A 57671-nucleotide genomic window follows, 5' to 3' on the forward strand; every position below is an offset into this window, starting at 1 on the left:
CTCTAAGCCCGCCTCTTGACATCGAGACACATAGTCGGACCATGGCTCTTGAGGGAGCTGTTTTGGCAAAAATTGCTTGACGTTTTCCATGACCAGTTCCGCGCCCGACTCGGCTGCCATGGTGGCTCCAGCAGCTAAAAAGGCCTTGCTCCAGTCCAGATGGCCAGAGTTCACGGCTTGCAGGCTCAGCGTAGAGGCCAAAGAGAGCGCTCCGTGGAGCAATTTGTGCTCTAGAAAGTTGATTTCCTTGCTTTGATACTCCAGCCCGATTTGCCCGGCCAGGAATCCAGAAGCTTGTATCAGGCCTTGTCCCGCAAGGGCTTTTAGAGGATCGGCCTGATAGACGGCACAATTCAAAGCAGTGTTTTTAACGGCATGGATGGCTCGGTGGTCGGGCAAAACCTGACCCAAAGCCAGGCTCGCTCCAGAAACTGCAAAACTTTTACCTGCGTCTTTTAACATTTCTCGAAAGTGAATGTGTCTGTGATCAGCCAGGCACTCCAGGCCTGAGTTCTGGATGAAGGCATGACCAGAGGCCGCAATCACCGATCCCACTAAAGGAGGAGCCAGCACCGCAGACAGAGCCGTGATACCCACGCCAAGGACAGCCTTAAAGGCGGGCTTAAACTGAGTGCTTATATGTGTTGCCTCCTGGATACAGGGCTCTAAAACCTGAAGGACCTGGCAAAAGGACTCTCGTGGAGCAATTTCTAAAGCCGGAGGAGCCCCTTGAGCTGACATCTCCAACAGCGGCGTGTCTACTCTAAGCACTCCATGCACGTCGCAGTTTCGGTAGCTCAGCCCTTGCCCAGCAAGGCTTTGAGTCTTGACTCGAACAATATTCTTTTTCAGAACCTGAGTCTTGTGATAGCTGTCTTGCACTGGAGCGGCCAGCAATTGAAGCTTTTGTGCCGAAAAAAGGCTCACCCCGTCAATAAACTCAGTAGCCTGGAAGGCCCCTTGCACCATGCTCACCTTCAAGTCTCCACACAAGGACCCCGGCACCGGAGCCGAGCTCTGGCGAGTTTCTTGAAGATAAAGAGAGCTAGAGGACTCCAGAAAAGTATTAACGCCCGGGCGGTGCTGAAGAGCGCGAGCCGTGATGCTCCCCGAGCCCTCAATATGGCCGCAACGCTTATCGATGACCTATCCCCACAACCTCTTCGGGCAGCAATAACAGCTGACCCAGAACATATTCGGCGCACACCAATGTTTGCCTCCAACGCGGTATCATGCAATTAAGTTGTAGATTATCTTTATGCTCTAACAAACACTTTTTACGATCTTCAATGATCTCTTCTAGTAAACTTTGCACAATGTTTCGCCGTCCCAAAGGCAACACATCGACGACAAAAAGATCGGGAAATGTACCAGGATCGAGATAAAAAAACGTATCTAAAATCATGTCAATCATAAAATCTTTGGCAGCATAATTAAGTGCTCCAGAAGGAAGTAAATGTAATGATCTCATTAACCACGAAATATATGTAGCTCCCCATTTTTCGTAATTTGTTATAACGCCAACCATAGGTTGCGACCACATACCCTCCATATACCATTCATCGGGAAAATATTTCATAACTGATGGAATAAATGAAGGATCTTCCAAGTGTTCTAAAGTCATAAACAAGTAATAAAAACACCAGGAAGCACGTTCGTATTCAAAAAATTCTCCGACCTTTTCTAGATAATCAACTCCTCGTTCTCCTAAGTCCCACATGTTAAAATAATGATCTAGCGCCTTTAGCAGATCTTTTTTAACTGCAAATTTTGGTAAAAATTCCATCCAATGATCTCTTAAAACTACCCCCATAGCTTCATGATCATGCCCGTCATCATAATAAAAAATCTCATCCATTACATCCTGAAGACTTTCATAATTCGTTTTCAAAACCATGTCATAAATTTTCATACTTTACTCCTTATTTCGTTAAATTTTTCTGCAAATATTCCGAAAAATGCACCTTATTTAATCGAATCACCGGCGTTGTTTCCCAGTAGTTTTTAAGAATACAATGGTCTTATGATATTTGTAATATTTATGAATATTTTAACATTCCGAGCAAGGTGAATTCATTAAGAATTAAATTTCTAATTTTTAGTCTTTTTTTTATGGTATCTAGATATCTAGATTTTTTTGCCTAACTTTTTCTCCAAATATGCTTTTTAGCCGTAAAAAGTAATTCTCTATTAAACTTCGCTTATGATACCCGCTAGTTTTCTTCCATTTTTCTGTGCCGCCAGCATCATATTGATCCAAAACAGCCCGACCCCCCTTGGAGTTTTCACCATAAAAGCCTCATCCTCTTTTTCTTCAGACAATGTTGCATTTTTTGGCATAGAGATAAATGGCTTTATATTACAAAGATATAGCAAGTTAAATATGCTATTCCAAGTATCACCATCAGCATAAAACTCACTAAATATACCAAAATATGCCATTATTTTCTCTATTAAGCAACCAGTTACAGATCCATCATAGGTTAGATTATCCGTAATTTTTTGGAAAACTACTAGCCTAGAATCCAAATCTATACCAAAATATAGTTTTAACCATTTCTTTCGTTTAGTATTATCCTTTCCATCTTGATTTTCCCCATATTTTTCACTGTTCCATTGATATTTTCCACATATTTTTACCACTACTATCGAGTGCAATTGTTATAGGCCTGCCCTTTGATTTTAAGCTATGTATAGCCTTTTTTAGAGGTTCAATATCTAGCTTTTTAGACCTTTTGGAAATAGAACTATAATACAGGCACGTCTAAATCGATATCGCTAGCCTTAAACAAAGATTCTTGCAAAGCCCTCAAGTTGCCTGAGCCTTAGCGAATAAACTTCAGATATTATAAGCAGGAATTTACTCGCAGCGTCAGAATATTTTGGATTTTTTTCGCGTCCTACTCTCTTCAAAAAGCTAGCTACTTATCACGTTTTGAGTTAAAAATATTTGGATATTCCCACGATTTATTAACGATTGGTTATGTTTCTTCCAGTTTCTGATCTTCTTTTTACTTGCTTCCATTTAAATTCTCCTTTTTTATTGCATATATTATACATCCTTAATATAGTAATGTTTAAGACTTAATCAAGAAAAAAAATTCTTTATTTTACGAGAAGAAATTATTCTAGGAAACAACGCCTAATCCATACCTCTTTTACCCAAGCTTCAAATAATTTTGTATGACAAGAACCATCAAATACCATAGGTGCTAACATACACAGCTATAATAGTTACCGCTCTTTTTGGCAGCAAGCTTTTTCCCTTTTCTGCCCCATCCTGTATTCTGCACAAATGGTCATTTCAATACCATTTTCATCAATATATACAAGACTTTCTGACAGTTTCTTTATATCGCTTTCGTTTTTCTTGGCTTGCTTGCAAGTAGGTAAAGATTTTTTTATAGCTAAATCTTAGCTTCTTTCACCGCCGATACACAAAACACATACTAGCATTAAATAGTTTTACTATCTTCTGCTCATTTTTTATCTTCATTGATCTCAACATAACCCCTTAGCTTCTCTGGGTCTATTTTGTCCTTGCTGCCTAAGCGTGATTTAGCTCTAATGGCCCCTGCTTCTTGATACCTGATCCACCACTTATTTACGCTATTTTTACTAATTTTGAATATTTTGGGAGTCATGTTTTGATCGTTACCAAGCTTGATATATTCTATTACTTGTTCCCTTAAATACAATCTGTATTGTTTCTTTATCATTTTCTCTTAAAAATAGCATCTCTTTGTCCCGTTTTCAAGCTAAATCTATATTAGCCAATTTATGTAAAAATTTTTATAAAAATTGTCAAGTTTATTTTTCATAATTAAGTCTTTTTTCGTTCTTTTATGATATTGACATTTATTTTTTTTTTATTAAGATATGTTGTGTAGAAAAAAATATAATATTTTCCATATGCATATAAAAAAATTATTTTTTTTAGTATTTTTTGTACAGCAAGGATTTTCTGTGCATTTTTCTGAAGGAGACTCTGAAGTTCGTCAATTAAATAACACGCAACACGTCAGTTTAGAAGAAAATTGTCAAAAAATTAAGACAGTACTCTCCATTAAAGATAAAAAAAAGGTTCAAGATTTATTGAAACAGATTGACTGGTCAAAATTTTGGAAAAAATTTAATTCAAATCCCTCTCAAGAAATGATTGTTTATATAATTTCCGCAATTTTTGATAAAAATAATCATCAAGATTTGGCTGAATCAGCATTAAAAAAATTAATAGAGAATTTTTCTGATGATCATTTGATCTTGTATACAAAAGCATTTTTATCTAAAAAGAATCAAGAAGAATCGCTTAAAAATGTCAATAAGCGACATACTCGTAGGGCATTACCTGTAAATTCTTCGAATATTCTTTCGTCAGAACTTGCTCATAACGCATTTAACGCTTTAGATTTAAATAGATTTCATAACGCATTTAACGCTTTAGATTTAAATAGATTTAATCAATTAGGATCTAATTCCAGAAAAAAATTTTGGTTAACATCTAGTGTCCCGCCTTCAAGCTTGTTGTCTTGTATCTTATCTTCGGATAATGACCCTGAGCTCGCTAAAGAAGCTTTTGACGCTATAGTTTTAAAAAAATTAAACGGAGATAATTTTTTAAATCGTAGTAATTTTAATGTAATGGAAATTATTTTAGATCCAAAAAATGATCAAAATCTTTGTGAAAAAGCTTTAGATGCTCTTGAATTTAAAAAATTTAGCCATACTAAGTTTTTGCATACACTAATTCAAATTTTATCTAATCAAGATAATTTGAAATTTTCTGAAAAAGCTTTAAATATTTTGGATCTTAAAGAAAGGGGGAATCAGTTAAGCGACGTAGCTTTTTGTGAGATCTTAGATCCAATTTTATCTCCGCAAAATCAATTCTCTCTTACTAAAAAAGCTTTAGATGATTTAGAGTTTCAAAAAAGGGTAAGTGAGTTAAGCTATAAAAATTTTTGTCAGGTGATATATGACGTTTTATCTCCGACTAATAGTTATGAAATTTCCGAAAAAGCTTTAAATGATTTGAATCTTAAAGAACGCGCAAGCAAATTAAGCGATGAAAATTTTTGTGCGCTGATAAATCAAATTTTATTCCAGTTCAATAATCCTCAGCTTGCTGAAAGAGCTTTAAATGATTTGTGTCTTAAAGAACGCGCAAGCAAATTAAGCGATGAAAATTTTTTTAATCTTCAACATAAAGTTTCATTTTTGCAAGATGGATTTCGTAATTTTCAGCTTGCTGAAAAAGTATTAAATGATTTGGATTTTAAAAAACGCGAAAGTCAATTAAGCGATAAAAATTTTAATTAATTTGCTGAAAGAGCTTTAAATGATTTAAGTCTTAAAGAACGCACAGCTGAATTAGATATAGAGGTATTTTTTGACCTAATAAAGAGAGAAGTATTTTGACGTTTAGATAGTTTTATGTCAAAATACGACTATATTGTCGTATTAAGGTCATCAGCAATGCTTTGCAAGAAGTATAATTTCGAAAACTGCATAAGGAACAGTATATTACGCAAGGTTCAGTGCTATAAGTGAAAGAATGAGGTTGTAACTTTGTTGAAGGTGACAATAGGGAAAAAAAAGAAAAACGGCTGTCAAAAAAGCCTTATGCGTTATTTTATACTCTTTAGCTAAGGCATCTTTTAACATGATGGGTAAAATTTTTGAACATTCTTCTTCTATTATATACAGAGTGGGTGGTTGCAGAGATGAAAAAAATACAAGGATCTTCGGTTTCAGGTAACATTCAAACAGTGAAATTTGATGAAATGCGGAATTTTTTTCAAAAAAGTCAAAAACTCTGAATTATCAAAGCCGTTGATCGTAGCGCACGGAGAACTTTTGCCTGGGTTACAGGGAATCGTGGTGCTGCAACTTTTACACGACTTTACGAAAAAGTCAAACATCTCAAAGATTGCACATTTTATACTGATAATGGGGATGCTTTTTCTAAAGTCTCTACCAAAAAACCGCCATAGTATTGAAAAATCAGGCACTGTATGCATAGAACAAGATAATAGTAATACAAAGACATCACCTAGGACGCATGACTAGACGCACTAAAGTAATTTCTAAGAAGAATTTTATGGTATACGGATCAATCAAGCTTTGGTGTGCGCTTACGACACCAAAAATCTTTAATCACTATCAAAAAAACACTGCTATCTATTCTTCAGGTAAAAACTCTCAAAGAGAGTTGTATCTTCTAAAAACAATTGGGTTACTTGTAAAGCTCTTGAAGTTTTAGATTTGAAAAAGAGAATGAATGAAACGTTTCAAACAATAAAGACTGAAATACAAGAAATGCGCAAAAAAGTTCAAGTAAGAGGAATTTGGAAATGTTGCGGGGATGGTATACGTATAGATACTTTAAATTCTATAACTAAAATGCATGGTAAAACCTATGTGTTTAGTCCTGACCACATGTTGTTGGGACTAAACACTTATGTTATATAGCTTTTTGTAACAAAGCAAAAGTATTAACACTTTTTCATTAATCTCAAGCTTATTTATGTCCAGGACGTTGATAACGCCCTATCAATTGCTTTCCACAAAGGACGAGCTGTGCAGACAATTTCCTAAAATCTATGAGAAGTTAGACCCATTGAATATTTCTGAATTTTTCCTATCTTAGATGCTTGTGCGCTTACTTTAGACCGTTAATCTCATATGCTTTCATAAAATTATACTAAATAGTGTAGTCACGAGATAGGAAGTATGATATAAGTGATGCAGTTATTTCATGAATGCATAGGTATTATATGTCAAAAGCCCATCGTCACCACGATATTTCAGACCGCGTATGGAGTTGTGTTAGAGCCTCATTTACCAGGACGAGAAGGGGGTTGGGGCGGGAGAGCTCAAGATAATTGCCAATGTATTAATGCCATTTTTTGGATCTTAAGGACAGGAGCGCCATGGCCAGATTATGGAAGCTGGAGCAATACGCACCGTCGTTTTATCAGATGGAGAGACAAAGGTATCTGGGAGAAGTTGCTCGAAGAATGAGTTGATGTTCCGGATTATAAATGGCTAATGATTGATGCAAGTCACATCAAAGTGCATCTTCATACAGCTGGTGCGAAAGGTGGAAATCAAGAGATGAGCCGGCTCAAAAGGGGGCTTAATACAAAGGTACATCTGGCCGTGGATGCGCATGGTATGCCGAGTCAGAATCATTATTACAGACGGTACCACGGCTGATTGCACGCAAGCTTGGCAATTGATAAGCGGCATCGCAGCCGAGTATTTACTCGCAGACAAAGGCTATGATAAAGATTTATACAAGTTGCGGCATCTTGTTGAAAATGCATTTCTCCATCTCAAGCGCTGGCGCGGTACTGCAAGCCGTTATGCGAAAAATGTCAGATCATTCTTGGCAGCATTAAAAATTCGATGTATCGCTTTATGGGCTAATATCTCGTGACTACACTATCTAACGCATCAGGTCTATTTTTGTATCGTTTTAATATTTATTTGTCCCTTCTTTACTTGGTTCAAATTCGTTTGCATCAATTCGTGGTAAATAATTTACGAAAAAATTATGCTTAAAGTAAGTAGGATTATTTTTGATTAAATCTTTGAAACTATTAAAAATAAACCTTAATGCCATCTTTGATTCAGGATCTTTAAACGAATTTATCATAAACTCTAATTGATTTAGTGAATCAGAATTTTTAAAAAACTCATTAAAATGCGCAACAAACCTTGAATTCACTACAAAATCACCCTCTCCATCACCTTCATCATCATAATAAGGCGTTCCGTTTTGTAAAACATTTTTTTGAATTTCATTTATAAATTTTTGAACTTTATTAATTGTTTTAGTGAATTTCCAACCATTCATCCAAGCTGCATGTATCTCGCGAAGAAAAAAAACATTTTCCTTGCTAATTTTTGGTGCTTTATTTATTTCTTGAAACATTTCAAAAAGTATTTCATTTTTCTTGTCATCAAATTTATTCGATATTTCTTGAATTTTTGCTTTTTTATTTTTTATTATTTTAGAAAATTCTGCAATTCTTTTTTCAGACGCATTATTTTGCTCCATATCCAGTAAGTTTTTTGAAAGATTTTCTTGAGTATTGTTTAATCCGCTCAACGCGTCATGAATTTCTTTAAGATTTCTATAGACGTCAGGAAAATAGTTTCCAAGCTTTTGATAAAATAACGTTTCGCATTGTTCAAAATCAATATTTTCTGGAACTATGTGCTTTATTTCCATTTGTCTTTCCAAAGAAAAATGACTAAACCTAGATTTCGATGGAAAATCAAGTTTTTCAACTCTCTTCATAAGATTTTCTATCCTATCTATTTCCAAAATACTGTAAGCATCTTTACTTATTTTTTTTACTATGCTTGTTGACTGTTTTCTCTTTTCGCTGTCAGAGCTCTCACTATCTTTTTGTTTTCCAGCAAACAAATTTTCTGAACAAATAAATCCAACTATGAGAAATAAATAATACAAGTTATTTAACATGTTTTTTTAATTAAAAAATAATACTTTATTATAATATATATTTATAAAAATGTCAAGAAATATTAGAGCAAAGCCTGCGCATGAAAAAATTTTTGCAGTGATTTGATTAGGCGCTTGAATGCCGTTGAATTTTTACGCATCACGATGTTTTTAAAAACTCATCTAGAAAAATATGCATGTATTCTTTGTTTACTTCACCCATTATAAAGCTAAAATTATCTCCTTTAGTCGATACCGCGATGTAGACATAAAAAGAATTAATACATGTTTGAAACCTTTTTACCATCATTTGTTATATCAGATTATAACTAGAAAATGGTATAATATTACCATACTTTTTGTCTTATTGTGTTCATCATAAAATTTAGAAAATAAACATCTATGAGCTTTATATGGGTCTGTATATCTATCTCGAAAATCATCCTCAATAACGGTACCTACGTTAGCCCCCAGTAAATTACGCACATTTTCCTCTTTTATCCTTTCGGAAAGTCATTGCACAGATTTTTAACCTATATTAATTTCGGTTGGTAACGTGAATCAGGAAAAAGAGTTGATTTTACGAAAAGAACGCTATATTCTTATGAACATTAGTGATAGCGTACTGCTAGAATGTTCGAATCTAAAAAATCTCCTTTTGTTGTGGGATTATTTGTCTTGCTAGCCTTTGCTTTAAGTATGGGATCTCCTTTCGTAAAATTTTCTCAAATATGGGATCGTCCAGTGATCTCAGTGGGAAAAACAAAAATTTATGAACAAGAATTTAGAAAATTGTTTGCGCAGAAAATGCGTATGCTTTCTATATTAAAATCTTCAGGAGCACTTCCTTCTACTGTCCTTGGCCACGAAACTCAGTATATATTAGAAGATCTTCTAAAAGATATTGCGTTAAAAGAAGAGTTGCGTACGTTAGGATTTCAAGTCTCTGATCGTTATATTAAACAGCTTATTACAAAGTATCCAGAATTTCAGGATGGAAAAGGGAAGTTTTCAGAGCGAAAATTTAGAGAAACATTAAAAAGTTTATCTTTGGGATTAAAAGAATTTTTAGATTTGGAAAAAGATCGTATTTCAAAGCAAAGGCTACAGCAAACATTGATGCTTCAATTCCTTACTCCTTCAATTTTAGAGCATGGCATAGATAAAGCTGTAGGGCAAAGAAGAAAGATACGATGGAAAAAATATGATCCTTCTTCTATTCAAAACGTCACTCCTCCAACATTAGAAGAGTTAAAAACATTCTATCATAAGAAAGAAAAATTTAAGGCCCCTCTTTCTAAGCGAGTGACTGTATTAAAAGTTTCTTCTCTTAAAAAAAATGCTCGAGAGATGGTTCAGGTAGAAGAGGAACTTAGTGCAGGAAATAGTTTGGAAGAAATTGGAAAAAAATTAAATCTTTACTGCACAACGGTTTCTGTTCAGAGATTAAAAGATGTTGATAAAATTATATCTAATAACAGCCCTTTATCATTTAAAAAAATGACTTATGATAAGATAAATCTCTTGAATCCCAAAAGTGACCCCGAAATTGTTCAAAATGCGCAAGAAGCTTATGTAATTCAAGTTCAACGTATAGAACCGGAGCGGTTATTAAGTTTTGAAGAAGCTAAACCATTGTTAAGAGTAAGTTGGTTAAAAATGGCTAAAAGGAATTTAGCAAAAAAACAAGCTTTAAAAGACAAAAATAAAGAAAAAGTAAAAAAAATGCAACATGCGTACGTTACTTGGCTTGCTCCTAACAAGGATATTCCGGAAATTATTTGGAATACAGCTTTTAAGATTTCCCTGCATGAATTTCGCGTTATTGAAAAAAAAGACGGAATCTGGCTTTTATATTTAGAAGAAATTGAAGAGATGTATAAAACTCCAGAGCAATTAGAAGAAACACATCGTTTACTTAAAGAGGAATGGAAAATTAAAGCCTGGTACAGTTATACACAAGGTTTATTGAAACAGTATCAGATAGAAATAGACACGAATCGAATTGAAAATATTTTACAAAATCAGAAAGGAAGATAAATATGGAAGTCGTGTTAAAAGAAATTTTTGAACTTATGGAAAGCAAAAAAACAGAGAACATCGTTTCTATTGATGTTCTAGAGCGTTGCGCTTTTGCTGACTTTTTTGTTATAGGGCAATGCCGCACTTCTAGACATCTAATCACAGTATGTGATGCTCTCATGGGTTGGGCAAAGACGCGCGGACGTGAAATTCGTGTTCAGGGACGTAATGAGGAAACGACTTGGATTGTCTTGGATCTTAGTTCAGTTTTTGTACATTTATTTTTAGAAGATGCGCGTAAGGTGTTTAATCTTGAATCTTTGTGGAGCGATGCTTCTCCTAAACAATACGCACTGATTGCTCAACCAAAATTGAATAGTTTTTGTTCAAATGACCACTCAGATAGGGAAATCTGATGCACACATAATCTAAAATTTAATAATATTTATTATTTTATTTCGAAGTTTTTTGCGCTTCAGAGAATTTTTTTTATCTATGAACGTTATCCGTCGTTAATACAACAAACTGATTTTATTCAGTTTTTGTGTTCATTCTGAAAAAAAAATTAGTTTAAATTTTTACTATTAGACCGACTGCGCAAATATCAATTTAAGAAGAACTCATGTAAAACGTGTGAAGGTTAATCGCATAATTCAAATATATTTTACCGTCTTTTGAGATAGAAGATAAGGGGGCGTTTCACAGGTGTTAACGCTCCTTTTCATAAGTTTCGATAATAATGTAAAATAAAAAAATATCTTTATTTAAACACTTGAAAGGCGTTTTTCTACTTTTGGCAGTCATGGTGAATTTTCGAACGCATGCGTACCTTTATTTAAATTATGCCATAAAGCTTTATGGAATTGAAGTTTTTTTACCTTAATTAATACGGCTTTTATTACGATTGTATTAGGTTCATCTTATTGATTATATTTAAAATTAAAATATTTTTAAAATATTTTCTATATATTTTTTGTGAATAATAATTTTTTATTGACAAAATAAGCAAGGAACGTTTATTATGAGACATTAGATATTTAGTATATTTTTTTATGAAAATTAAAATTTTTTTATTATTTATGGCTCTAAATAAACAGGTTTTTTGTTCCTTTCCTGTACAAAATGTGATAAACGGAAATTGGAGTAATTTAGATCATATACATGATACGATTAAGAAATTGAAAGAAAACACGGATGATATCAATCCTGGTGATTTTCTTAAAGTTTTAGAGACAATGACGAGAAAAGCAAAGAACGTCAAAGAGGTGCAAAATTTCTTTAAAGAATGTTTTTTTAAAGATTTTGGACTTTTTAGAAAAATTTTTAAAACAGTTTTTACGATGGACTCTATCGACGAAACGCATAGAAAGATTTTTTTTGAGCTTGCTTTAGAGTGGGGAAATGAAATTGAAGATAGTTCTCATTTGACATGGGGTACGTTATTATTTGAAATATCTAATTTATCTATCAAAACTGATTCAAAAATTTCAAAAAAAATTAAAAATATTTTTTTGAGAATTAAGAAAATGAATGATCATCATTTTCTTCAAGTGATAAACGCGTTTTTTAGTTTTAAAGGAGAGTTAAATTTAGATCTTCTTGAAAAAATAAATTTCAAAAAAATTAATGATTTCGATGAAGAAAATTATAGCGCAATTATATGTATATTTTGCAGATCTAAACAAAAAATTCCTTTAGATTTTTTTAAAAAATTTAATTTTAAAAAAATTGATACTTTGGAGGATATTGCTTTTGTAGATTGTGTACAAGATATTGCGATGACGAGTCAAAAAATTTGTTTAAATTTTTTTGAAAATGTAGATGTTGCGAAAAGAATAAAGTCTATCAAAGAAGATCAGGAATACGTCAGAGCTGCGTGCGCACTCTGCAAGTCTCCTCATACATTTTCTTCGAGTTTTTTTGAATGCATTGATCTTGAAAGGATTAACGCATCACAAGATGACTATGATTTTGTTGATATTGTTTCTGCGCTTTTCAGCTCTAAGCAAAAGATTCCTTTAAAAATTTTTGAAAAAATATCTTTTATAAAAATTGGTGAAATAAAATTAGATTATAAATTTTTAGAGCTTTTATCTATATTTTGTCAATCTAAACATAAAATTTCTTTAGATTTTTTAAAAGATCCTGCTGTTATGAAAAGAATTAAAAAAATTAAACCAGAATATTGGTTTGTCGATGCTATAAATTATATTTTTAAATCTAAGTATAAAGTTCCTTCAGAATTTTTTGAAAACGCGGATGTTCTTGAAAGAATTTCTAAACTAGATTCGGATGATCATTTTCTTTCTATTTTGTCTAAAATTGATGGATCTAAGCCAAATATTTCTTCAAAATTTTTCGAAAATGATTTTATTATTCAAAGATTTCGAAAAATAAAAAGCAAAAAAGATTTTGTTTCTGCTTTACTTAAAATTAACAAAATCAAGCAAAAAATTTCTTTAAAGTTTTTTGAACAAGGTAGGATTGTAGAAAGAGTGAACGCAATGAAATGTTCTCGCAGCTTCATCTTAGCTTTGGCAGCTCTTTGCAAATCTCCGCACCAAATTCCTTTAAGACTTTTTGAAGATATCGATTTTAATAGAATAAATGAAGTTTTTGGTTATGATGTTGATTTTTATAAAATTATACGTGCTCTTTACAAATCTAGGCATCCAATTCCTTTGAAGATTTTTAAATGTATAGATTTTGAAAAAGTCAACTGTTTTTGTGATCGTTTTTTTTCAAATATTCTATGTGTGATTTGCGAATCTAAGCAAAAAATTCCTTTAAGTTTTTTTAAAAACATTTCTTTTAAAAGAATAAATTCTCTAGAAAATAATGATGATTTTGTAAGAGTGATCTCTGCATTTTGCAATTCTGAACATGAAATTCCTTTAAAAGTTTTTGAGTGCTTTTCTTACGAAATAATTCGTAAGTTAAAGAAATCTGACTTTATAAAAATTGCTTCTGTTTTTAAAAAATCTAAACAAAAGATTCCTTTAAAAATTTTAGAGTCTCTTGATACTGATTTAAAAAAAATAAACGAATAAGGAACGCAACTATTTGAAATTAAAAATTGTTTAGTCCTAACAACATATGGTTTGGATGATGATTAAAATTTGACTTTTTACGTTCAAATTCTAACATGATAATATCAAAATGGGGCTGATATTTCAATGATTTCAGCTTTCTTTGATGATTATAGTAAAGCACAAAGGCCATCATATAGAATTTCAGCTCATCGAGGTCTTTGTAAAAATAAGCCTTTGTTGTGTAGTGTTTGAGGATTCTGTTGATAACTTCGACCTGAGCGTTGGTCCAAGGATGCTTGAATTTAGTAAATCTGTGTTCAATCTTATGCTTCTTGCACATCACATCAAAGGGGTGCGTTTTGTTTTTTGTCCTCAGGTGTTGCGCAAGCGGTTTATAGGTAAATTGCGCCCCATTGTCTGTGAGAATTTTCGTTATTTTACAAAAACAATGGGCGATCATATTTTTCAAAAATGCACTTGACTCGTCAACCGACATCTTTGAATGGAGCTCGACATAAACGTACTTTGTGGCTCAATCAATGGCCTACAAAAAGGTCGCATTTCCCTTGATCTGTGCGAACTTCGATACTGTCAATATGAACAAATAAGGAGATATTCTTTAAATTTCTTTTTTTCAGGAGCCGACCCTTCTTTGGGTAAGACATTTAGACTATTTCTTTTGAGGCATCAATGCAGATTAGAGCCCATGAGATTGGGAATCTTCTCTTTCAAAGCACTATAAACATTATTAAGCAGAAAGCTTAGAAACGCGCCTGAATTTACACACAATCTTTTGCTTCTGTTGCAGATATAAATGCTTTGGCTGTGCAGGGCCAGAGCGTTTATCTTCAACACAACCGGCTTTCTTCCACTTCAAAACCGAAGGACCAGACGCTTTGCTATTTTTAGCGGTGCTCTGTACAGAGCTTTGTATTTCTTTTCGGACTCGAAGCGTCCTCTTGGCATTTTCATGCAATATACTTCCCATAAATTAGCCTCCTTTTAGTTCCTTATAAGGTTATACCATAAGAATGTGGAACTAAACACCGGTGCTATCGATTTATGATTAACATACTCAGCTATAGTATTTGTCCGCTAATAATAATTTACCGCTCTTTTTGGCAGAAAGCGAAAAAAGTTTTCTGCCCCATCCTTGTGTCTGCACAAATGATCATCTCAACATCGCTTTCATTATTTTTTTTTATAGCTAAAGTCTAGCTCCTTTAAGCGCTGATACACAAAAATATTAGCATTAAATCTTCTGCTCATTTTTTATCTTCATTGACCTCAACATAAACCCTTAACTTTTCTGGGTCTATTTTGCCCTTTCTGCCTAAGCGTGGTTTAGCTCTAATGGCCCCTACCTTCTTAACTCAGCTAACTTACGTTACTTCTTGGACATCGTGTCTTGATTGTTACTAATCTTAATATATTCTATTACTCGTTCCCTTAGATCTAAGCTGTATTACTTCTTTGTCATTTTCTCTTAAAAACAGCATCTCCTTGCTCCGTTTTCATGCTAAATTACTATACTAGAATTTTTTGTTAACAAAAGATTTTAAACGATACTCCAGACTCTGTTTTTCCAGAAGTGATAAAATCTCTACCATCGGAGGACCTTTCAATTTTCCCGTAATTATCCAACGCAAAGAACCACAAACTTCAAAATATTTTAAAGAAAATTTTTGAGAAAGAGATTTAGTCCAATCCTTCCAAAGTCCACTCCATGACATTTCTGTAGAACTCGTCTTGATTTTTATCAAACTAGCTTCCCATTGAAAATATACTGCATCAAGATATTCAGAATTTTTTAATAAATCTGAAAAAAAATTTTCTGTATTTTCTTGACACGTATACCATTCCGTGTCAAAAATTTGATCCCAAGCTTGAATATCAAAAAATGAATACACATTTTTCGCAATACACTCCCAATGCATTTTTTTTAAATTTTTACAAGGAAAATCTGACAAATAGTACTGAAGATCTTCCCAAGATATTTGAGAAAAGTACCGATTAGAAGCGCTCCAAATTGTTTCGAGATTCAACCGAATTTCTGCAGCTTTTGCATAAGTTTTCCAAGAAAAATCATATACTCTTTCCTTAAACGTTTTTATTAACTCAATATTTTCACAAGATAAATTAAGTAAAACCTGACAAATACTTTCTGGAAAAACCCCTTCAGAACGCCAATCTCTAACACTATTCCCTTTTGTCCGCTTTGAAAATTTTTCCCCGGTTTCTTGCTGCAAAAGAGGTAAGTGAGCAAAAACAGGACACGTTTTTTTTAAAGCTTCAAACATTTGACATTGAATAGCTGTATTAACATAGTGATCAATTCCTCGAATTACGTGCGTTATACTATGTTGTGGGTCTTGATCATCTAATACGCTTGTCAGCAAATAACTTAAACTTCCGTCTTCCCGTATAACAACTGGATCACTGACGTGATGCGTATCATAGTAACACTCACCTTGAAGTTGATCTTGCCAAAACGTTTTTTCTTTTTTTAAAGCAAAGCGCCAATGTTTTGTCCTCGTATAATCAATCAAACGAGTTTGCCTATCAAAAACCGGAGCTTGATGATTAAGTCGTAATTTTTCTCTTTGCGCTTCCAACTCTTCTGCAGTTTCACAACACGGATAAAGACGACCAATACGCTTCAATTCATCAATATACGGCGCGTAAAATTCACCTCGATCTGATTGAGCAAAACAAATATCCCAGTCTATTCCTAGCCATTTCAGATCTTTTTTCAAAGATTCCACGTAAAAATGATTACATCTCGCCTTATCGGTATCGTCAATACGTAAAATAAAAATGCCTTCATATTTTCTAGCAAACATCCAATTAAACAAAGCGATTCTAACGTTCCCCAAATGCAAAAAACCTGTTGGACTAGGAGCAAATCGAACTTTAGGATAAGAATTCAAAAATAAATTATCTAACATTAAACACCACATAATCATAAAGGAAAAAAAAGTTTAGTCAAGTACAAAAAACATTTTTAACTTTTGTACAATTTTCCTGACATTAGATTCGTATCAAATACGTACTTCACCTAAATTGTTTCACATACCACAATCGTTTTTCCAATTTAATGCGGCTTTAACAACAGATATACTAAGATTCGCGTGATGTTTTAAAGTATATTCATGAACTTTTTCCACAATTGTACGTATGCTCGAAAAAGAACGATCCATCCGCTTGACTAAAAAATCTAAAATTTGAGGGTACACAATAAATCCAACATCGTAAAACGCTTTCTTTAAAACTTTAAGCAATAACACATCGTCAGGTTCTTGAATCTGTATACACAAGAACGCAATAACACGAGAGCGCAAAGCAGGATAGGAACAATAAAGATGTAGTGGTAAAGCGCTTAACCACAAACAACTCGATCCTGATTCTCGGATTTCTTCTAAAAATCCCAAAATATCTTGTTCGTTAAAAGAACAAGAAGAAATATCCAAAACATACTTTCCTTTTGTATTCACAAAAGAAGCATGCGCACACGGCAACCAAACTGCGTTATGCTTTTTCGCCCACAACATTCCTAAATGCGTTTTTCCACTATCTTTTGGACCATAAATATTCACATGTTGACAAGGCCACTTTTCTTTTTGAATCCATTCAAAAGCATGAACATTACTTTGCCCCACACAAAAAGAATCGTTATCTAAAAGAGGATTCCAAAATAAAGGCAATACAGGGTGAGTATATATCATAGAAATCAACGTGAGACCGATGTAGAAAAAGTTTTTGGTAAAATTACAACATTCGTATTAACTTCTGTAAGCTCTAAAGCAATTTCTCTGTGATGTTCATCATAAATAATCCAACCAAAAAACTTAGGCTCCTCAACCTTATCTTCTTTAAAAATCAGCACAACTTTTCCACTCATCACATCATCTTTTTTCACTAAATAAATATATGTATAAACATCTTGATTTTTTTTCGCAGAAACCACACGCTCAATTCGAACGTATCTCGTATCTATACCCTGGGTATTTAATACAATCTGTAAAGGAGTTTCTGAAAAATCTACTGAGCTACTTTCTTCTAACTCCCCTTGAACATCAAACACATATTCCGTTAAATAGTTTCCATCGCAAAGAATTTCTTTACGCTGTCCCGAGCTATTTCTTTCATAAATAATACGAAGTTTTCCAGGTTTCTTCAGATACATTTTTCCTTTGATGCATCCGGCCCCACTCGTTTGAATAAAACTTGCCTCTACAGTATTAAATTTCTTTAAAGAATTATTATATTTTTCTAAAGCAAAAGATTCACACGTAACATCCCGAGAACACTGCTCTCCTTTTGCAGTATCAAAACAAAATAAAAACGTTACAAGAGCAATTTTTAAAGCCACATCTATCACACCACTACAAATCAAAAAACCCTCCTTTAATTATAAGCTTCGTATTTTATTTCAATTTTTTGCTTATCTTTCATTCAGTCACATAAAATATAGAATCACAAACGCAACGCATCTTCTAAGGTAATTTTAGAATTTGTTTGATCGTCACGATACTTCACTATCACTCCACATTGTAAGGCTAATTTCGTATCAAAAAAATTATTTTCAATATCCCTAGCCCCTGGTAAAACTACAGCATTTTCCGGAATATAACCGTGATAAACCTGATTTTTTACCGTATCATATATGGGAATAGTACGAGATAAACATAACCCTGCCCCCAAAACTGCGCGATTTTTTATATGAAATCCAGAAGTTATGACACATCCAGCCCCAATAAATACATAATCCTCAACAATTACAGGAACCGACTCTACAGGCTCTAATACTCCACCAATACTAACACCTGCAGAAAGATGAACGTTTTCACCAATCTGCGCACAAGATCCCACTAAAACATGGCTATCTACCATAGTCCCTCGTCCTATATATGCCCCAATATTGACATAAGAAGGAGGCATAATAACCACATCAGAAGAAACATACGCACCAGAACGAACAGCAGAGCCAAAAGGAACCACCCGAATTTTATCCTCAAGAGAGAACTTTCTTGGAAACAAAGCACTCCTATCAATATAGTACTCCTCTATGACATCGCTCTCCCCATATCGAAACACTGCTAAAATTTTCTCTTTAACTTCTACATTAACAATCCAATTTCCCTGTGATCCTGGAAAGGCCGCACGCAAAACACCTGACTGCAACTCTTCAAGAAAAGTTTTTACACAAAATTTAAGCATTTTTCCTCTTTAAACACATTAAAACGTATCTTAAAAAATTAATCTTTATGTTCTAATGCCCTATCTAAAGCAGAACTAAAAGTGCTCTCTTTATCCCCCATATATTCAGATAAAACACGAGAACGCTCCTCAATATCTAAAGCTCTAATAGACAAAAGCACCTCTTGAGTTTTAGGATTCACCTTAGTCACCTTTGCATCAACAACATCCCCCACTTTAAAAGAATAAGGATTCTTATGTTGCGTATCTTCAGCTAGCTCCGCGCGAGCAATAAACGAAAAAACACCATCACCAATATCAACTTCTATTCCAGAATCCGACACACGAACAACTCGAGACTTTATATTTTGTCCCTTTTCTATTGATTGTAAGCGCTCCATGCTTGCATCACTGGAAACCTGTTTAACACTCAAACCGATAAACTCTTCTTCGCAAGATATTTTTGTTACTTTCAACTGAATCTTTTGCCCCACCTGATATCTAGACAAAGCTTCACTCGAAGGCAACGTCCAAGAAAGTTCTGATTTATGCACAGCAAATTCAATACCATAAGGCAATGTAACCAAAAGTCCAAATTCCGTCACATCCTTAATTTCTGCTTCTACTTGACTTCCCACAGGATAATTTTTAGAAAAAACTTCAAATAAATTCTCTGTACACTGTTTGAGTCCCAAGGAAATTCTTCTTTTAGTCGCATCAATTTCTAGAATCATGACTTTGACTTCATCTTTTTGAGAAACAACATCAGAAGGAACAACATCTTTTTTATGCCAAGTCATTTCTCTAGCATGAATAAGCCCTTCAATCCCTTCACTAAGTTCTGCAAAAGCTCCATATTCTGTAATATTTGTAATGGTAGCACCAACAACACTTCCTACAGCATACATTTCATTAATTGTTTGCCAAGGATCTTTTTCAAGTTGACGCAACCCCAATGAAATTCTTTCATTTTCACGATTGAACCGAATAACCATAACTTTGATCGTCTGCCCTACACGCAACACATCTTCTACATTAACACGCTTATTGTACGAAAGATCAGAAACGTGCAACAATCCATCAATTCCACCTAAATCAATGAATGCACCATACGGAGCCAAATTTTTAACAACTCCCTCCACAATCATGCCCTGCTTTAATATTGACAAAAGACGAGCTTTATCCGAAGCACGCTCTCCTTCCAAAACAGCACGACGAGAAACGACAATATTACCCCGAGCCTCATCAATTTTTACAATAAGAAACATTTGATCTGTTCCGACGAGCTCTCCAGAGTCCCTAGAAGGTCTGATATCTACCTGACTTCCTGGAAGAAAAGCAACTGTTCCTCCCAAGTCAACACTCAAACCGCCTTTCACCATACCTAAAACTTTCCCAGAAATCGGCTTCTTATCTTCAAAGGCTTGAGCGAGCTTCATCCACGTCACTTCCTGAATAGCTTTCTGATGACTGAGAATCATTCCCCCATCTCTTCCTTCATAACGCTCTATGTAAACATCAACCTGCCCCCCTACTCTCAGGGACTCACGCTCAACGTCGCCAAATTCTTTTAATTGCACACGCCCTTCAGATTTAGATGAAACATTCACAATGATCGCATCATGATCGATTGAAACAATCCTGCCTTTTACAATTTTCCCCTCTAAACTTCTTTGATCTTTCAAAGTGTCTTCTAAGAGAGCTTTAAATGCATCCTCAAAATTTTTATCTTCTATTCTTTTTTCAATAATACTATCCGCTTCTTTATCTTTGTTGGGATTATTGTCTAAATCTTTTCCTAAAATACGGTTCATACGGTTCTCTAACTTATTTCCTCGGCACCATTACCGATTCTTCTATATAATATATCTTTTTTTCCTAATTGACAAGTTGCTTTAGTGAAGAAATTCTTCGATTGATACGGTGAAGTTTTAATGTGCGTCAAAATTATCTCCCCTCCTTTTAAGCAATTATTGCCGATATCATAAATCTCAAAAATGAGTTTACACAGGAAATCTGCAAAAAGAAAAATTGAAAAAAAAACACAAAAGAAAATTAGAAAACTAAATTTACGCAAGGGGAGCTATTTTTTTTATTTTCTTACCCTTCATCTCACCCCTTTTTATAGAGGCGTTTGAGCTTATATGAGACGTTACAAAGCTGGATACATTGTTATAACGGTTTGGAGGTCTCCTTTTTAAATTCTGACTTATTTTACTATACACAAAAATACAAAAATTATTTTTCGATATTGTTGAAATATTAAAATTATTAAAATTCTAAAAAATTTACTTCTTGTTCCGCTAACTGTTCTGCTCTTTCATGAGTCATCAACGCAGTAATGACTTCTTTCAAGCCCTCTCCCTCTAAAATTTCAGAAAGCTGGTGAAGTGTTAATTTTATGCGATGATCCGTAAGGCGACCTTGAGGAAAATTGTATGTGCGAATTCTTTCAGAGCGATCCCCTCTTCCTACTTGACTATGTCTAGACTGACTTCTTTTTTTTTCTTCCTCCTGTTTTTTTGCATCATACAATCGAGAACGTAAAACCTTTAACGCTTTTGCCTTATTTTTATGTTGAGATTTTTCGTCTTGTTGACTAACCACAATTCCACTAGGAAGATGCGTAATACGCACAGCACTATCTGTTGTGTTCACTGACTGTCCACCTGGACCACTAGAGCGAAAAACATCAATTCGAAGATCTTTTTCATCAATCACGATATCCAATTCTTCCACTTCCGGTAAAACCGCTACCGTTGCCGCAGAAGTATGTATACGTCCACTAGCTTCCGTTTTGGGAACTCTTTGCACTCTGTGAACTCCTGCTTCGAATTTAAGTTGTGCATAGACATCTTTTCCTTGAATCAATAATCCTGCATCTTTTACTCCGGAATGATCACTGTAATGCACATGTAATGGCTCCACATTCCACTTTTGTAATGCTCCGTACCGCATATACATACGCATTAAATCTGCCGCAAATAAAGCAGCCTCTTCCCCTCCTGTTCCAGCACGAATTTCTAAAATCGCGCCACGCGCATCGTCTTCATCTTTTGGCAGAAAAAAAACACGAATATCATAACTTAGTTCTTCCAATTTTTGACGTAATTTTTTTTTCTCTTCTTCTATCAAATTTTTGATATCATCATCTTCTTCTTGAATCTTCACTAAATCATCGTATTCCTTTTGTACGTTAAACCACTTCTGTACACACTCCACAAGAGGCGTCATATAAGCATAATCTTTGGCTAATTTCACCGAATCTTGCACAGAATGTTCTACTAACAATGCTCTTTCCAAACGCTCATAGCGTTCAAGAATAGCAGAAAGTGTTTGGTTTGAAATAGCACGCATCATTTAAAAGTAACCGTATTCTCGCCTTAAGATATCATAAAACAAAGATATATACCAGAGAGCATCCAACAACAAAATTATTATGCCATAAAAAATTATTTTATTTTTACTTAATTTTCATTTGTATTGCACTAAAATATACTTTATGTATTTTTAAAATAATGAAAAACAACTTGATTTCACACCAAACATTTAGAAAAAAAATAACGAATCAAATATTTTTTCAACACAATTGAAGTGAGCGTAATACAGCTTTTCAATAAGTTTATGCTCAAATTATGCCTTAGTCAATCAATACCATTTTTCCACTTAAGCATTAAAACTCATATTCCCTTGCCCTTCAGATAGCCTATTTCCTAAATTAAGTTTAGAAATTGTTCCCAATCTTCAAAACATTCTTTTACACCAACAGCTTTTAACTGTTCTGAACTACGTTGACAATCAGAAGAAAAACCTGTGTATCCAAATGTTGTAATTCCAGCACCAATGGAAGCTTTCGCTCCGGTGACACTATCTTCAACCGCAAGGCACTGCATAGGCAAAGTACGCAACTCATTCATAGCAAAAAAGTATACATCTGGTAAAGGCTTTGGAGTATTTCCTGATTCAAAAAACGATGTTCCAAAAAGTTTTGCAAGCTCTTCGCCTCGCTTGTTTTTAGCCCATCGCATTGCTGAAAATACTCGAAATAAAGCGCTGTTTGTCACCAAAGCTAGCTTATATCGCTGACGAGCAATTGTTAATGTTTCAATAACATTGTTCGCCATTTCAACACAATTTTTACGAAACACGTTAATAACCATGTGCTCTCTTTCATGATACAGATCTTCATACTTTACGTGAATTTTGAAATAGTCTGACAAATGTTCACAAAGAGATTTCTTGGTTTTTCCGTGAAACTTAGCATAAAAACACGATTCAGTTAAAGGATCCGTAATGTATTCTTTGTAAAGCGCATTAAAGCGCTCAATTAAAAGAGGAACTGTAAGACGCTCTGTAGCCATTAAAGAATTATCAAAATCTAATAAAATCCATCGTGTCAATGAATCAGAAAACATATAAACTCATTTACGTTACATTAAAATAATCTTTTCAATTAGATTATAGAAAAACACGATAAAGTCAACATGATATTTTTATTATGGTAATTTAGATTGATATTTGGTGCGTTTTTCATTACACCGAAAAAATACGACGAAAAAATAAAATTTTTTTCTGTTTCTCAAAAAATATATTATGCAGTATACACAGTAATTTAAATTAGAAATTCACAAAAATAAAATTTTTTAGAAAACAAGTTGCAAAATCATATAGCCCAAAAAATCTAAGAAAATCTATCTTCGATCACTGCGTGTCGTGTTTTATCTTTATTCGAAAACTTCAGCTTAATTTGCTATAAAGACACGAAAATTCTCGTTATCTGTTTTTAACTTATAACAAGGAAAAAAATATATCGTTTTTAACAAAAATGATCTTAAGGTAAACATTTTTATTTAACTCCGGTATACATTTTTCACACGTTAAACAATTGTTTTTTATTTTTTTATAAGGACTATTATATTATTCACATAGTTTGTATCCTTACAAAACGGTAGACAATAAATTTCTAGGATTAAGCATTATGGTTGAAATACCTGAAAATTTTTTTCCTTTAGCAGGGCATGCGTTAAGAATCTTAGCTATGGATAGCGTAGAAAACGCTGGATCTGGGCACCCAGGAATGGCAATGGGAATGGCAGATGTCATGGCGGTGTTGACCTCTAAATACTTAAAGTGGGATCCTTGCGACGCTCAGTGGCCAGATCGAGATCGGTTTGTGCTTTCTGCAGGACACGGAGCTTTGTTATGGTACACAACTTTGTATATGTGGGGAATTTTGTCGTTAGAAGATCTAAAACAATATCGATGTTATGCAAGCAAAACTCCAGGGCATCCAGAAAAAGGACATCCTTTGGGAACAGATGTTACGACAGGTCCATTAGGGCAAGGCATAGCCAACGCTGTAGGTATGGCTTTGACTGAATCTTTGTTGCGAAAAGAATTTTCACAAGCGCTTATTGATCATCATACTTACGTTATCTTAGGCGACGGATGTTTGATGGAAGGGGTTGCACAAGAAGCCATCAGTTTAGCTGGGCACTGGCGATTGCACCGTTTAATCGCATTCTGGGATGACAATAAAGTCACTATCGATGGATCAACAGAGCTTAGTGAAAGCGACAATATTACGCAAAGATTTAAGGCTTCTGGCTGGAATGTGATATATATTGATGGCCACGACATTCGCGCCATTTGCTGCGCTATTGAACAGGCTAAAAACTCTCCTCAGCCTACTTTAATTGGGTGCCGAACGCGCATTGGTTATGGGGCCCCTAGTAAAATGGGGTCTTGTCAAGCTCATGGAGCTCCATTAGGCATAAAAGAAACTCAGGCAGTTAGACATGCGCTTTCTTGGCCTTGGGATGAGCCTTTTTTTGTACCGGAATCCTTATTCGCTCAATGGAAAGTGTTCACACAACATTCTACACAACTGCATGAAGACTGGAAAAAAAGATTAATTTCTCAAGATCCTAAAATTCAAGCTCGATTTCATGAATCATTGAGTAATCATTTTTTAAATCAAGCAACATGTAATCAGTTAGAAAACCAGGCAAGTACTTATACCCAAACTCGCCCATGTATCTCTACTCGAAGCGCTTCTGGTGAAGTGTTGACGAAAATTTTTCCCCTTACTCGATTACTAACTGGATCAGCAGATCTTAAAGACTCCACGTGCACAGACCCAAAATACTGGACGCCTTATCGTCCCTTTTTACATTATGGAGTAAGAGAACATGCCATGGCGGCAATTATGAACGGAATTTCTGCGCACAAAGGATTCATTCCCTGCGGAGGAACATTTTTAGCATTTTCAGATTATATGCGCCCTGCACTGAGATTATCAGCATTAATGAATCTTAAAGTTATTTACATCTTGACTCATGATTCTATCGGCCTTGGTGAAGATGGGCCGACGCATCAACCTATTGAACACTTGATTTCTTTGCGCGCTATCCCAAATTTAACTGTGTTGCGCCCTGGAGATAGCGTTGAGGTTGTGGAATGTTGGAAAATTGCAATGGAAGTTGAAGGGCCCGTAGCGTTATGCTTATCTCGTCAAGCGCTCCCAACGTTTTCTAAAGAATATGCGCCTGCGCAGCGCTGTCAGGCGGGCGCGTACCCTTTGCTCAATGTTAAAAATCCAAAAATTAACCTCTGGGCCAGTGGATCTGAAGTACATTTAGCTTTGAAAGTTGCAAGTGAGTTAATGCATCACCACAAAATTTTAACTCAAGTTTATTCGGTTCCTTGGTTAATGCGTTGGCTTTATAACTACCAAGCTCCATGGAAAACATTTCCCGCAGACCTTCAAGTTTCTATTGAAGCAGCCTCCACTTTAGCATGGTGTCAAGTGACGGGACCTAAGGGGCTGAATTTAGGTATAGATAGTTTTGGAGCTTCAGGAAAAGGAGAAGAATTATTTCAAATTTTTGGTTTTTCTCCTGACACATTAATTCAAAAAATTCTAAAATACTTGCTTCCTTAAGTATATCCTCTTTACTAACACAAAGTGCTGTACATACGATCTTGATGAAAAAATCTTTGTGAAGATATTATACTTTTTCTTAAGATCAATTTCAGATAACGAACATTTAAAATTTTAGATAGATTTGCAGTTTTAGAACATTTTAATGGTTTGAAAAGGTAAAAAGAAGATATGAATTCTAAATTTAATTTATTTTTACTTTTTCTCTATATACTATACAATGTAAATTGCCTAAATATTTTACAAAAATTATGAACAAAATTTTTTATAATTTTTTTTTTCTTTCCTTAATGTGCTTAAACAGCTCTTTTGCTGCGCCTGTTGAAAATCAGTTCGCTGATTCAGGTGCTGGGAAATCAAATCACCAAAAACCATCTATTTTCCAACAATCCCCCCCAACCAACAACCGACCTGTTGGAAATCCGTTACCTGATTTAGGTGGTGAGAAGTTAAATCGTCCAACATCATCCCTTTTTTTAAACGCACCTGTTAGAAATCCGCTCCTTGATTTAGATAATGAAGAGGCAAATCACCAAAAACTATCTATTTTCGAACAAAAACCTCTAGCCACTCAATCAAATGAAAAATATCACACAATTGAGGTGCTCTCAGACACAGAAGAGCCAAAAAAATTAAAAAAAGTGAAACAAGAGACTCAGCATGCCCCCACGCCTTTATCCTTTGAAGAATTTTTAAAAATTCCTGTGCACAATTTTATAAAATTCTCAATGCATTGTAAAGATGAGCAAGAATTGAAAAGAAAAATAGCAAAGAACGCATTTAACGATCATCCAGAAAATGTATTAAAAGGATTTCTTGACCTTTCTGACGCAGAAAAACAGGCTTTTATAGACTTTTTAACAGAAAATAAATATCACGAAAAAAATGATAAACAAAAAAACTCAAATATCAATCCTTATTTCCAAAAAAAGCAGAATGATATTTTAGATCACATAGATATTATGAATATAGGAGGAAAACCAAAAATGATTCCCCACATTTTTTCTGAGCTTTTAAATATCGTACAAAACGCTTAAACGATTTCTATCTAAAAAATGAAAAAATTTTTTATTTAGCTAATATTTTATTAAAAATATCGCGTTGGAGGGGGGTAAATATTTTTTTTAAATCAACTGAATCAGTAAATTTTAAATAGAAGATTTAATTTGTTGTAAATAAAAATTAACATTACCCGTTGCTCGTAATAAATATTCCCAGATCTTCTAGAAAAGTGTTGAAGTATACATCGAAAAGGTCAATCGTTGTTAGCGCATTTTTACATGACATAAACGGGTAAAGACGCTCGCTAGACCTGCTAGGCAAGTGGAAATTTTAGAAAAAATTTGAGTAAAAAGCATGGAAGCTTATAAACCAAATAGCGCCTCCATACCCCCAAATATTTCCCTCCCCTAACTTCAAAAAATAAAAAATAAAAATTTTCACTTAGCTAATATTTGATTGTGTCAAAAATATCGTACTAGAGGATATTAAATGTTTTTTTAAATAAAATGAATCAGTAAAATTAAATAGACTATGCAATTTACTGTAAAACAAGCATTAAAATCAACCATTATTCATGATAAATATTTTTTAAATCCTCTAGAAAAATATTTAAATGATATCGAGCTTTATTAGCGCACAGGAACATAACATAGAATTGCGTTTCATAAAAGTAAAAGGTGCTTACTGTAATAACCTTAAGTCGACAGAGCGCAAAATATATTTTTTTTAAATCGAATTTGTTAAAGTTTTTTTATTTTTTTTTTCGCCATAATAGAGTCTCAATTCCGTATAAAAATATCGTAGAACATGATAAATAAAAATTTTTATAAACTTTTTTTAATAATTTTAACATTCTTGAATAACGTTTTTGCAGGTAATGAAAAGCAGTTTCCCCAAGATAAAAAAAGTCCAAGACCCCTCATCACCCAAGCACAATCCGATGTAGAAGACTCAGAACCCGCCATTTTTCAAGCGGAATCAGAGTGGATTATTTCAGATCAAGTTGCTTCTCAAAACAAATTGTACTCAAAACACCCAGAACCTGTTATAACCCAAACACATTCGGACTTAGAAGGAGAAGAGCCAAAGATTGTAAAAAAAGTTAAGAAAAATGCAGTATCTTTTGAAAAATTTTTAGAAATTCCTGTACATAAATTACTCCTGTCTTTAATTCAAAGTTCTACAGTTGAAAATTTAAAACTTCAATTCGACTCAGAAAATTTTAAAAAAGAAAAAAAAGAAGTCATCGATGAATTTCTTTCTCTTTCTGAAGAAGAAAAAGAAAAGTTTATTAATTTTTTGATGATCAACAAGTACTATCCATCTAATCAAGCCCCGAAAAACATAAACACACACACAAAGTTTAAAGAGTTTGAAAAAAATCATCAATGGATTCAAAATCAAATACAGATTATGAACATGTCAGGAAACCAAGACATGCTTCCACACGCTCTGTCTGAGTTGTTTATAGCTTTAAAATCGTATATAAAAAAGTAAAACACTTAATGTTTTTTTTAACGTTCTTCAATTCTTCAAAATTTTAAAAGATGTTTTTAGATTTAAAAAAAATAGAAAAAATAATTTATGTTACATTTTTATATTTTCCGTGTATTATTTTTTTTTATAAGATATTTGGCGTTTTGCATTCAAAAACAGAGATTAAATCATCAAAATAAATTCAATTTTGTGAACATCTCCTCTTGAGACTTGCAGAATGTCATGGTAAACTTACTTACTTTTTGTATAATTTAGGTATTGTAAAAATTATTTTGATTTTTAGGTAAAACAAATATAATTAGGCTAAAATTATCTGATTTTGTGTAGTTTTGTAATTAAAGTGTGTTTTTTTATTGTATGAGGGGCTATGACCGAAGAGCGTAAAGACAAAAAGCGTAAACCATTAGGGTTAAGTGTAGAGCAAACTCCATCTCGTCCTACAGAAAAAGAGAGCGTAAAGCAAACTTTTGTTCAGGGAAAAACAAAGCGTGTAGCTGTAGAAGTTCGTCGTGGTTCTCGTGGGTCTTCAGATCGACGATCAGGAGGAGGGTTTGAAAAATTTACAGACGAAGAGCAACTTCGTCGTATAAGAGCGGTTCAGCAAGCATTGCAAGAAAAAGAAGAAGCAGAATTGTTAAAGATTGCGCGAGAAAAAGCTGATCAGGAAAGAAAAGCTCTGGAAGCTCTTCAAGAAGAGCAAGCAAAAAAAGAAGCTTCTCAAGAAATCGTAGATACGCTTTCAGTAAAGAAAGAAACAAAAAATGTTGTAAAAGAAGATCAGGGTGTTCCTCTCGTCAAAGAGGTTTCTTTGGAAGAAAATTCAAAAAAAGTCCCAGTAGAAGAAAAAAAGCGTAAGTTTAGCAACGAACGTGTGTCTGATCGAGACGATGCCAATAAACCAAAACGTACAAAGCCCGGAACAGAAGAGAGTGCTCGAACAGTTCCTAAGCGCGCTAAACAAAAGTACGAAAAGATCTTAGGATCTCCAGTGATTTTGGAAGATGATCTTGTCAATACTTTAGAAGATGATGTCTCGTTTAAAAAATCGATGCTTCGAAAAGGGAAATCAGGTAAGCTAAAAAAAGAAAAGAAAAATATTTTAGTTATTTCAAGATCCGTTGAATTGACAGGACCCATTTCGGTTCAGGATCTTTCAGAAAAAATAGCAGTTAAATCGCAAAAAGTTGTTCAGCTTCTTGAAAGTCTTGGAAAATCTGTGACAGCATATTCGATATTAGACGTAGAAACTTCAGAGCTCATTATCACAGAAATGGGACATAAAAGTCAAAGAGTAGGGTTGGAGGATTTAGAGGCACGTTGGTGGGGTGTAAAGAGTAAAACTTACGAAGATCGACCTCCTGTGGTAACCATTATGGGACATGTCGATCACGGAAAAACGTCTCTTTTGGATGCTTTGCGAGAAACTTCGGTGGCAAGCGGAGAAAAAGGAGGAATTACTCAACATATTGGAGCATATCAGACCCGTCTTAAATCAGGAAAACAGGTGACATTTATAGACACCCCAGGACACGAAGCATTTATTCGAATGCGAGAACGAGGATCAGCTGTAACGGACATAATTGTTTTGGTCGTGGCAGCAGATGATGGTGTTAAGGCTCAGACTATTGAAGCGATTCGTCATGCAAAAACTTCTAACGTTCCCATTATTGTTGCTATCAACAAAATTGATAAAACCACCGCAAAGCCCGATGTTGTACGTTCAGAATTATTGAACCACGGCGTGGTGGTGGAAAAAATGGGGGGAGAAGTTTTGGATGTTGAAGTTTCAGCACTGACAAAAAAAAACTTAGATGCTCTTATAGAGACGATATTACTTCAAGCAGAAATGATGGAGTTAACCTGCTCACCTGACACAAAAGCAAGAGGAACGATTATTGAGTCTCATATGAGAAAAGGACACGGACACGTAGCCACTGTACTGATTCAAAACGGGACTTTGCGAAAAGGAGACATCTTTGTTGCGGGCTTGTTGTCAGGGAAAGTTCGCATGATGTTTGACGCAGAAGGACATGTAGTTCAGAAAGCAACACCTGGTCAGCCTGTGGAGGTTTTAGGTTTTTCTCGATCTCCTCTTTCCGGAGACCGTTTTATGTCCTTAGATCAGGAATCCCAAGCACGAGAATTCGTAGAGTGGAAAAAATCTCAAGCATTAAGTGATGACAGCTCGGAAGTTACATCCAATCTTCCAGAAAACTCTAGCGATCTTGCTCAATATTTTAAGTCTCAAAACGTAAAAACGCTTTTTTTAGTCATTAATGCAGACGTTCAAGGAAGCTTAGAAGGTTTGGCCTATGAGCTTGAAAAAATTCATCATGGAGAGGTGGCTCTGCAAGTTATTTCTTCTGAAGTAGGCCCCGTTAGCGAAAGCGATGTAATGTTAGCTAAAACTTCTAACGCGATCATCTTGATGTTTAATACATATGTTTTACCTGATGCACGAAAACTCATAGATCAAGAAAAGGTTATTTTACTCAATCATCAAATTGTTTATCGCGCAATAGAAGAAGTGAAGACACTGTTAGAAAAATTATTAGCTCCAGAAATACAAGAACACTTTCTTGGAAAAGCAGAAATAATCAAAGTTTTCCATGTCAAAAAATCCTCTTCTATTGCAGGGTGTTTGGTGAAAGAGGGAGCTCTGCGTCGCGGAGAATACGTAAAAATTTTTCGGGACAAAACTTTGTTATTTGAAGGAGAAATAAAAAGTCTTCGCCACGTAAAAAATGATATGAAGGAAGTAAAATTTGGGTACGAATGCGGTATGATTTTGGAAGGATTTGATGCTTTTGAAGTAGGAGATCGCATTGAATGCTATGAAAAAAAGAGTATTGCCAGAGAACTCTAAGAAAATGTATTTGTTTTGAGCATGCGAAGAGTGTACAGGATTAAAGATAAGATTCTTCAGATAATTCTTTTTGATTTTTTTGGATATTCTCTTCGATTACAGCTTTGCTTAATGTGATTCCGGAAACTTTTTCTACTTTTTTATTATTTAAAGCGGTGGTGCAAGATTTTAAAGTTGCTCCCGTCGTATACACGTCATCTATCAGCAAAATGTTTGCAGAAAAATGAAAGAATTTAGGTGTATATTCAAAAGCTTGAGATACATTTAATTTGCGCTCTGATGCGTTTTTTATTCCTTGGGAATCTGTGTCCTTAACACGAATAAGAGAAGTATAATCGCAAGGGATGCCCGTGCGCTGACTTAACCAGCGCGCGAGTAATAACGCTTGATTAAATCCTCTCTTTATTAAGCGTTTTCTATGTAAAGGAACTGGGATAAACAGGGTCGTTTGTGGATAGTGTGTCAATAATAATCGAAGCATTTGATACCCAAAAAACTCCGTTAACCAAATTTGATGACTATGTTTAAATTTAAAAATCATTTGTTTAACAAACGATCCGTATCTCCACACTGAACGATGCCGAAGCAACGGCTCCGGAGACGCATAACACACATCGCACATATTATTTTTTATCCGATACTCAAGAGGATCACCGCATATTTCGCAAATCGGAGCAGAAATAAATTCAGTTCCCATCCAGCATTTTTGACATAGCCCTAAGCTTTCTATATTAATACCACACAAAGGGCAGCGAAAAGGAAAAATATAGCCAATCACACTAAAATATTAATCAGAAGATCTTGGGATCATGTGTGAAAAAACATCCTCTGTAAACCCCGCAATATCCAGCATAACACGATAAGGCAAAAATTGACACACAGCCTGAGCTAAGTGCTGCCTCCCCTCTTGTTCTAAGATCTCATCCAAAAGCACACGTAATTCATGCAAATACATCACATCACAAGCAGCATAATGTTTTTGTGCTTCTGTTAATTGTGATGTTCCCCAATAAGAGCTTTGTTCATTTTTCGAAATTTCGATTCCTAAAAGCTCTCGACACAATGCTTTTAATCCATGCCGTTCAGTATACGTTCTTGCAAACCTTGAAGCAACTTTAGTACAATACACTCCCACCGGCAAAACATTCCAGGTTCGATACAAGATCCCCATATCAAATCTCGCATAATGCATTAATTTTTCTACATCCTTTCGCCCCAAAAGATCACATAAATTAGGAGCAGGTTGCGCAACACGATGAATTCGTATTAAATGCGCAGCACCGTCTCCGAAATTAAGTTGAACTAAACACAACCGATCGGTAGGTTTTAACCCTGTTGCTTCAGTATCCAGAGCCACTCCCCTATTTAGCCTAATTCCCGATTGCAAAACATGCTCTGGAATATCATGCTCATATATTTGAATACTCTTATGCTTATGAGGACGCTTGTCTGGATGCTCATAAGAAGATGTTTTAGTCACTGTAAACCCCTGTAAAAGAATGAAAAAATTATAACAGATTTCAATAGCTCAGCGCAAACCCTTAATGCTACACTTCAAGTTCATCAAATAAAAAATTGTTTTTGTATTTAAAAATTGTTTCAAATTTAAAAAAATTGTCATAAAATTAAAATTTTATACAAAAATTTTTAAGATATTTTAAAAATGAATATTCATACTATTTTTTCCAATACCTATCAATTTTTTGAAAAAAATATATTTTGAGAGTAAGATTTTTCAGATAAAATTTTATTTTTTTTAAAGATTTTATCATTGAGCAGTCATTGATCTTAAACAGAATCAATATTTCATTATATCTACTGCTACAGATATTAATTTTAGAAAATTTTATGTAGAACGTATGAGAATTTACAGATATAGTAAATTAAGTTGAGGTTTAAAAACAAGTAAAGCACGAAATTTAGTTAATAAAAAGCAAATATTTTCGACTATATGACTTTAGAATTTTTTTCTAAAAATCATACCTATCTTCGTGAATCTCAACTTAATTTACTATGCAACAGACCTTTTTGAAATTTGTTGTCACGTTAAGTCCATGTTGCAGATAACGAAAATTGAGACTAAATCTAAAATGCTATAGATGTCAAATATTCATTTTAAATCGTTTAATCATTCCAAGTTCACGTTCATTTACCTCTATTTCACTTTTAAATTCCTGATTTTTATTCTGATCTCTTTTTATTATAGCTAATACGGTATAAAAATGGCATAATTATTTCTGAGTTTAATTGTCAAAGAAAAATGAGTCAATAAAACGAAATATTTCTATACATTTTCGTAAAAAAGTACTAAAGCTACGAGAGAAGGAAAAATTTTTTGAAAGATTGGCAAAGAGATTTAAAATTTCTACCCCGAGTATCAGTTAGAAGAAAAGGGTAGAACCCAAAAAAAACAGGAACAAGCAATAAAAAAAGCGTAACAAAAAAAGTTGATACACGATATTGGGAGTATCCAGATTTTTTTTTTATGTTCATGAAAGAGCACAAAGATTAGGTGTGGGAAAATTTTTGCTTCATGAAGCGTAAAAATGTTTAGGAGTTAAATATAAAAAAATACTATATTAAAAGAAATTGAATTGTAATAAAATAAAAAAAGCACTAATTGATTGATATAATCCCTGAAAGAACTTAATTTTTTGCCTAATCCATAGCTTCATATGTGCCCAAAATTTCTCGATTGGATTTAAAACAGGTGAATAAGGTGGTACCCCTTACAACCGACAGATTCAAGTAATTCTCTGGTTCTTTGAGATTTATGAAATGAAGCATCATCCATTATTACAATTTCTCCGGGTTTTAATTTTTTGATCAAAATGCGCTACCCAAGCTTCGAATAGTTGTGTGTTATAGTTAAAACAGTTGAATTATAATGCGAAATATGATACATTTTATCTAAAAAAGTAAAATAATGTCAACGCGTCCATGTCGTATAGATTTAAGAGAAAAGGTCATAAATTTTATCAAAGCAGGTAACAGTCAAAAAGAAGCTTCCAGAGTTTTTGAAATAAATAAAATGATAATCAACAGATGGTATTTACGTTATAAAAGCCAAGAGCATTTCCGCCAAAAGATACGTTTGGGTGCAAAGCCAACTATAGAAAAAGAGTCTTTTATTCAATATGAAACCGATCATCCAAAGGCTAGATCAGAAGATATTGCTCGTGAATTTAGCATAAGTGCCAGTGGAGCACATTATTGGTTAAGGCGCGTAGTTATAAAAAAACCTTCACCTATGTGAAAACAAAGTAAAGAAAAACGAAATACATATCAAGAAGCGATAAAATATATCAGCTTAAAATCTTTTATGCATTGATGAAAGCGGGATAGAGCTAAACATTTGCAAAAATAGAGAATGAGGCAAAAAAAGTGAAAAACTTTTTGGTAAAAAGAGCGGTAAATATTACGAAAGAACTCATATTGTAGCGAATTTATTAAATAATAAAGCGATTGCTCCAATGGTTTTTAACGGTTTTTGTAACAGACAATTATTCGAAGTTTGGGTACCGCAGTTATTGATTACGGAATTAGAATCTGGGCAAATTGTAATAATGGATAATGCTTCATTTCATAAATCTCAAAAAACCAGGGAATTACTTGAATCTCTCGGTTGTAAGGAGTACCACCTTATTCACCTGTTTTAAATTCAATCGAGAAATTTTGGGCACATATGAAGCTATGGATTAGGAAGTAAATTGAGTTCTTCCAGGGCTTATATCAGTAAACTGGCGCCTCTTTTCTTTATCACAATTTAACTGTTTTTAATATAGCGTGTGGCAACGACGCGGTACTGCCTTAAGTTTAGCAAAATTAAAATTCTCGATCAAATAACGAGCTTTATAAAGATATTTATCATAATTTGAGGGCTCCAAACGGTTCTTTTTAGGTGAAATCACAGCCTTACGCCCCTTTTCTTTAAGTTTTTGCGTACTCTTTCATCAGCATCGTACGCTTATCGAAAAGCACCGCATCTAGCCTTCACAAAGTGATCGGCAACCTTCCAAATCATAGTCCTGACCTTATGTAAGATAAAAAGCGACCGAATATTCCATGGGCATCACACGATGCATGAATTTTGGTGCTCAAACACCCAAAAGGAGCGTCCAATAGCTTGATTATGCTCTTTTTTTTAGAGCCTGAGCTATGTTGATGAGACCGAACAGTTTTGAATTGATCATCTCTTACTCATGATCAGCGTTTTGAGACAGGGCTTCAAAGACCTTTTTTCATACACGTCCTTTTGCTTCAACGGATAAAGCGGGTATGGGTGGCTTTAAAATCACTAAATCTACTCTGGAAAAATCACGCCAAGGAATTTTCTCCACGGTAATGGTATAAAATAGCCTCAACAAACAGGCGATTGTTCTTGGCAGCCACACTTCCTGATTTTCCAGGTAAACTCTCCTTTATCCGATCTCACTGATCATCCCGCAACGCATAACGTCTCATTTTGACATACATTTCCTTTGAATTTTTATTAAATTCTCAAAAAATATCTAAAAAAGTCAACTTAATTGAGAGTTAGCCCTAGTCAATATATTATCAATGTTTAAAAGGGTTGAATACCACGTAAACTATTGGTATACTTTCAGTGGCACTAAATTTTGGACATTTGTTTTATGGATTTTTCTCAACTTACTCAAATTACTCCTTTTATTGCATGTTTCGTTATTCTATATTTTATAGTTCTTCGTCCTCAGCAGCAAAAAATGAAAAAACATCGAGAAGTTCTTTCATCTTTAAAGCGAGGGGATAAGGTTGTTTTAGGAGGAGGTATAGAAGGAATCGTAGAAGAAGCTCCAGTTAGTATCTCTACAATTCGTGTATTGATTTCTTCGGGGGTTGTTGTAAACGTACGGCGAGATCTTATTTTGGAAGTTGTAGATATAAAATAAAGGTAATGAATTTTTCTGCTGATATCTTGTGAATAAGATAAAAAGGATGTGTTCGTATGAAAAAAATTAAATCCGTTTTAATTGTGTGTGGAGGATGTTCTCCAGAACATGAAGTAACGTTAAGGTCGTCTAGTTATGTATTGGATCATATGCCGTCAGAGACTAAGTCGTATATCTGGGGAATTGATAGAGATAATAATGGGTATGCGCTATCAGCAGAAGATATCAAGCGCAATAGTTGTATAAGTTCTGCTATAGGAGCTCCGTCTGCTTATCTTAGGAGATGTCAAGGGAGGGTAGAGTTTTGTGTAGAAAATTGTGCTCCTATAGAAATTGATATTATATTTCCTATGATTCATGGCGCAACTGGAGAAGATGGGTGTCTTCAAGGGGTTTCTAAATTTTTTGGTATTCCTTGTGTTGGCGCGGGAGTTATGGGGTCTGCTTTGTGTATGCACAAGCGCGTAACAAAACAGGTTTTGATGGCAAATAATTTGCCGGTAGTTCCTTTTGTATTTAGCCAAAGTTTTTCTGAGGTTCCTTCTTATGAACGCGTTGTAGAATTGTTAAAAAGTGAAAATTTATTCATTAAGCCTGCAGGGGCTGGTTCTTCCGTGGGAGTTTCTGATGTTTGTTGTCATTCTGAGTATGTTAAGGCAATAGAAGAGGCGTTTTGTTATGATAGAGAAGTTCTTATTGAAAAAAAAATTTTTGGAAAAGAAATAGAATGTTCGGTTTTAAACGGAAAAGCTGCTGAAATTTTAGGGGAAATAGAGCCAACGCATGGGTTTTATTCGTACGAAGCAAAATATTTAGATCCCAATGGGGCAAATTTTTATACTCCAGCCCGAATTACAGATCAGCAAGCCAATCGCGTTCGTGTTATGGCAGAGCAGGTAGCTCGCATACTGAAATGTGAGGAAATGGTTCGAGTGGATTTTTTTCTATCTCAAGACGATACTTTGTGGATTAATGAGGCGAATACTTTGCCAGGATTAACAGCGATTAGCTTTTATCCAAAGCTTTTAGAGCTTAGCGGAATTTCAGGAGTTGAGCTAGTGCGCTCTCTTTTAGAGGGAGCATTAAAGAATTATACAAATTCTTTAACCTTTTTAACAACTGTTCCCTGTTTTTGAGGTAAAAAAACGATGTTTCCCCGTTTGACTTATGTTGAAAATGCAATTTTTAAAAATAGAAGATTAGGATTTTAAAAGAAAAAATAGTGCAATTTAAACTTAAGTGTGTGGAGCGTATAAAATTTCTTTTTTAATTTGAATGATTTATGCGCGTCCTGCAATAAAAAAAATTGTGTATTACTGAAGATCATAAGATTTTTTGATAAGCCAACTACGTTACGCTTCATGTCTTTTTCAAAATTTTTTTTTACGCAAAGCTCCAGTTCTTGTTCAAAATTTTTGCGATGCGAATGAAGTTTAAATTATATAGTAATTTAGGTTGAATTAGGAATTTTTTAAAAAAAAGTCAGAAATCGCCAACAAAAAGTTTGCTTTTTGAGCGTTTTTTTTCGGTATAACAAAAAATTATATTCAATACAACTTAGATTATACGACTCTAATTAATTCTTCAATCTTTCCAAGTATTTTTCGCAATAACTTTATAAATGATGCTTTAGAATCGGTAATGCACACAAATATATAGTAATTTAGAGCGAAAATGGGATTTGAAAGAATGCGGCAATAGCTTCGTAAAGTTTATCAAACTGGTTAATTTGGTTAGTAACCCATTTTTTCATATTAGCCGAAAATTTTTCTATTGGATTCAAATCGGGTGAGTATGGCGGTAAAAAAATTAGTTGACAACCTACAGATTCGATCAACTTTTTTGTTCTTTATGATCTATGAAATGCAGCATTATCCATTATTACAATTTTCCCAGGTTCTAATTCTTTAATCAACATCTCTTTTACCCAAGCTTCAAATAATTTTGTATGACAAGAATCATTAAATACCCTAGGTCTTATTGATTTATGATTAACATACCCTCAGCTACAATATTTACCGCTCTTTTTGGCAGAAAGCTTTTTTCCTTTCTTTCCCATCCTGCGTTCTGAACAAATGGTCGTCTCAATACAGCTTTCATCAATGTATGCAAGACTTTCTGACGGTATACCTTTTATAGTTTCTTTATATCGCTCTCGTTTTTCTTAGCTTGCTTGCAAGTAGGTGCTAGTTTTTTTATAGCTAAAGCCTAGCTTCTTTAATCGTCGATACACAGAAATATTAGCATTAAATAGTTTTGCTATCTTCTGCTCATTTTTTATCTTCATTGGCCTTCAACATAAACCTTTAGCTTTTCTGGGTCTATTTCGCCCTTTCTGCCTAAAAGTCGCCTGCTTCTTGGTACATGATCCACCACCTGCTTACGCTACTTTTACTCACTTTAAATATCTTGAATGTCGTGTTTTGATTGTTAACAAGTAATATATTCTATTACTTTCTCCCTTAGATCTAAGCTGTACTGTTTCTTTGTCATTTTTTCTTAAAATAGTATCTCCTTGTTCCGCTTTCAAGCTAAATTATTGTAGTATTTTTTTCTAGAAATCATATTTATCTTCGTAAAGTTTCACTTAATTTACTATAACACACGCATAAAACTTCATATACAAAAGACTTCGACAAAGCCTTCTGTAGCCCCCCCAAAAAAAAGTTATACTTTTTGAAAAGCAACTTCAAATAAAGCGCCAATTTATCCAAAAAAAGACGCTGTTATGTCCTTGAATTTTTACTACTCTTAGCGTATCGTAAGAGCCGAAATTCTTTTTGATTCGAAAACCTCTACAGAATTTAAACAGCTTTTAACTTTCTCTAAAATTGATACTGCACCGTAGGTCACTGAATAATAGAATCTTTGTTCAATTTTTTCATACGTTCATGAACCACTTGATTATCTTGAAATACTCTTTTTTCATCTCTTACCCACTGAAAAGCTTCATGCCCCTTTCCTGCTATCAGTAGTATATCTCCTTGCTTCATGTAAGAGATAGCTGCTTCTATTGCTGTACGCCGACATCTGATACGCTGCGCGTTAGGGCACCCCCTTTGAATATCATTCAAAATTTTTTCAGGGTCTTCATATCGAGGATTGTCGTCCGTAATAATTACCCAATGCGCATTTTCTTGTGCAATTTTTCCCATTTTTTCACGTTTTTCTTTATCGCGCTCTCCACCACATCCAAAAACAACTCCTAAACGTTCTGGCTTCAAAGCTTTTAATGTTCTTAAAACTTGATAAAGTGCATCAGGTGTATGAGCGTAATCTATATAAATCCCTCCCCCACCCAACGGTCCATCACACACTTTCTCTAATCTACCGGAGGGCGTTTGGATAGAGCCAGAAGCAATTATATGAAAAGCATCATCTAAATTTCCTCCTAATAAATAAAATGCCCCCAGTGCGGCAACAAGATTTTCACACTGAAAAGATCCCACTAAAGGTATAATTCCGCGCCATACGTAGCTATCAATGCGGATTAACACCTCTGCTCCTTTACAAGACTGTTTATAAATAAAGCATTCTGCCCACAAAGATGTATTTTTTCCTAACCCATAACATAATACGTCACACTGCATCTGCGATAAAAACGATTGTTGAAATTCTTTTTCAAGAGATCGTAAGCCCCCTGCTCTACTGCTAGATAAATCAGAAAACGTTATGTCTGAAGGTGTATTTTGCCCATACGAGACACTCGAAGAATCCATAAGCATAAATTTCCGATACACAGTGTCATTAACAAGCCAGGCTTTCTTACATAAGCTTCCAAGAGAAAATTTAGCACTCCAGTACGCTTCCATAGTTTTATGGTAATCTAAATGGTCTTGAGAGAAACTTGTCCATATTCCAATATCTACGGCATCAGCAGGAATCCGAAGCTGTTGTAATCCGTGACTACTGGCCTCGTAAGCAAAATGTTGAATTTTTTTTTTCGCACTTGTGTGTAGCACGCAAGATAGCGTTAAATAGTCAGCTGTATTGATATAAGAAGAAGAAAAATCAAAGTTTAAATTTCCTTGTATTCCTAACGTCCCCATAGAAACGTAAGGTATTTTAGATGTCTTCCACAATTGAGATAAAAACGAAACAGTCGAAGTTTTTCCATTCGTTCCTGTCACAGCACATTTTGAAGAAGGGCGTCCTGGATAAAATACGTTAGCCAAAATTTCCACGGTATTTTTAGGAAAATTTTGAAAAATACACACCTGATTGAGGCAATTTGGATTTTGAAAGCACCGATAGTTACTACCCCAGGCCAATATTACCCGCACCCCCTTTTCCCACGCCATATAAGCAAGATCTTCTACCGTATATTGAGCACTAGGAGAAGCCCAAAACAAAACATCAGGCCCTGAACGCTCTGAGTGCAAAGATACATCAGAAAAATTTTCTTGAATTATTCCTAAATTCACTCCAAGTGCACAACAGACATCTTGAAGTGTTATCATAAAGAAGCTTCTTTCTGGGTTTGGGTATTCAAAGATAACGCATGAATGCGATGACCTATGTGCCCTTCTAAAATTTTATAAACCTGTTTATGCCTATCCAACAGCGCAATATTTTGAAATAACTCTGTTACGATATGTGCATGAAGGTGCTGATCATCTCCTTTGAAATCCTCTACCTTAACATACGCCCCAGGAAAAGCTTTTAACAGTGTATCGTGCAGCCAATCTACATTAGTTTTAAAAATCGAAATATCGGTAGTGCTCATCGTCAATTCTCCTTTTTAAACTTTTTACAAAAAAATTATGATAATATTTAAAAGTCAATAAAAAAAGAACCCCTCATTCAATGACGTATCTTCACAAATAATCTTGGGAACTTTCTTTGATTTGAAACGGTAAAACTTGCGAACGACTGGGCCCTTCTAACCCGATTCCTAATCGCGCTGCAATAGTGCGATAATGTAAATTTGGAGGATACACAGCATTAGTAATGTTTTCTCCCCCTAACACCATATTCGTATCCAAATCTAAAACTGAAAAAGATTCCGGAGAAAAATCTCCGCACAATAAAAATGGAGTGTCCGAGCTATAGTTAAATCCACATCCTAACTGAAGTTTTATTTCCATTAACTGAAATCTCATAGCAATACAAATTCCTTTTACAGAATCAACAATTCTAAGAATAGTATTGTGAAGCTCATCAAGATCCTGCATTTCTAACATAGAGAACGCTGAAAGATGAGTTTCGTTTAACAAGCGCCCAGAACCAAGATGAACATACTCGATAATAGGCCTAGAAAACACAGAATGAGGCGCAACATTAAAGTCTTTCGCCCAAATCGAAGAAGCCATACACACAACGCGAACACAAAAATCTAAAGGAAGCGTAAAGTGCATCAAAGACTGACGCATATTAAGCATACGAATAAAATGTGTTGGAATATTCAATTGCTGGAACTTAGAGAAAAAAAAACCTGAAACTCGATGATTAATAACTCCTTTTCCAGGAAGTTCCAACTCTTTTCCAGAAATGGGACAAGCAATAATGTCCGTAAAGTAATGAAAACACTCCGTTTCTTTAGAAGCAGCGTACACAATACGTCCTGGATTTTGGCTAATAATTTTTTTTTCCATACACTCTTCTACACAAAGCAGTATACATTCATTTTACATTTTTTGAAAAAATAAGCAAGTGAAGCGACACGTTCAATCATAAAAAAACTAGAAAAAACTTTATTCTACCTATCGTGAGGGCATTTTATTCAAATTTTTTTGAACAAAAATTTGAATTTATACAGCCAGTTACAACTAAACTTAACGATTTTTGTATTTATACTATACGAAAATCAATCAAAAAAATAAAAAATATTAATAGATTTCAGAAATGTACAGAATATTTTTCAAAATAAAATATTAACTTATTTCAATTTTATTAAAAATCAAAGATTCGTAAAAAAATCCTCCCCAGCTTCGCACTCTATCAAAATAGGACGCTCTTCATAAAAAAATGAAAGGTTACAACAGTGTAATTTTAAATTGATTGACGTATCTTTTTCACATAAAGGATCGTAAATTTTATCTCCAATTATCGGATGTTTAATGTGACTTAAGTGTACGCGCAACTGATGCTTTCTTCCTGTGCGTGGACAAAGCTCTAACCATGTATATTCAAAAGGAGATCGATAAACTTTACGTCGAAAATATTCAGTATGACATGCCAGTGATTTAGGTGTTTTTTCATGACACACTTTAACCCCAAACGTACATTGAATCAAAGGAGCTTGAATATGACCTTGAACATTTTTAACTTTACCGTGCACAAGTGCCCAATATCGTTTCTGAATAGCTCCTTCTTTCATCATATTCCCTAAGATTGATGCAGCATGGGGAGTTTTGGCAATAATGAGAGCGCCACTTACCGGCTTATCTAATCGATGAACAAGATGAACAGGGTGTCCGGCCCACCTAGACATCAAATCGTCAATACTTAGTATTTGATTAGTTCCTTTTTGACAAGAAATTCCAGCAGGTTTTCGTATAATCCAAAAATCTTTATGTGTGTAAATAATCCAATTAGAAACTTTTTCTCTCCAATGATCGCACAACTTATCTTCAGAAAATTGAAAAATGTTCATTTTCTGTAACCATCCAGGGTACACATAAATCGTATCACTTTGATTTAATCGATAATTTGAAGAAATTTTTTTTTGGTTTACACGTATATCTCCAATACGCAATGCTTTTTGAATAGCAGAATAAGGAATTTGAGGCCATTCATGATGAACCCATTTGTCGATTCTTTGATCTGAACGAGCAATAAAAAGAGAATCATTATGTGTCATATTTTGTGGAATTTTTTTTATCACGTCGAAGGGTAACATAACTTAAGCTAAATTCAAACTACAAAATTTATTTATGTATAAAAAAAATTATTTACGTATAATTATCTGCTACATAATGCACAAAAAAAATTATTTACGTATAATTATCTGCTACATAATGCACCGTTTATTCTCTAAAAAAATTTTCCTTTTATTCTTGATCCTAAACAATTTTTTTGGATCTTTATACAAAATCATTCTTCGTATTCACAACGTGTTACGATGATGCTAAATTTTAGAGGATAGTTTTTGTGAGTATTGAAAAGTCACTCACTCATCACTTTGAATCTTTTGATATCACCAAACATGTGTTCGATCTAGATCTCTGACTTTAATCTCAAGACATGAAAAATCTATATTTTCTTTGATGCGAATGTATAAAAATTCCGTAGTCATACTCCTTTTTCAAAGATCGTAATACTGTGATAGCCCTGATTTTTTTGAAAAAACGTTTCTATCTTCAAAATTCTGAAATCTCCCCCCTGTGTATCGTGATAAAAGCGAAATAGAGATAGGGTAATTTAAATTGAATTAGGTATTTTTAAAAAAGTAAGAAAATAGCGAAAAAAGGATGATTTTTTTCACTATAACGAAAAATGGTACCCAATTTAAAATAAAATCAAATATTACAGCATGAAAAAAAATCAAAAATTTTATAGAGTAAGAAACGTTGAATCGATTACAAAATAAACAATAGTATTTCTAATCTAGTGAGCAATCAGTCCCGTAGCACCGATGAGTTTTAACGACCGTTGTCAGGAGATGAGTTAAAATTTGGGGAAAAACGTTTTATCAAAAAGCGAACTCTTAAGCGGTCACAATAAAATTATGCCGCGTTTTACCCCTCTAAAAAAAATGAATAGATAATTTGTAGAGTGCAATCTTAATCTTCTTTTCGTCATATTTTCCAGATTTAAGTCCCATTGAGAAATTTCATAGTACAAATTAAGTTGAGATTTTTGAATAAATAAAACGCGACACTCAGTTAAGCAAAGCGAGAGGCTCTTGGCTATAGAATCTTAGAATTTCTTTCTAGAACTAGAAATCACAACAACTTAATTTACTCTACTCATTAAGGCCTCTCCTGAAGACAAGGCTTGAACAGAAAAGGATTAGGCACACAGTGATTCTAAAAATTTTTATCCAGAAATACACTCAATGTAACCTAAACGTTTGAACGTCAGTAAGATAACAAAATAATTTTAATGTTTTAGTTACAAATGATGAACCATATAAAGCATCCTGTCAGGACATGAAGAGCGCGCTACTCAAACCGCAGTATGCTCCATATGGTACTTATTCATTGATTAGGAGCTGGGCATTCTCCAAAATCTAAGCCAATAATAGTCTTTCCGTGCATTTCTGCGTATGCTAATCGTAAACTGAGCAAAGTTCCGTACGCACACCGTGCTTTTGGAAAATTGTCTAAATCTAGAGAACCGTTATGACCTTCGTGAAGAATTTCCCACAATCGATACACCATTCGATCTGGATTGTAAGGTTCAAGATCTTTTGCTAGCCTTTTTTCTTCTACACTTTGTGTTTTGATGCCGTCATGTAACGTTGTGTCATTTTTGTATCTGGTTAACGTATAAATATTTACGATTAATTGATCGAGGTCTCTTTTTAAATTTTCAAGAAATTTTTCTGGCTCCGCACACTTGTTTGAAATTTTCATCGTATTTTCACCCATGAGTAAATTCAAAAGATCTTCCACTAAATCTCTGTATCCTGCATTTCGCGCCCGATCATCCATCTTTTTTGCATCAAATTTTTTTGGATCAGGAATCATAGAGCGTTCAAAGGCATCATGAACTGAAGCGTGATCATAGCCGTATCCTTGAAAAAGATTGTATCCTGACGACTTCCAGTTTAAAGAATGACAAAACTCTCCTAATAAAAGAGCTCCGTCTTTCCAGGCAGTTCTATCTTCTTCACTAAATTTTTGCATTTTTGCAAGTGGGCAAATTAAGTTTGCACGAATGCGACTAATATCAAGTGTTCGTTCAAAATAATAACCTAACATCTGTCTTAAATACTTTTTTAATCTTCCTGCCATGTCGTCTTTAAAAGTTTTAAGAATCAAACTTTCGTACCCTTGGGTTAATCCAAAAGCTCCCTTATTATGAACTATGTTTAAGTATTCCATAGCGTTTTGAATATTATTTACGTGAGAATAATCTTCCTCTTTAGCGTTGGAGTGTACAATTTTAATGAAATGCATCAAAAGACGTTGAGTTTTTTTCAAATCTTGTAAGTGGGGTGGATCATTATAAAAATGATCTAACACACACCAATCATAGAAATTTTGTTTGCTTCCCAGAGCAAGTACTGATTCTGTGCTGCGCTGTGGATTGATTTGTTTTAAGTTCACACAAAGCGCATCTTGATCTTTTTTTTGAAACGTAACGACATGAGAAGAGACAAGTTTTGTAAAGTTTTTCGCATAGTCTTTTCCTTTTTTCTTTTCGATAAACCCAAATGTCAAATTAGCAAAATTTGCTACTTCTGAAGAGGACAAACAATTTATGAGTAGCTCTTTTATTTGGTCCTGATCAGAAAAATCGTCTTTTAATGCAAGAATAGGAATAGGCTTAGTGTCAATGTCGTCCAATAAATTTTTTGAAAAAATTAAATATTCCAAAATTTCTGGTTTTAATCGCAGAGAAAGCAGCGGAAAACGCTCCAAAATTTCTTTTTTTTCATAATATTCACAAAATTCCGTAACAAAATTTTTAAAATTTAAATTATTTAATTTATTTGCTTCTTCAAAATTAAGATTTTCAAAGAAATCTTTACAGAATTTATTAAAGGTGCTTGAAGGCAGCTTATGTTTTATTTTACGAAAAAAAGATGCAAGAATTAGACGTTTGACATAGCTTAATTTATTACTATCTAACGTATCTATCACGTTTTGAAAAATATTTGAAAGAGGTTTTGGATCTAAGCAGGAAAAAAAATTAAAAAAATTTTTAAATTGTTCTTCATGAACCTGAGTAATTCTTGAAAAATTAATTTCTTGAACTGTATCTAACAAAGGTTGCTCTTCATCAGAACTACAAAGTGCACCTAAAAAATTTACAAAATTAACGTCATCTAAGTAATTTACTTGCTGTATAATATGATCAAAAACTTCCAAAGGAATATTTTGTTTAGACTTGCAAAAATTAGAAAAAATTTTATGTAATACTATTCCTGATTGTATTGTGGAAAAATCTAAGCTTTTAAAAAATTCTACAGGAACCGTATGATGGCAAGAACATAATGAACATATAAGTGTTAGAAAATGGTAATCTGTTAATTTATTTATTTTACTAGTAAACTTTTCGAATCCATTTAAAGAAAACTGATGTTTAGAGTAAAAAATAGAATTTAAGACACAGACAAACTCATAGCTGTTTAAGGCATCAATTTTTTGAATCAAACTTTCAAAAAAATCAAAAGGAATTTCTAAGTTAGACTCACAGAGAAAACTCACAGTTTGTTTAAAATTTTTTCCTTCAAACCAATCAAGCATTTTTTTTCCCTTAGCAGAAGGTAAGGTAAGCTCAGATATAGATGCTTTTCTTTTTGATTGATTTGAGTAAGTAATAATTTTTACTAGATTTTGACTGTTATTTTTGATAAATTCTGTACTGAAAAAAAGATCTCCAGGCAATTTTGAATGCGTATGTTCTTTTATTTGATCAAAATCAAAGAAAAACTTCTCCAAAATATCATGGCTAAATCGAGAATCATTGTGCAAGTTTGAATCATTTTCAATTTTTTTTTTATCCGATGCATCAGGAAGAGGATTAAAATTAATTTCAAAAATTTTTTTATACAGTTCAGAATCTGTGTGAAAATCTTGCGCTTCTTTTGGAGAGCGTAAGTTTTGCGTAAAAAATTCTAAAAATTCTAAAAATTCACCAGGTTTTTCTTGATTGTTTTCAAATTTTAACATTTCATTATCTTCGAATTTTAGTGCTTTGATTACAGAATTGATATGCCCTGAATCTTCTGGTTTTTCATTAAATAAAGCTTGAAAAAACAAAGAAGAAAACAAATCTTCTTTTTCTTTTACCGCCATCGAAGATAAAACTTGTTTATAAAACTCAGAGTCTTTAGAAAAATGCTCTTTAAAAAAATTTTCAACTTTTTCGGTATTTTTTTCTTTTTTTATGATCTGCTCCAAATCTTCTAATAATTCACTAAAATTTTTTTGATTTTTCTTGAACTTTACTACCTTAACAGCAGATTGCGTATGTTCAAGATCTCTTTGCTTTCCGCCAATTAGCGCCTGAAAAGATAAAGGGAAAAAAAAAATTTGCCCACCTAATATAATAAACGGAAAAATAATTTTTGATTTTAATTTCATATACACAACACATTCAATAGTAATTGTCGGACCATGTTAAGTTAGCGTATTCGTTTTGTCAAGAAAACAACAGTTTTTTACAATATATTTGTTATGGTGAGATAATAATAATTAAAAATATACAAAGAATTATTTAAAAAAAATAGATAAAAATATTAAAGTTAATATCGATAAAAAATTTTAGGAGTGTTTAAGTGCACACCAAAGCTTTAATAACTCTTACACTTCGCTAAGAGGAATAAAAGAATTGAGTAAGTTCCATTGATTTCTTTATAGTAAATTAAATTGAAGTTTAAGAAGATACGTGTGATTTCTAAAAAAAGATTCTAAGATCGTATATCCGCCCCTATCTTCGATTAAGTGGGTGTCGTGCTTTACTCTATTCACAAAACTCAACTTAATTACTATACAGATTCATAAACACTGAAACTCTTTGGAAACTGCGGTGCTTAGGGACGTAGTTGACTTTTTTTCATTTTTTAGAATTCTGCATTGGTTTTTAAAGTATATCTGTGGCATAATGACGAACATATATACGAAGTAGAATCCTTTTTTAAGGAAGTAGATGGTCAAGATAATGTGGAAACAATGGAATCAACAATTTATAAATTTTTTTAAAAAAAATCGTAAAACTCATAAAGTGGTTCAGCGTTTACATAAAATTGTTGCCGATATCAATGCCTTGGAGCCTTACATGAAAGCTCTTAGCCAAGAGGATTTGCAACACAAAACTCAAGAATTTAAAGCTCGCCTCTTGAATGGGGATTCTTTGGATAGCTTACTTTGTGAAGCGTTTGCAGTCATTCGAGAAGCATCCGTGAGAACCTTAGGAATGCGTCATTTTGATGTTCAGCTTTTGGGGGGAATTGCGCTTCATAAAGGGATGATTGCGGAAATGAAAACAGGTGAGGGAAAAACATTAGCATCTACAGCGCCAGTTTATTTAAATGCTTTGGTCGGTGAAGGCGTTCATGTGGTTACTGTTAACGATTATCTTGCCAACCGTGACGCTGAAGCTTTGCGTCCTTTGTATAGTTTTTTGGGAATGTCTGTGGGATGTGTGACAAGTGATATGCCATTTTACGAAAAACCTCAAGCGTATCATTGCGATATCACATACGGCACTAACAATGAGTTTGGTTTTGATTTTTTACGAGATAATATGAAAACTCGTTTAGAAGATCAAGTTCAGCGCGGACATTATTTTGCGATCGTTGATGAAGTGGACAGTATTTTGATTGATGAAGCTAGAACTCCGTTGATTATTTCAGGGCCATCCGACGATTCTTCACAATTATATCAAATTTCTGATCAAGTAGTAACAAGACTTCTTCCAGAACATTATGAAAAAGATGAAAAGCAAAAAAATATTTCGTTTACTGAACAAGGCTGGGAAAAAGTAGAGCAACTTATGTCAGAATTAGACGTACTTAAAGGAGCTCCGTTATTTGATGCACAAAATACGATGCTGGTTCACCACTTAAATCAGGCTCTTAAAGCTCGAATAATGTTTGAAAGAGATATAGATTATATCGTACACAATGGGGAAGTCATTATTATTGATGAATTTACAGGGAGGATGAAAAAAGGAAGTCGGTATTCTGATGGGTTGCACCAAGCGCTGGAAGCAAAAGAAGGCGTAGAAGTTGAACCAGAAAATCAAACTTTGGCTTCAATCACCTTTCAAAATTATTTTTTAATGTATACAAAGCTCGCTGGAATGACAGGAACTGCGATGACAGAAGCTTCAGAGTTCCAAGACACTTATAGCTTACCTGTTGTCTGTGTACCAACACACCGTCCGATTTGTCGAAAAGATTTGGATGATGAAATATTTGCAACTTTTCAAGGAAAAGTAAAAGCCGTAGTTCGTCTTGTTCAAGAATGTCGAGAGCGTCAGCAACCTGTGTTAGTCGGAACCTCTAGTATTGAAAAAAGTGAAGTATTTTCTAATGCGTTTCAAAACGCAGGCATTCCACACCATGTTTTAAACGCCCGACATCATGAGCAAGAAGCAGCCATCATTGAAAGAGCAGGTCTTCCAGGGGCTGTGACCATAGCAACTAACATGGCAGGGCGTGGAACAGATATTCAGTTAGGAGGTGCAGTAGGGAGTGAATTATCTCTCCTTTTAAAAGACGTTGAAGACCCTGAAATGAGAAAAAATATTGAGCAGGAGGTTGTTTCTCGAGTTCAAGAGCGAAAGAATACTGCACTTCAGGCCGGAGGGTTATATATAGTTGGGACAGAACGTCACGAAAGTCGCCGTATTGATAACCAATTGAGAGGACGTTCCGGAAGGCAGGGAGATCCGGGAATATCTAAATTTTTTATTAGCCTTGAGGACGATTTGATGCGTGTTTTCGGTTCTAATATTGAATTTGTTAAACGATCTTTTTTGAAAGAAAATCAAGATGATAGCGTTCCTGTTACGCATCCGTGGTTAACTCGTAATATTGAAAAAGCTCAAGCAAGGGTAGAAGCTCAACACTTTGAACGTCGAAAACAGTTATTAAAGTATGCTCAGGTATTGAATGAGCATCGTAAAGTGGTTTATAAAACAAGAAATGATTTATTGCGTGGAAAAGCTTTTGAGGTATTTCAAGACATGCAGGAAGCTTTGGTACATAATCTTGTTTCTTATCACACGGATCCAAAAAAATTACCCGATTTTTGGGAATTAAAATTTTTGCAAAACGATATAAAGCGTATATTTCAGATCGATGTAAATATTGAAGAGTGGATAGAAAAAGAAGTATTGTCTCCAGAAATTTTGGAAGAGCGTATCGTAATATGTATCACACAAGCGTATCAAGAACAGGTCGAAACATTAAATGAAGAGTTGACTCAATACACAATTCAAAATATTTTATTGCAAACCTTAGATCAGGAATGGACAAAACACTTAAATGTTATGTCTCATCTAAGAGAGGGGATTCATCTTAGATCCTACGGACAAAAAGATCCGTTAAATGAATATAAGAAAGAGTCTTTTGTGCTTTTTAAATGCTTAATAGCAGAATGGCAGGAACAGTCTTTGACGCAATTTTACAATATAGACCCATCAAAACTTTTGGAAAGATGGAGCACATTACAAGATAAGGACGAGGATAAAAGTATTAAACAACTTAAAGCAATGTTGGAGGGTTTAGAAAATGGGGATGTTGGTCAATTAAAAGCGCTTTTAGAAAATTTTGAAGATGGAAACGATGATAGTGAGCTCCTGGAAACTCATGAAGAGACAGAAAAACCTGGCGCTTTAAATACAACGTATGAATCTGTTTCCAGAAATGGGCCATGTCCTTGTCAATCCGGAAAAAGATACAAACATTGCCATGGAAGCATTAGTTAAACTACAGACACTTAACTAAGAACGTTAGATTTAATTCAAACGAGTTTGAAGTCCTTTAATTTTGTACCCTTTTCGATGATAAGGGCAACATCCGAACATTTTTAACGCCTCTTCATGTTTTTTTGTTCCGTATCCTTTATTCGTATCCCAACCATACAAAGGATACTGCTGATGCATCTCTTTCATCAACAGGTCTCTTTGTACTTTTGCTATAATGCTAGCCATTGCAATGGAATAACTTTTTTGATCTCCCTTTATAATGGGATGTTGTGTAATGTCTTTTGATAAAAAAGGAATGCGTCTTGGCCCGTCAATTAACGCATGAGAAGGTTGTGGGACAAATTTCAAAAGTGCACGCTCCATTCCGCAAAGTGTTGCATTCAAAACGTTTAATTGATGAATTTCTTCAGGCCACACCATTTCAACATAAGAAACTCCGTACTCAGGATTGGACACAAATATATCATGGATTAAGGTGCGCATTTTTATTTTAAGATGCTTAGAATCATAAACAATTTTCTGAAGTTCTTCTGGAAAAGAACGAACATTCAACATAACCGCACACACTGCAACAGGGCCTGCCCATGCACCATACCCTGCCTCATCAATACCAGCCACACCTTGGTATCCTAGTTGTGCCTCAAAGTGAAAAGTTGCAGATTTGTTAATAGCACTGCTCCTTAATTTTTTAATTTTTTTCATTTTAAACGAAATATTTTTTTTGTGCAAAATAAAATTTGAATTAGCAGCCTAATGAGTAAATCACTATTTCTTCTCCAAAAACAGTTTTATGCGATATTTAGGGCCTGTCCTCAATGAAGCCAAACGACAATTCAGGACAGGTGAACGGCGCTTAGAAAATTTTAAGACGTTGTATCATAGCGTGTGGCAATGGCGCAGTACTGCCTTGAATTTAAAAAAAATTGTCGATCAAGGACGGGATTTATAAAGAGTATTTATCATAATTTGAAGGCTCAAAACGGTTCTTTTTTGTCCTTGGTTATCAAACCCACATCCCCTGGTTTTTCAGGTAAACTTATCCTTTATCCGACCCCACTATCATCCCTCAACGCATAAGCTCTCATTTAATTCGCGTTTTATTTGAATTTTCAAAAAATATCTAAAAAAGTCAATTTAATTAAAGACGGCCCCAAGTATAAATGAGTTTCGAAAAAAGTCTATTTTTGTGTGTAAATTTCAACTTAATGTACGCTGTATCTTTTTTTCTAAAACTTATATATGTTTATATTGTAATGATCAAAGTTTTTCAGAACAATCAAGTAATATTTTTATTTATTTTTTTTATTTTGAAAAATGATGTTTAAAGAAAATATTGCATTTTAAGTATGATCATGGCATGCTTAGGATAAATAGATTCTAGAAAGGGATACCGTACTTAAATGATAATAATTCCCAAAAAAAATTCTTGGAAAGCTTTAGTATTTGGTTTATTATTGTGTGGGTGTGAGCCAGAGCGTAACGTTCGGGGGCGCGTGATTCCCGAAGAAGATCTTGCTCAGGTAAAAAATGGTCTCGGTGTTCTGGATCAAACTCAAATAGAGCAGTTGATTGGTCCTCCTTCTTCTATTTTGAGCTTTGATCCTCATACTTGGTATTACTTAAATTTTTCTACAGAAACGAAAGCTTTTTTTGCGCCTTTGATTAAAGAAAATAAAGGATTTGCTTTGATATTTTCTAATAATGGGAAACTGGCGAAATATATTCCCAATTCCGGTACAAAATCATTAGAAATTGCCTTAAAAGAAACGACGTTACCTTCTACACACAGAAAAGAATTTTTAAAAGAGTTATTCAGAAACGCAGGGCGTTTTGGAAAAAAAGCTAAAGGAAATCGTCAGAAGTCGTGAAAAATCAATTGATATGCTTTCCTACTCTTTTGCAAGAATTTCATGTATGGGGAGTGCATAGCAAGGGTAGATCTGCGTTAACGTTAATTCGTTATAAACAAGAAATTTCCGCATTTCTAGAATTTTTAACACAGCACTGGCAAGAAACGTTAGCCCAACAATCTTTTCAAAATGTAACTTACCAGGATATTCGTAGTTTTTTTGCATATCGCATAGAAAAAGGTGTAAGAAAAGAAACGAATGCTATTGCTTTTTCTTCTCTTAAAATGTGGTTTGCTTTTTTAAAATATAAGTCTTGGGTTAATGAAGCTCCTTATGACAAATTAAAGAGACCGAAGTGTCGGGTTCCGCTGCCAAAATCTCTTTCTTTACATCAAACTCACAGACTGTTAAATTCCTTTGATATCTCTGTGAATTCAGAAAAAATTAAAGAGCAAGAACACACATTTTCCACAGAGCACCCGCCGCCTTCTGCTTCGAAAATAGTTTCATGGCAAGATCTAAGAGATTATAGTTTGCTTATGTTATTGTATGGCGCAGGACTTCGAATACGAGAAGCCTTGAATTTAGATAAAACGTGTTGGCCTTTACAAGATCCTTGGTTGTTAATTGTTCACGGAAAACGTAATACAACACGCTCAATTTTTATCTTAGAAAGTATTCGTTGTGCAGTTCACGCTTACCTTTGTGCGTGTCCTTATGTTGCACGTAAAGAAGGGCCTCTGTTTTTAGGAGAGCAAGGAAAACGTCTTCAACCATGTATTTTGCAAAAGCGTTTGCGACTTCTCAGAGAGCATTTAGGACTGTTAAAACACACGACGCCTCACGCATTAAGGCACAGTTTTGCTTCTCATCTTTTACATCAAGGAGTAGATCTAAGGGATATTCAAGCATTGCTTGGCCATACTTCTTTGCGTTCAACCCAAAGATACCTTTATACGACATCTCAAGCGCTACATGCTATGCATCAAAAATTTCACCCCAGGTCACTTTTTCGTATATCTAGTAATAACGATTCTGATGATCGTAACGCGTGTTCTTAAGTTATTTGAGCAGGAGAGTACTAAATTATCATGTCTCTTCAAACGCATCATTTAATTGTTTCGGTGCTGCTTCCTATACATCGCCTTGGCTTATTTAGCTATGAAAGTACAGAATCTGTTAAAATTGGAAATTGTGTTAAAGTCCCTTTTGGTTCTCGAAGTTTATGGGGAATTGTTTGGGCATTGCACGCGCCACAGGTTCCCAATTTAAAAAAAATTATAGAAGTTTACCCATATTGGAGCGCATCTTCTATGTTTCTTCTATTTTTACGTCAGTGCTCGGAGTACACATTAATTCCTTTAGGAAGTCTGCTCCGTATGGTGTTTCCGATTTCGGAAATTTTAGAATGGCCATGCCAGACATTTAGGTGTGCTTCCTCTTTTTCTTCCGTAATTCAAACATGTCCTTGGCCTGGAACTTTTGCTCAATGGGTATTTATGTTTGGTTTGAAGCGCGTAAAAAAATGGATACAAGAGGCTAATTTGGTTTCTGTGGAAATTCATCACGACTATAACTATACTTCTCCCATTTTGACAAAACATCAAAAAGAAGCGCTCGAAAAAATTGGATTTCAAACCACGTTTATCGAAGGTATTACCGGATCCGGAAAGACAGAAATATGCTTAGCTTACATCCAACCAATCATTTTAGAAAAAAAGCAGATATTAATTCTAGTTCCAGAAATTAGCTTATGTCAACAGTGGGTTCATCGTGTTCAAAAATATTATTCTGGAAATATAGGAATATGGCATTCTGAGTTGTCGGCTAAAGAGAGAAAATTTCAAGCATGGAGTATTTTGACAGGATCGACATCAATTATTGTTGGTGCACGCTCTGCTATTTTTCTTGGATATAAAAATTTGGGAGCTATTATCGTGGACGAAGAGCACGATGGATCTTATAAACAAGCAGAAGGGCCAGCTTATCATGGCAGAGATATGGCAGTGTTTCGTGGGTATCATGAAAAAATTCCTTGTTTATTATTGTCGGCTACTCCTAGCTTAGAAAGTTTCTGGAATATTGAACAAAAGCGATATACGCATGTTGCGCTTTCTCAAAGATATGGAAACGCTCAACTTCCTGACATTTATATGCTTGATTTAAAAGAGCAAAAATTAGATTCAAACATGATAACTCTTCCTTTACGAGAAGCTTTACAAAAAAATCTTATAAAACAGGAACAAAGTTTACTATTTATTAATAAAAGAGGGTACGCAAGTTTATGGGTATGTTATCATTGTGGGTTTCGCGCTGCCTGTCAAAACTGTAATGTATGGCTAAGTATTCATTATCTTCCAAAATCTGTATTGCTCTGTCATTATTGTGGATTTAAAAAACCTCTTCCAAAGACTTGTCCGGAATGCCACAATTTAGAACAAGTTAAACTATGGGGAGTAGGTGTTGAAAAAATAGGACAAGAAGTTCAATCGTTCCTTCCTAATGCTAAAATTTGTATATTGAGTAGCGATGTATGTTACACCCCAAGGCAACTGAATGAGACGTTATTGGCTATCAAAAATCAGGAATACGATATTTTAATTGGAACTCAACTTGTCGCAAAAGGACACCATTTTCCTAATCTAACTTTGGTGGGGATCATAGACGGAGATTTTGCATTAAGTCATTTAGACTTAAGAAGCGGAGAACGTCTTTATCAAGTTTTATGCCAAGTTATTGGAAGAGCAGGACGAGGAGTTATTCCTGGAAAGGCTTATATTCAAACTTCTCAAACCAAACACCCCTTGTTTTCTTATCTACAAAGCCACAATATTCAAGGATTTTTACAGGAAGAACTTTCTACGAGAAAAAAATATCATTTTCCTCCGTATGTGCGTCTGATTTCTCTTACATTATCTGGAATTGATGAAAATACAGTACATCATTATGCGTTATCGCTGAAGAACCATCTTCCACACGAATCTTGGGTAGAGGTATTAGGTCCAGCTCCTTCACTGATTAATCCGTTACGTCGACGATGGAGATGGAGAATTTTTTTAAAAAGCCCCAAACATTATAAAATTCAAGATTATATTCGAACGGCTCTTCATACGTTTTCCTTGCCATCTAAAATTCGACTACATATTGATGTGGATCCTTATGATTTTTTATAATTTTTTAAAAATTATTTGATTTATAATAGACATTTCTCGAAACTCATTTATACTCACTCCAAATTATAAATTCCAGTGATCAGATTGAATCTGAGTTCAAATCTTTTTCGTCTGTTTTTCTATTTTCCAGATATAATTTTAAATCATTTGAGCATACAGATAACATTTTCATTTGCAGCGCTTTCATTCGCAAGTTCTTGTTTTTTTTGCTTATCCTCTTTTGTTAAAGGATTTTTCTTCATCTTTCTCTTTGGCAGCGCAGATTTACTATACGATTTTTGTATCTCTTGATATCCAGTGTCAGTAATGACCTTTGTATTAGGATTTATCTTTGTTTTTGATTTTTTAAATACTCTAAAATCATGTCCTTTTACCATTTGCAAAAGCAGCGCATATTACGTGTTTCGCCTTCTTATCGATAACAACTTAGTTTTGTAAAGTATGCCTTATCTTTTTTCCCGAATAAAATTTTTTTGTTTGTTAGTGCGATTATTTTACGGCTTCTTATTCCTTATCCTTTTTTGGGCGTTCTATAGGCATTTTTGTGGCATCTATTAATATAACATCGTATTCTCAATTCACTCAATTGCTTTTTACCATGAACGTTCGCTTATTCCATAACTTTGACTCGCATGAAAATATGTGCGATATTCTCTGATATATTTCAACTCCATTAATAGCTGATTTTTCATACTCAGCTTGTTTCCTTTACCTCATTTCATTTTTTTCTTTTTATTCGCCTTTTTTAATATTTTTATTATTTTATCAAACGTACTAAGATTAAGTCCTGTTAATTTTCTGAATTGCTCATCCGATACAATCTTCACTTATTCGTATTTTAATTATAAAACCTTCATATTTTTATTGACCTAGCTTCAATATACACATATATTCTGATTTCGAAAAAGGTTTAATTAGTGCTTTGAATTTACACACAAAAACAAGAGTTTTCAAGCATTAGATCTTTTCATCAAAGCTTTTGCCCCCTAATCCAACGCTTCTTATTAGCCTAAAACTTTTTTATAAGATTAAAATTTGAAAAATAAAAAAATAAATTCGTACCCAACAAATCCAATACACTTTTTTTTTATGAATCTAAAGAAAATTGTGCTACCACAACAGACTAAAAAAAATTTTCTCTCCACGTTTCAAAAAAATTTTATTGTACAAGAAACATTCACTCTCATCAGCGCTAGGATTAATACGCAACGTCCCCAACGATCTACATGTTCCGTCCGTAATCGTTATCGCTTTTCTTTCTAACAAGATCTTTATGCTTCTCACCCTACTCTTTTTAATTAAAAAAAGCTCACTATTTCTTCATCACTATATGCAAAAAACATGAATGTCATTACGATTTCTTGAAAAATACTTCCTTTATGATCTCTTTTTTTTTTAACGCTTCAATAGATTCTTTATAAGAAGTGTGACGAAAAATAAAATTCCCAGATATAACCCCCATTACTCCGCGATTTTGACAAAGTTGTGCAGTTTCTGGAACGATTCCGCCATCTACAAAAATATCAGAAGCTGTGCACTGTCGAATAAAATCAATGTTTTTTAACGCTTTATTATTAAATTTTTGCCCCCCAAACCCTGGATTTACAGCCATTACAAGTAAATAATCTGCTCTTTCCCACCAAGATACGGGCCAAACAGAAAGATCATCTTCAAGATTAATCGCAAGTCCTGCTTTAATACGTTTAGAATGCAATAAGTTTATAATTTTTAACGGATCTTTCACGGTTTTTGGATGAAAAGATAAGCTTTGAACAGATAATTCAAAAAACAAACGAATAATATCTTCACTGGGGCTTGCCATGATATGCACATCAAACCAAATATCAGGAAATAAGGATCTTGATTCAAGAACAAATTTTGGACCTAACGTAATATTTTTTACATAATGCCCATCCATCACATCCCAATGCAATCCATCTACGTAAAGAGCTACGTCTTTAAGGTTTTTTGCTAAAGATAAAAAATCCGCAGATAAAACAGAGGCATAAATCTTTAAATTTTGGCATGACTGAATCCGTTCTTTCATCAAAGATCCCTTTGAGGTAGCATATGATCAAGCATTTGAACACGCTCACTGTGACGCCCATACGTAAAAGAAGTCGTTAAAAAATTTAAAAGACACTCTAATACTAA

42 protein-coding genes and 6 pseudogenes (1 of these 48 running past the window's edge) are annotated in these 57671 nt (G+C 34.1%); 20 read left to right on the top strand and 28 right to left on the bottom strand.

The features are described 5' to 3' along the window. The 4 genes from P618_RS04225 to P618_RS04240 form a co-directional block, all read right to left on the bottom strand. Positions 1-1005: hypothetical protein (locus P618_RS04225; RefSeq protein WP_040458488.1), on the bottom strand; the 1005-nt coding region annotated here is incomplete at its 3' end. 130 nt (positions 1006-1135) lie between these two features. Continuing rightward, a complete protein-coding gene (locus P618_RS04230; RefSeq protein ID WP_021827008.1) occupies positions 1136-1912 on the bottom strand; it encodes a hypothetical protein in 777 nt (258 codons plus the stop codon). Between the two features lie 278 nt (positions 1913-2190). Further along, a complete protein-coding gene (locus P618_RS04235; protein WP_024161198.1) occupies positions 2191-2643 on the bottom strand; it encodes a hypothetical protein in 453 nt (150 codons plus the stop codon). An 836-nt stretch (positions 2644-3479) separates the two neighbouring features. Beyond that, entirely contained in the window at positions 3480-3719 is a 240-nt protein-coding gene (locus P618_RS04240) for an IS630 transposase-related protein (protein ID WP_021827010.1), read from the bottom strand. 193 nt (positions 3720-3912) lie between these two features. Between P618_RS04240 and P618_RS04245 the strand changes: the two genes are divergently transcribed. From P618_RS04245 to P618_RS06895, 4 genes and pseudogenes are all read left to right on the top strand, one after another. Continuing rightward, positions 3913-5319 (top strand): hypothetical protein, encoded by a 1407-nt coding sequence (locus tag P618_RS04245; protein ID WP_021827011.1) that lies wholly within the window; start codon positions 3913-3915, stop codon positions 5317-5319. Positions 5320-5778: 459 nt separating this feature from the next. Further along, entirely contained in the window at positions 5779-6069 is a 291-nt protein-coding gene (locus tag P618_RS04250) for a hypothetical protein (protein WP_021827013.1), read from the top strand. A 31-nt stretch (positions 6070-6100) separates the two neighbouring features. Continuing rightward, complete coding sequence (locus P618_RS07955) at positions 6101-6262, top strand: hypothetical protein (RefSeq protein WP_021827014.1); 162 nt, start codon at positions 6101-6103, stop codon at positions 6260-6262. A 514-nt stretch (positions 6263-6776) separates the two neighbouring features. Beyond that, positions 6777-7441, top strand: a pseudogene (locus P618_RS06895) (IS5 family transposase). Positions 7442-7480: 39 nt separating this feature from the next. On the opposite strand, the gene P618_RS07960 reads toward P618_RS06895, so the two are convergent. Next, positions 7481-8116 (bottom strand): hypothetical protein, encoded by a 636-nt coding sequence (locus P618_RS07960; protein WP_156919005.1) that lies wholly within the window; start codon positions 8114-8116, stop codon positions 7481-7483. 990 nt (positions 8117-9106) lie between these two features. Between P618_RS07960 and P618_RS04275 the strand changes: the two genes are divergently transcribed. The 3 genes from P618_RS04275 to P618_RS04285 all read left to right on the top strand — a co-directional run bounded on the left by P618_RS04275 (position 9107) and on the right by P618_RS04285 (position 13545). Continuing rightward, on the top strand, positions 9107-10513 hold the full coding sequence (locus P618_RS04275; protein WP_021827020.1) for a peptidylprolyl isomerase: 1407 nt from the start codon (positions 9107-9109) through the stop codon (positions 10511-10513). A 2-nt stretch (positions 10514-10515) separates the two neighbouring features. Continuing rightward, positions 10516-10911 carry a ribosome silencing factor gene (gene rsfS / locus P618_RS04280; protein WP_021827021.1) on the top strand — a complete coding sequence of 132 codons (396 nt, stop codon included), beginning with the start codon at positions 10516-10518 and terminating at the stop codon, positions 10909-10911. Positions 10912-11547: 636 nt separating this feature from the next. Next, positions 11548-13545: a hypothetical protein gene (locus P618_RS04285; protein ID WP_021827022.1), complete on the top strand. Its 1998-nt coding sequence runs from the start codon at positions 11548-11550 to the stop codon at positions 13543-13545. A 19-nt stretch (positions 13546-13564) separates the two neighbouring features. Here P618_RS04285 and P618_RS09425 read toward each other — a convergent pair whose 3' ends face one another. Continuing rightward, a complete protein-coding gene (locus P618_RS09425) occupies positions 13565-13792 on the bottom strand; it encodes a hypothetical protein (protein ID WP_420805328.1) in 228 nt (75 codons plus the stop codon). Here P618_RS09425 and P618_RS08675 point away from each other — a divergent pair. Continuing rightward, on the top strand, positions 13691-14008 hold the full coding sequence (locus P618_RS08675) for a hypothetical protein (protein ID WP_024161201.1): 318 nt from the start codon (positions 13691-13693) through the stop codon (positions 14006-14008). The genes P618_RS09425 and P618_RS08675 overlap by 102 nt on opposite strands. Before the next feature lie 267 nt (positions 14009-14275). Here the strand turns inward: P618_RS08675 and P618_RS06115 are convergent, their stop codons facing one another. The 8 genes from P618_RS06115 to P618_RS06120 all read right to left on the bottom strand — a co-directional run bounded on the left by P618_RS06115 (position 14276) and on the right by P618_RS06120 (position 23141). After that, positions 14276-14515 (bottom strand): hypothetical protein, encoded by a 240-nt coding sequence (locus tag P618_RS06115; RefSeq protein WP_021827024.1) that lies wholly within the window; start codon positions 14513-14515, stop codon positions 14276-14278. A gap of 544 nt (positions 14516-15059) precedes the next feature. Further along, positions 15060-16475, bottom strand: coding sequence for a glutamate--tRNA ligase (locus P618_RS04295; protein WP_162147081.1), 1416 nt, complete (start codon positions 16473-16475; stop codon positions 15060-15062). A gap of 120 nt (positions 16476-16595) precedes the next feature. Further along, positions 16596-17252: a P-loop NTPase family protein gene (locus P618_RS04300; protein WP_024161202.1), complete on the bottom strand. Its 657-nt coding sequence runs from the start codon at positions 17250-17252 to the stop codon at positions 16596-16598. A 5-nt stretch (positions 17253-17257) separates the two neighbouring features. Beyond that, positions 17258-17923 (bottom strand): LolA family protein, encoded by a 666-nt coding sequence (locus P618_RS04305; protein ID WP_024161203.1) that lies wholly within the window; start codon positions 17921-17923, stop codon positions 17258-17260. A gap of 80 nt (positions 17924-18003) precedes the next feature. Beyond that, complete coding sequence (locus P618_RS04310; protein ID WP_021827028.1) at positions 18004-18747, bottom strand: 2,3,4,5-tetrahydropyridine-2,6-dicarboxylate N-succinyltransferase; 744 nt, start codon at positions 18745-18747, stop codon at positions 18004-18006. A gap of 38 nt (positions 18748-18785) precedes the next feature. Beyond that, on the bottom strand, positions 18786-20540 hold the full coding sequence (locus tag P618_RS04315) for a 30S ribosomal protein S1 (RefSeq protein WP_021827029.1): 1755 nt from the start codon (positions 20538-20540) through the stop codon (positions 18786-18788). Between the two features lie 457 nt (positions 20541-20997). Continuing rightward, on the bottom strand, positions 20998-22083 hold the full coding sequence (prfA, locus tag P618_RS04320) for a peptide chain release factor 1 (protein ID WP_040458493.1): 1086 nt from the start codon (positions 22081-22083) through the stop codon (positions 20998-21000). A gap of 356 nt (positions 22084-22439) precedes the next feature. Beyond that, entirely contained in the window at positions 22440-23141 is a 702-nt protein-coding gene (locus P618_RS06120) for an HAD family hydrolase (RefSeq protein WP_021827032.1), read from the bottom strand. Positions 23142-23704: 563 nt separating this feature from the next. Here P618_RS06120 and tkt point away from each other — a divergent pair. The 4 genes and pseudogenes from tkt to infB form a co-directional block, all read left to right on the top strand. Further along, entirely contained in the window at positions 23705-25669 is a 1965-nt protein-coding gene (gene tkt, locus P618_RS04330; protein WP_021827033.1) for a transketolase, read from the top strand. A gap of 251 nt (positions 25670-25920) precedes the next feature. Further along, positions 25921-26706: a hypothetical protein gene (locus P618_RS04335; protein ID WP_021827034.1), complete on the top strand. Its 786-nt coding sequence runs from the start codon at positions 25921-25923 to the stop codon at positions 26704-26706. Between the two features lie 820 nt (positions 26707-27526). Next, positions 27527-28168 carry a hypothetical protein gene (locus P618_RS04340; RefSeq protein ID WP_156919006.1) on the top strand — a complete coding sequence of 214 codons (642 nt, stop codon included), beginning with the start codon at positions 27527-27529 and terminating at the stop codon, positions 28166-28168. Between the two features lie 1117 nt (positions 28169-29285). Beyond that, positions 29286-31034 (top strand): annotated as a pseudogene (gene infB, locus P618_RS04345) (translation initiation factor IF-2); the annotation flags it as partial. Positions 31035-31074: 40 nt separating this feature from the next. Here infB and P618_RS04350 read toward each other — a convergent pair. From P618_RS04350 to P618_RS09430, 3 genes and pseudogenes are all read right to left on the bottom strand, one after another. Continuing rightward, a complete protein-coding gene (locus P618_RS04350; RefSeq protein ID WP_021827039.1) occupies positions 31075-31812 on the bottom strand; it encodes a ComF family protein in 738 nt (245 codons plus the stop codon). 9 nt (positions 31813-31821) lie between these two features. Next, entirely contained in the window at positions 31822-32514 is a 693-nt protein-coding gene (locus tag P618_RS04355) for a ribonuclease D (RefSeq protein WP_021827040.1), read from the bottom strand. Between the two features lie 1099 nt (positions 32515-33613). Beyond that, a pseudogene (locus P618_RS09430) lies at positions 33614-33745 on the bottom strand (hypothetical protein); the annotation flags it as partial. A 215-nt stretch (positions 33746-33960) separates the two neighbouring features. Between P618_RS09430 and P618_RS04365 the strand changes: the two are divergent. Both P618_RS04365 and P618_RS09435 read left to right on the top strand, forming a co-directional pair. Further along, positions 33961-34290: an IS630 transposase-related protein gene (locus P618_RS04365; RefSeq protein WP_021827042.1), complete on the top strand. Its 330-nt coding sequence runs from the start codon at positions 33961-33963 to the stop codon at positions 34288-34290. A 169-nt stretch (positions 34291-34459) separates the two neighbouring features. Then, positions 34460-34693: pseudogene (locus tag P618_RS09435) on the top strand (transposase); the annotation flags it as partial. 107 nt (positions 34694-34800) lie between these two features. On the opposite strand, the pseudogene P618_RS09440 reads toward P618_RS09435, so the two are convergent. Continuing rightward, positions 34801-35459: pseudogene (locus P618_RS09440) on the bottom strand (IS5 family transposase). Between the two features lie 209 nt (positions 35460-35668). Between P618_RS09440 and yajC the strand changes: the two are divergent. Next, on the top strand, positions 35669-35944 hold the full coding sequence (yajC, locus tag P618_RS04370; protein WP_021827043.1) for a preprotein translocase subunit YajC: 276 nt from the start codon (positions 35669-35671) through the stop codon (positions 35942-35944). A 56-nt stretch (positions 35945-36000) separates the two neighbouring features. After that, entirely contained in the window at positions 36001-37080 is a 1080-nt protein-coding gene (locus P618_RS04375) for a D-alanine--D-alanine ligase family protein (protein WP_021827044.1), read from the top strand. 527 nt (positions 37081-37607) lie between these two features. Here the strand turns inward: P618_RS04375 and P618_RS09445 are convergent. From P618_RS09445 to P618_RS04405, 6 genes are all read right to left on the bottom strand, one after another. After that, positions 37608-37781, bottom strand: a complete 174-nt coding sequence (locus P618_RS09445) for a transposase (RefSeq protein ID WP_021827045.1) — start codon at positions 37779-37781, stop codon at positions 37608-37610. A gap of 1012 nt (positions 37782-38793) precedes the next feature. Further along, the gene (locus tag P618_RS04385; protein WP_021827047.1) at positions 38794-40404 is read right to left on the bottom strand and encodes a Mur ligase family protein; all 1611 of its coding nucleotides are present in this window, start codon (positions 40402-40404) and stop codon (positions 38794-38796) included. Continuing rightward, on the bottom strand, positions 40401-40670 hold the full coding sequence (locus tag P618_RS04390) for a BolA family protein (protein WP_021827048.1): 270 nt from the start codon (positions 40668-40670) through the stop codon (positions 40401-40403). The genes P618_RS04385 and P618_RS04390 overlap by 4 nt, the downstream gene beginning before the upstream one ends. Positions 40671-40761: 91 nt before the next feature. Then, on the bottom strand, positions 40762-41538 hold the full coding sequence (locus tag P618_RS04395) for a phosphoribosylaminoimidazolesuccinocarboxamide synthase (protein WP_021827049.1): 777 nt from the start codon (positions 41536-41538) through the stop codon (positions 40762-40764). Positions 41539-41843: 305 nt separating this feature from the next. Next, the gene (locus tag P618_RS04400) at positions 41844-42746 is read right to left on the bottom strand and encodes an RluA family pseudouridine synthase (protein ID WP_021827050.1); all 903 of its coding nucleotides are present in this window, start codon (positions 42744-42746) and stop codon (positions 41844-41846) included. A gap of 1339 nt (positions 42747-44085) precedes the next feature. Beyond that, entirely contained in the window at positions 44086-47142 is a 3057-nt protein-coding gene (locus P618_RS04405) for a hypothetical protein (RefSeq protein WP_024161206.1), read from the bottom strand. Between the two features lie 577 nt (positions 47143-47719). Between P618_RS04405 and secA the strand changes: the two genes are divergently transcribed. Next, complete coding sequence (gene secA / locus P618_RS04410; protein ID WP_021827052.1) at positions 47720-50494, top strand: preprotein translocase subunit SecA; 2775 nt, start codon at positions 47720-47722, stop codon at positions 50492-50494. Positions 50495-50524: 30 nt separating this feature from the next. Here secA and P618_RS04415 read toward each other — a convergent pair whose 3' ends face one another. Beyond that, positions 50525-51196, bottom strand: coding sequence for a ribonuclease HII (locus P618_RS04415; protein WP_021827053.1), 672 nt, complete (start codon positions 51194-51196; stop codon positions 50525-50527). A gap of 698 nt (positions 51197-51894) precedes the next feature. Here P618_RS04415 and P618_RS04420 point away from each other — a divergent pair. Genes P618_RS04420 through priA form a run of 3 tightly spaced genes read left to right on the top strand, consistent with a single transcriptional unit; the run spans position 51895 to position 55517 of the window. Continuing rightward, positions 51895-52362 carry an outer membrane protein assembly factor BamE gene (locus P618_RS04420; RefSeq protein WP_021827056.1) on the top strand — a complete coding sequence of 156 codons (468 nt, stop codon included), beginning with the start codon at positions 51895-51897 and terminating at the stop codon, positions 52360-52362. Beyond that, positions 52359-53405, top strand: coding sequence for a tyrosine-type recombinase/integrase (locus P618_RS06130; RefSeq protein WP_021827057.1), 1047 nt, complete (start codon positions 52359-52361; stop codon positions 53403-53405). Before P618_RS04420 ends, P618_RS06130 begins: the two co-directional genes overlap by 4 nt. Before the next feature lie 30 nt (positions 53406-53435). Continuing rightward, entirely contained in the window at positions 53436-55517 is a 2082-nt protein-coding gene (priA, locus tag P618_RS04430; protein ID WP_021827058.1) for a replication restart helicase PriA, read from the top strand. Between the two features lie 53 nt (positions 55518-55570). Here priA and P618_RS07395 read toward each other — a convergent pair. The 3 genes and pseudogenes from P618_RS07395 to P618_RS04445 form a co-directional block, all read right to left on the bottom strand. Continuing rightward, positions 55571-56344, bottom strand: a pseudogene (locus tag P618_RS07395) (transposase family protein). A gap of 524 nt (positions 56345-56868) precedes the next feature. Beyond that, positions 56869-57564: a ribulose-phosphate 3-epimerase gene (locus P618_RS04440; protein WP_021827062.1), complete on the bottom strand. Its 696-nt coding sequence runs from the start codon at positions 57562-57564 to the stop codon at positions 56869-56871. Further along, positions 57564-57671 carry the 3' portion of an RpiB/LacA/LacB family sugar-phosphate isomerase gene (locus P618_RS04445; protein WP_021827063.1) on the bottom strand. The gene runs 363 nt beyond the window's last position, so only the last 108 of its 471 coding nucleotides appear in the window; its start codon lies off the right edge, out of view; the stop codon is at positions 57564-57566. Before P618_RS04445 ends, P618_RS04440 begins: the two co-directional genes overlap by 1 nt.

The sequence above is a fragment of the Holospora obtusa F1 genome, from assembly GCF_000469665.2.
GTDB lineage: Bacteria > Pseudomonadota > Alphaproteobacteria > Holosporales > Holosporaceae > Holospora > Holospora obtusa.

What these genes read in the sequence shown, in the direction of transcription:
- P618_RS04230 (WP_021827008.1), bottom strand. Translation starts at nt 1,912, where the DNA reads ATGAAAATTTATGACATGGTTTTGAAAACGAATTATGAAAGTCTTCAG.
- P618_RS04240 (WP_021827010.1), bottom strand. Translation starts at nt 3,719, where the DNA reads ATGATAAAGAAACAATACAGATTGTATTTAAGGGAACAAGTAATAGAA.
- P618_RS04245 (WP_021827011.1), top strand. Translation starts at nt 3,913, where the DNA reads ATGCATATAAAAAAATTATTTTTTTTAGTATTTTTTGTACAGCAAGGA.
- P618_RS04250 (WP_021827013.1), top strand. Translation starts at nt 5,779, where the DNA reads ATGAAATGCGGAATTTTTTTCAAAAAAGTCAAAAACTCTGAATTATCA.
- P618_RS07955 (WP_021827014.1), top strand. Translation starts at nt 6,101, where the DNA reads ATGGTATACGGATCAATCAAGCTTTGGTGTGCGCTTACGACACCAAAA.
- P618_RS04275 (WP_021827020.1), top strand. Translation starts at nt 9,107, where the DNA reads ATGTTCGAATCTAAAAAATCTCCTTTTGTTGTGGGATTATTTGTCTTG.
- rsfS (WP_021827021.1), top strand. Translation starts at nt 10,516, where the DNA reads ATGGAAGTCGTGTTAAAAGAAATTTTTGAACTTATGGAAAGCAAAAAA.
- P618_RS04285 (WP_021827022.1), top strand. Translation starts at nt 11,548, where the DNA reads ATGAAAATTAAAATTTTTTTATTATTTATGGCTCTAAATAAACAGGTT.
- P618_RS08675 (WP_024161201.1), top strand. Translation starts at nt 13,691, where the DNA reads ATGATTATAGTAAAGCACAAAGGCCATCATATAGAATTTCAGCTCATC.
- P618_RS06115 (WP_021827024.1), bottom strand. Translation starts at nt 14,515, where the DNA reads ATGGGAAGTATATTGCATGAAAATGCCAAGAGGACGCTTCGAGTCCGA.
- P618_RS04295 (WP_162147081.1), bottom strand. Translation starts at nt 16,475, where the DNA reads ATGTTAGATAATTTATTTTTGAATTCTTATCCTAAAGTTCGATTTGCT.
- P618_RS04300 (WP_024161202.1), bottom strand. Translation starts at nt 17,252, where the DNA reads ATGATATATACTCACCCTGTATTGCCTTTATTTTGGAATCCTCTTTTA.
- P618_RS04310 (WP_021827028.1), bottom strand. Translation starts at nt 18,747, where the DNA reads ATGCTTAAATTTTGTGTAAAAACTTTTCTTGAAGAGTTGCAGTCAGGT.
- P618_RS04315 (WP_021827029.1), bottom strand. Translation starts at nt 20,540, where the DNA reads ATGAACCGTATTTTAGGAAAAGATTTAGACAATAATCCCAACAAAGAT.
- prfA (WP_040458493.1), bottom strand. Translation starts at nt 22,083, where the DNA reads ATGCGTGCTATTTCAAACCAAACACTTTCTGCTATTCTTGAACGCTAT.
- P618_RS06120 (WP_021827032.1), bottom strand. Translation starts at nt 23,141, where the DNA reads ATGTTTTCTGATTCATTGACACGATGGATTTTATTAGATTTTGATAAT.
- tkt (WP_021827033.1), top strand. Translation starts at nt 23,705, where the DNA reads ATGGTTGAAATACCTGAAAATTTTTTTCCTTTAGCAGGGCATGCGTTA.
- P618_RS04335 (WP_021827034.1), top strand. Translation starts at nt 25,921, where the DNA reads ATGAACAAAATTTTTTATAATTTTTTTTTTCTTTCCTTAATGTGCTTA.
- P618_RS04365 (WP_021827042.1), top strand. Translation starts at nt 33,961, where the DNA reads ATGTCAACGCGTCCATGTCGTATAGATTTAAGAGAAAAGGTCATAAAT.
- yajC (WP_021827043.1), top strand. Translation starts at nt 35,669, where the DNA reads ATGGATTTTTCTCAACTTACTCAAATTACTCCTTTTATTGCATGTTTC.
- P618_RS04375 (WP_021827044.1), top strand. Translation starts at nt 36,001, where the DNA reads ATGAAAAAAATTAAATCCGTTTTAATTGTGTGTGGAGGATGTTCTCCA.
- P618_RS04385 (WP_021827047.1), bottom strand. Translation starts at nt 40,404, where the DNA reads ATGATAACACTTCAAGATGTCTGTTGTGCACTTGGAGTGAATTTAGGA.
- P618_RS04390 (WP_021827048.1), bottom strand. Translation starts at nt 40,670, where the DNA reads ATGAGCACTACCGATATTTCGATTTTTAAAACTAATGTAGATTGGCTG.
- P618_RS04395 (WP_021827049.1), bottom strand. Translation starts at nt 41,538, where the DNA reads ATGGAAAAAAAAATTATTAGCCAAAATCCAGGACGTATTGTGTACGCT.
- P618_RS04400 (WP_021827050.1), bottom strand. Translation starts at nt 42,746, where the DNA reads ATGACACATAATGATTCTCTTTTTATTGCTCGTTCAGATCAAAGAATC.
- P618_RS04405 (WP_024161206.1), bottom strand. Translation starts at nt 47,142, where the DNA reads ATGAAATTAAAATCAAAAATTATTTTTCCGTTTATTATATTAGGTGGG.
- secA (WP_021827052.1), top strand. Translation starts at nt 47,720, where the DNA reads ATGTGGAAACAATGGAATCAACAATTTATAAATTTTTTTAAAAAAAAT.
- P618_RS04415 (WP_021827053.1), bottom strand. Translation starts at nt 51,196, where the DNA reads ATGAAAAAAATTAAAAAATTAAGGAGCAGTGCTATTAACAAATCTGCA.
- P618_RS04420 (WP_021827056.1), top strand. Translation starts at nt 51,895, where the DNA reads ATGATAATAATTCCCAAAAAAAATTCTTGGAAAGCTTTAGTATTTGGT.
- priA (WP_021827058.1), top strand. Translation starts at nt 53,436, where the DNA reads ATGTCTCTTCAAACGCATCATTTAATTGTTTCGGTGCTGCTTCCTATA.
- P618_RS04440 (WP_021827062.1), bottom strand. Translation starts at nt 57,564, where the DNA reads ATGAAAGAACGGATTCAGTCATGCCAAAATTTAAAGATTTATGCCTCT.